At 70.4% G+C, this 43,807-nt stretch carries 42 protein-coding genes; 22 read left to right on the forward strand and 20 right to left on the reverse strand.

What is annotated here, in order from left to right:
• Positions 1-133 precede the first annotated feature (133 nt).
• Positions 134-1,168, reverse strand: coding sequence for a 4-hydroxy-3-methylbut-2-enyl diphosphate reductase (locus ACLF6P_RS03020; RefSeq protein WP_415947849.1), 1,035 nt, complete (start codon positions 1,166-1,168; stop codon positions 134-136).
• Between the two features lie 108 nt (positions 1,169-1,276).
• Here ACLF6P_RS03020 and ACLF6P_RS03025 point away from each other — a divergent pair, with 108 nt between their 5' ends.
• The 3 genes from ACLF6P_RS03025 (at position 1,277) to ACLF6P_RS03035 (ending at position 4,443) form a co-directional block, all read left to right on the forward strand.
• Complete coding sequence (locus tag ACLF6P_RS03025) at positions 1,277-2,716, forward strand: APC family permease (RefSeq protein WP_415947850.1); 1,440 nt, start codon at positions 1,277-1,279, stop codon at positions 2,714-2,716.
• Positions 2,717-2,932: 216 nt separating this feature from the next.
• Positions 2,933-4,210, forward strand: coding sequence for an exodeoxyribonuclease VII large subunit (xseA, locus tag ACLF6P_RS03030; protein WP_415947852.1), 1,278 nt, complete (start codon positions 2,933-2,935; stop codon positions 4,208-4,210).
• Complete coding sequence (locus ACLF6P_RS03035) at positions 4,207-4,443, forward strand: exodeoxyribonuclease VII small subunit (RefSeq protein WP_415947853.1); 237 nt, start codon at positions 4,207-4,209, stop codon at positions 4,441-4,443. The genes xseA and ACLF6P_RS03035 overlap by 4 nt, the downstream gene beginning before the upstream one ends.
• A gap of 69 nt (positions 4,444-4,512) precedes the next feature.
• Here the strand turns inward: ACLF6P_RS03035 and ACLF6P_RS03040 are convergent, their stop codons facing one another.
• Both ACLF6P_RS03040 and ACLF6P_RS03045 read right to left on the reverse strand, forming a co-directional pair.
• The gene (locus ACLF6P_RS03040; RefSeq protein ID WP_415947854.1) at positions 4,513-5,103 is read right to left on the reverse strand and encodes a malonic semialdehyde reductase; all 591 of its coding nucleotides are present in this window, start codon (positions 5,101-5,103) and stop codon (positions 4,513-4,515) included.
• A 254-nt stretch (positions 5,104-5,357) separates the two neighbouring features.
• On the reverse strand, positions 5,358-5,876 hold the full coding sequence (locus tag ACLF6P_RS03045; protein ID WP_415947907.1) for a DUF4245 domain-containing protein: 519 nt from the start codon (positions 5,874-5,876) through the stop codon (positions 5,358-5,360).
• Positions 5,877-6,116: 240 nt separating this feature from the next.
• On the opposite strand from ACLF6P_RS03045, the gene glpX reads away from it, so the two are divergent.
• On the forward strand, positions 6,117-7,154 hold the full coding sequence (glpX, locus tag ACLF6P_RS03050; protein ID WP_415947856.1) for a class II fructose-bisphosphatase: 1,038 nt from the start codon (positions 6,117-6,119) through the stop codon (positions 7,152-7,154).
• Between the two features lie 48 nt (positions 7,155-7,202).
• On the opposite strand, the gene ACLF6P_RS03055 is transcribed toward glpX, so the two are convergent.
• Together ACLF6P_RS03055 and ACLF6P_RS03060 are read right to left on the reverse strand one after the other, a co-directional pair.
• Positions 7,203-7,574, reverse strand: coding sequence for a WhiB family transcriptional regulator (locus ACLF6P_RS03055; protein ID WP_415947858.1), 372 nt, complete (start codon positions 7,572-7,574; stop codon positions 7,203-7,205).
• Positions 7,575-7,715: 141 nt separating this feature from the next.
• A complete protein-coding gene (locus tag ACLF6P_RS03060) occupies positions 7,716-8,453 on the reverse strand; it encodes a DUF1707 SHOCT-like domain-containing protein (protein ID WP_415947860.1) in 738 nt (245 codons plus the stop codon).
• 164 nt (positions 8,454-8,617) lie between these two features.
• Between ACLF6P_RS03060 and ACLF6P_RS03065 the strand changes: the two genes are divergently transcribed.
• From ACLF6P_RS03065 to ACLF6P_RS03080, 4 genes are all read left to right on the forward strand, one after another.
• Entirely contained in the window at positions 8,618-10,321 is a 1,704-nt protein-coding gene (locus ACLF6P_RS03065) for a fumarate hydratase (RefSeq protein WP_415947861.1), read from the forward strand.
• A 149-nt stretch (positions 10,322-10,470) separates the two neighbouring features.
• Complete coding sequence (locus ACLF6P_RS03070) at positions 10,471-11,862, forward strand: class II fumarate hydratase (RefSeq protein ID WP_415947863.1); 1,392 nt, start codon at positions 10,471-10,473, stop codon at positions 11,860-11,862.
• Between the two features lie 55 nt (positions 11,863-11,917).
• Complete coding sequence (gene fomD / locus ACLF6P_RS03075; protein WP_415947865.1) at positions 11,918-12,604, forward strand: cytidylyl-2-hydroxypropylphosphonate hydrolase; 687 nt, start codon at positions 11,918-11,920, stop codon at positions 12,602-12,604.
• 184 nt (positions 12,605-12,788) lie between these two features.
• A complete protein-coding gene (locus ACLF6P_RS03080; protein WP_415947867.1) occupies positions 12,789-15,032 on the forward strand; it encodes a SpoIIE family protein phosphatase in 2,244 nt (747 codons plus the stop codon).
• A gap of 100 nt (positions 15,033-15,132) precedes the next feature.
• On the opposite strand, the gene ACLF6P_RS03085 is transcribed toward ACLF6P_RS03080, so the two are convergent.
• Positions 15,133-17,508 carry a transglycosylase domain-containing protein gene (locus tag ACLF6P_RS03085; RefSeq protein WP_415947868.1) on the reverse strand — a complete coding sequence of 792 codons (2,376 nt, stop codon included), beginning with the start codon at positions 17,506-17,508 and terminating at the stop codon, positions 15,133-15,135.
• Between the two features lie 330 nt (positions 17,509-17,838).
• On the opposite strand from ACLF6P_RS03085, the gene ACLF6P_RS03090 reads away from it, so the two are divergent.
• The 3 genes from ACLF6P_RS03090 to ACLF6P_RS03100 are packed head-to-tail and all read left to right on the forward strand — an operon-like array spanning position 17,839 to position 21,448.
• Positions 17,839-18,366 carry a PadR family transcriptional regulator gene (locus tag ACLF6P_RS03090; protein ID WP_415947870.1) on the forward strand — a complete coding sequence of 176 codons (528 nt, stop codon included), beginning with the start codon at positions 17,839-17,841 and terminating at the stop codon, positions 18,364-18,366.
• The gene (locus ACLF6P_RS03095) at positions 18,363-19,103 is read left to right on the forward strand and encodes an ABC transporter ATP-binding protein (protein ID WP_415947871.1); all 741 of its coding nucleotides are present in this window, start codon (positions 18,363-18,365) and stop codon (positions 19,101-19,103) included. The genes ACLF6P_RS03090 and ACLF6P_RS03095 overlap by 4 nt, the downstream gene beginning before the upstream one ends.
• Before the next feature lie 41 nt (positions 19,104-19,144).
• Positions 19,145-21,448 (forward strand): FtsX-like permease family protein, encoded by a 2,304-nt coding sequence (locus ACLF6P_RS03100; RefSeq protein ID WP_415947908.1) that lies wholly within the window; start codon positions 19,145-19,147, stop codon positions 21,446-21,448.
• A 179-nt stretch (positions 21,449-21,627) separates the two neighbouring features.
• On the opposite strand, the gene ACLF6P_RS03105 is transcribed toward ACLF6P_RS03100, so the two are convergent.
• A complete protein-coding gene (locus ACLF6P_RS03105) occupies positions 21,628-22,608 on the reverse strand; it encodes a LysR substrate-binding domain-containing protein (protein ID WP_415947872.1) in 981 nt (326 codons plus the stop codon).
• A gap of 150 nt (positions 22,609-22,758) precedes the next feature.
• On the opposite strand from ACLF6P_RS03105, the gene ACLF6P_RS03110 reads away from it, so the two are divergent.
• Together ACLF6P_RS03110 and ACLF6P_RS03115 are read left to right on the forward strand one after the other, a co-directional pair.
• Entirely contained in the window at positions 22,759-23,313 is a 555-nt protein-coding gene (locus tag ACLF6P_RS03110) for a peroxiredoxin (RefSeq protein ID WP_415947873.1), read from the forward strand.
• Between the two features lie 5 nt (positions 23,314-23,318).
• Positions 23,319-23,867 carry an alkyl hydroperoxide reductase gene (locus tag ACLF6P_RS03115; RefSeq protein ID WP_415947874.1) on the forward strand — a complete coding sequence of 183 codons (549 nt, stop codon included), beginning with the start codon at positions 23,319-23,321 and terminating at the stop codon, positions 23,865-23,867.
• Positions 23,868-23,992: 125 nt separating this feature from the next.
• On the opposite strand, the gene ACLF6P_RS03120 is transcribed toward ACLF6P_RS03115, so the two are convergent.
• The 4 genes from ACLF6P_RS03120 to ACLF6P_RS03135 all read right to left on the reverse strand — a co-directional run bounded on the left by ACLF6P_RS03120 (position 23,993) and on the right by ACLF6P_RS03135 (position 28,940).
• Positions 23,993-24,700 (reverse strand): hypothetical protein, encoded by a 708-nt coding sequence (locus ACLF6P_RS03120; RefSeq protein ID WP_415947875.1) that lies wholly within the window; start codon positions 24,698-24,700, stop codon positions 23,993-23,995.
• Positions 24,697-26,280: an AI-2E family transporter gene (locus ACLF6P_RS03125; protein WP_415947877.1), complete on the reverse strand. Its 1,584-nt coding sequence runs from the start codon at positions 26,278-26,280 to the stop codon at positions 24,697-24,699. The genes ACLF6P_RS03120 and ACLF6P_RS03125 overlap by 4 nt, the downstream gene beginning before the upstream one ends.
• Positions 26,281-26,423: 143 nt before the next feature.
• Positions 26,424-27,128 carry an aggregation-promoting factor C-terminal-like domain-containing protein gene (locus ACLF6P_RS03130; RefSeq protein WP_463315315.1) on the reverse strand — a complete coding sequence of 235 codons (705 nt, stop codon included), beginning with the start codon at positions 27,126-27,128 and terminating at the stop codon, positions 26,424-26,426.
• A gap of 489 nt (positions 27,129-27,617) precedes the next feature.
• Entirely contained in the window at positions 27,618-28,940 is a 1,323-nt protein-coding gene (locus tag ACLF6P_RS03135) for a PhoH family protein (RefSeq protein WP_415947879.1), read from the reverse strand.
• 338 nt (positions 28,941-29,278) lie between these two features.
• Here ACLF6P_RS03135 and ACLF6P_RS03140 point away from each other — a divergent pair, with 338 nt between their 5' ends.
• Positions 29,279-31,420, forward strand: a complete 2,142-nt coding sequence (locus ACLF6P_RS03140) for a serine/threonine protein kinase (RefSeq protein ID WP_415947881.1) — start codon at positions 29,279-29,281, stop codon at positions 31,418-31,420.
• 24 nt (positions 31,421-31,444) lie between these two features.
• Here ACLF6P_RS03140 and ACLF6P_RS03145 read toward each other — a convergent pair whose 3' ends face one another.
• Positions 31,445-32,218 carry an isoprenyl transferase gene (locus ACLF6P_RS03145; protein WP_415947882.1) on the reverse strand — a complete coding sequence of 258 codons (774 nt, stop codon included), beginning with the start codon at positions 32,216-32,218 and terminating at the stop codon, positions 31,445-31,447.
• A 112-nt stretch (positions 32,219-32,330) separates the two neighbouring features.
• On the opposite strand from ACLF6P_RS03145, the gene mgrA reads away from it, so the two are divergent.
• Entirely contained in the window at positions 32,331-33,368 is a 1,038-nt protein-coding gene (mgrA, locus tag ACLF6P_RS03150; protein ID WP_415947884.1) for an L-glyceraldehyde 3-phosphate reductase, read from the forward strand.
• A 180-nt stretch (positions 33,369-33,548) separates the two neighbouring features.
• Here the strand turns inward: mgrA and ACLF6P_RS03155 are convergent, their stop codons facing one another.
• On the reverse strand, positions 33,549-34,283 hold the full coding sequence (locus ACLF6P_RS03155) for a prepilin peptidase (protein WP_415947886.1): 735 nt from the start codon (positions 34,281-34,283) through the stop codon (positions 33,549-33,551).
• Between the two features lie 350 nt (positions 34,284-34,633).
• Between ACLF6P_RS03155 and ACLF6P_RS03160 the strand changes: the two genes are divergently transcribed.
• The 3 genes from ACLF6P_RS03160 to ACLF6P_RS03170 all read left to right on the forward strand — a co-directional run bounded on the left by ACLF6P_RS03160 (position 34,634) and on the right by ACLF6P_RS03170 (position 37,004).
• Positions 34,634-35,398, forward strand: a complete 765-nt coding sequence (locus ACLF6P_RS03160; protein WP_415947887.1) for a class I SAM-dependent methyltransferase — start codon at positions 34,634-34,636, stop codon at positions 35,396-35,398.
• Between the two features lie 36 nt (positions 35,399-35,434).
• Complete coding sequence (locus ACLF6P_RS03165) at positions 35,435-35,950, forward strand: DinB family protein (RefSeq protein ID WP_415947889.1); 516 nt, start codon at positions 35,435-35,437, stop codon at positions 35,948-35,950.
• A 184-nt stretch (positions 35,951-36,134) separates the two neighbouring features.
• Positions 36,135-37,004 (forward strand): PhzF family phenazine biosynthesis protein, encoded by an 870-nt coding sequence (locus ACLF6P_RS03170; RefSeq protein WP_415947891.1) that lies wholly within the window; start codon positions 36,135-36,137, stop codon positions 37,002-37,004.
• A gap of 87 nt (positions 37,005-37,091) precedes the next feature.
• Here the strand turns inward: ACLF6P_RS03170 and ACLF6P_RS03175 are convergent, their stop codons facing one another.
• Entirely contained in the window at positions 37,092-37,667 is a 576-nt protein-coding gene (locus tag ACLF6P_RS03175) for an ATP-binding protein (RefSeq protein ID WP_415947893.1), read from the reverse strand.
• A gap of 244 nt (positions 37,668-37,911) precedes the next feature.
• Between ACLF6P_RS03175 and ACLF6P_RS03180 the strand changes: the two genes are divergently transcribed.
• The 4 genes from ACLF6P_RS03180 (at position 37,912) to ACLF6P_RS03195 (ending at position 39,746) form a co-directional block, all read left to right on the forward strand.
• On the forward strand, positions 37,912-38,763 hold the full coding sequence (locus tag ACLF6P_RS03180; RefSeq protein ID WP_415947895.1) for a helix-turn-helix domain-containing protein: 852 nt from the start codon (positions 37,912-37,914) through the stop codon (positions 38,761-38,763).
• 11 nt (positions 38,764-38,774) lie between these two features.
• Positions 38,775-38,966: a hypothetical protein gene (locus tag ACLF6P_RS03185; RefSeq protein WP_415947897.1), complete on the forward strand. Its 192-nt coding sequence runs from the start codon at positions 38,775-38,777 to the stop codon at positions 38,964-38,966.
• 61 nt (positions 38,967-39,027) lie between these two features.
• Positions 39,028-39,354 (forward strand): hypothetical protein, encoded by a 327-nt coding sequence (locus ACLF6P_RS03190; RefSeq protein ID WP_415947898.1) that lies wholly within the window; start codon positions 39,028-39,030, stop codon positions 39,352-39,354.
• A complete protein-coding gene (locus ACLF6P_RS03195; protein WP_415947900.1) occupies positions 39,330-39,746 on the forward strand; it encodes a PIN domain-containing protein in 417 nt (138 codons plus the stop codon). Before ACLF6P_RS03190 ends, ACLF6P_RS03195 begins: the two co-directional genes overlap by 25 nt.
• Before the next feature lie 34 nt (positions 39,747-39,780).
• On the opposite strand, the gene ACLF6P_RS03200 is transcribed toward ACLF6P_RS03195, so the two are convergent.
• The 6 genes from ACLF6P_RS03200 to ACLF6P_RS03225 all read right to left on the reverse strand — a co-directional run.
• Positions 39,781-40,413 (reverse strand): OmpA family protein, encoded by a 633-nt coding sequence (locus ACLF6P_RS03200; protein ID WP_415947901.1) that lies wholly within the window; start codon positions 40,411-40,413, stop codon positions 39,781-39,783.
• 2 nt (positions 40,414-40,415) lie between these two features.
• Positions 40,416-41,024, reverse strand: a complete 609-nt coding sequence (locus ACLF6P_RS03205; protein WP_415947902.1) for a hypothetical protein — start codon at positions 41,022-41,024, stop codon at positions 40,416-40,418.
• Positions 41,025-41,045: 21 nt separating this feature from the next.
• Entirely contained in the window at positions 41,046-41,588 is a 543-nt protein-coding gene (locus ACLF6P_RS03210) for a hypothetical protein (protein ID WP_415947903.1), read from the reverse strand.
• 59 nt (positions 41,589-41,647) lie between these two features.
• Positions 41,648-41,881: a hypothetical protein gene (locus ACLF6P_RS03215; protein WP_415947904.1), complete on the reverse strand. Its 234-nt coding sequence runs from the start codon at positions 41,879-41,881 to the stop codon at positions 41,648-41,650.
• 120 nt (positions 41,882-42,001) lie between these two features.
• Complete coding sequence (locus ACLF6P_RS03220; RefSeq protein WP_415947905.1) at positions 42,002-43,150, reverse strand: response regulator; 1,149 nt, start codon at positions 43,148-43,150, stop codon at positions 42,002-42,004.
• Between the two features lie 20 nt (positions 43,151-43,170).
• Positions 43,171-43,807 (reverse strand): sensor histidine kinase (locus tag ACLF6P_RS03225; RefSeq protein WP_415947906.1); only part of this gene is annotated, 637 nt, incomplete at its 5' end.

Below are 43,807 nucleotides of genomic sequence, written 5' to 3' on the forward strand. Positions count from 1 at the left end.
GGGCACAGCCACGCGAGCGGCAGGCCCGTTCAGGGCACAGCCACGCGAGCGGCAGGCCCGTTCAGGGCACAGCCACGCGAGCGGCAGACGCAGCCCAGCACAGCCCGGCGCGTAGTCCCGGGCGTGCGCGTCCTCAGAGTTCGGCGGCCTCGGCGCGCAGGTCGCGGCGGAGTTCCTTCGGAAGGGAGAACGTGATGGATTCCTCGGCCGCCTTGACCGTCTCCACGTCCTCGTAGCCCCGCTGGGCCAGCCACTCCAGGACTTCGTCGACCAGGACCTCGGGGACGGAGGCGCCGGAGGTGACGCCGACGGTCGACACGCCATCCAGCCAGGCCTCCTCGATCTCCGAGGCGAAGTCCACGAGGTAGGAGGCGGAGGCACCGGCCTGCAGGGCGACCTCGACCAGGCGCTTGGAGTTGGAGGAGTTGCGCGAGCCGACCACGATCACCAGATCGGCCTGGGCACCCATCTGCTTGACGGCGAGCTGACGGTTCTGCGTGGCGTAGCAGATGTCGTCCGAGGGCGGCGAGACGAGGCCGGGGAACTTGGTCTTCAAGGCGTCGACCGTCTCCATCGTCTCGTCGACGGAGAGCGTGGTCTGGGAGAGCCAGACGACCTTCGACGGGTCCCTGACCTCGACCTTCTCGACGTCCTTCGGGCCGTCGACCAGCTGGATGTGCTCGGGGGCCTCGCCGGAGGTGCCGATGACCTCCTCGTGGCCCTCGTGGCCGATGAGGAGGATGTCGAAGTCGTCGTTCGCGTACCGGACGGCTTCCTTGTGGACCTTGGTGACCAGCGGGCAGGTCGCGTCGATGGTGGCGAGGCGGCCCTGCTTGGCCTCCTCGTGGACGACCGGGGCGACGCCGTGCGCGGAGAACATCACGATGTTGCCCGGCGGCACCTCCTCGGTCTGCTCGACGAAGATGGCGCCCTTACGTTCCAGGGTCTGCACCACGTACTTGTTGTGCACGATCTCGTGGCGTACGTAGACGGGCGCCCCGTACTGCTCCAGGGCCTTCTCGACGGCGATCACGGCGCGGTCCACGCCCGCGCAGTAGCCGCGGGGTGCGGCGAGCAGGACGCGTTTATCACTGCGACGCGAAGCGTCTCCGCCCGGGACGGCGGCGGAAGACGGGCGGGATGGGGTCGGTGCAGTCATGTTCCCCATCGTAAGGCCGCGCTCAACAGGTCGGAGATCGCCCGTTTGGGGAGACTGGCCGTGATCCGGCGGACGGGCCGGATCCGCGCGGGCCGTAGCCGAGCAGAGAGGCGCGTGATGTCTGCGAAGACGGGCAAGGGGGCAGGCGGCGGACCGGGCACGGGATCGGGCACGGGACCGGGCACGGAATCGGGACCGGGACCGGGACCAGGGCCGGGCACGGATACGCATACGGGTCTGCGGCGCAGTCTCGGTTTCCGGGATCTGGTGGTCTACGGCCTGCTGTTCATCGCCCCGATGGCCCCGGTCGGCATCTTCGGCGCGCTGGACGCCAAGTCGCACGGGGCCGTCGCGCTGGTCTACATCGTGGCGACGGTCGCGATGGCCTTCACCGCGTACAGCTATGCGCAGATGGTGCGGGTGGTGCCGCGGGCGGGTTCGGTGTTCGCGTACGCGCGGGCGGCGCTCGGACGCGGTCCGGGATTCATCGCCGGGTGGATGGCGATGCTCGACTATCTGCTGATCCCGGCCGTCGCCTACCTGTTCTGCGGGATCGCGATGAATGCGCTGGTGCCGGAGGTCTCGCGCTGGGTGTGGACGGCGCTCGCGGTGCTCGTCACGACGGCGCTCAACCTGACGGGCGTGCGGACCGCCGCGAGGGTCGGTTTCCTGGTGCTCGTCATGGAGATCGTGGTGCTGCTCGTCTTCATCGTGGCGGCGGTGGTGGTGCTCGTACGGGACGGGGCGCAGCGCGGGTGGCTGTCGCCGTTGACGGGCGACGGGGGGTTCGCGCTGTCGGCGGTGATCGGGGCGGTGTCGATCGCGGTGCTGTCGTTTCTGGGCTTCGACGCGATCGCCTCGTTCACGGAGGAGGTGACCGGGGGTTCGGCGAAGGTGGCGCGGGCCGTGCTGTTCTGTCTGGCGCTCGCGGGTTCGCTGTTCATCGCGCAGACGTATCTGGTGGCGCTGCTCGAACCCGTGTCGTCGGCGCAGCTCGCCGCCGAGCCCGCCAGGCAGGGCTCGGCCTTCTACGACGCGGTGGATGTCTCGGTCGGTACGTGGCTGCACGACCTGGTCGCGGTCAGCAAGGCGATCGGTGCGGCCTTCGCCGCGCTGGCCGGGCAGGCCGCGGCGGGGCGGCTGCTGTTCGCGATGGGCCGCGACCGGCGCCTGCCGGGGCTGCTCGCGCGCACGGACTCCGGGGTTCCGCGGGTGGCTCTGTCGATCGCCGCGGTGATCACGCTGGTCGCGGCGGTGTGGGCGGCCTCGCGGGATGACGGGATGGACCATCTGGTGTCGGTGGTGGACATCGGCGCGCTGGTGGCGTTCACGATGCTGCACGCCTCGGTGGTGGCGTGGTTCGCCGTGCACAAGCGGGGCGGGACGGTGAGCTGGTGGCGGCATGTGCTCGTGCCGGTGCTCGGGGCGGGGATCGCGGTCGCGGTGATCGTGGAGGCCTCGCGAGCGGCGCAGGTGGTGGGGGCGTGCTGGCTGGTGGTGGGGCTCGGGGTGCTGGTGGTGCAGCGGGGGCGGGCGGTGGGTGAGGGGACGGGCTGAGCGGCCGAATGCGCGGCCGCACGGCACAGTCCGCCGCGCCACGCACGGTCCGGGCCCGCCACCGCGCACGGTCCGGGTCCGCCACCGCGCACGGCCCGAGTCCCCGGCCCGGTCCGAGTCTCCGGCGCGGCCCGCCGCCGCGCACCGCCCACCGCCGCGTGCAACGCCCGCGGCCGCGCACCGCCCGTGTCAGTGCGCGCCGATACGCTCCTACGCATGGCTCTCAACACGTCCGCCGACGCACCACTGCCCGTGGGTGAGGTCTCGCGCCTCATCGGGGGGTGGATCGACCGGCTCGGGTCGGTGTGGGTCGAGGGGCAGATCACCCAGCTGTCGCGGCGGCCCGGCGCCGGCGTCGTGTTCCTGACGCTGCGCGATCCCTCGCATGACATCTCCGTGAGCGTCACCTGCTTCCGGAGCGTCTTCGACGCGGTCGCCGATGTCGTCTCCGAGGGCGCGCGGGTCGTCGTCCTCGCGAAGCCGGAGTGGTACGCGCCGAGGGGGCAGCTCTCGCTGCGGGCCGCCGAGATACGACCGGTCGGCGTCGGTGAGCTCCTCGCGCGGCTCGAGCAGCTGAAGAAGTCGCTTGCGGGTGAGGGGCTCTTCGCGGCCGAGCGGAAGCGGCGGCCGCCGTTCCTGCCGCAGCTGATCGGGCTCGTCTGCGGGCGCGCCTCGGCGGCCGAGCGGGACGTGCTGGAGAACGCGCGGCACCGGTGGCCCGCGGTGCGTTTCGAGGTACGGAACGTGGCCGTGCAGGGCGTGCACGCGGTGCCGCAGGTGGTGCAGGCCGTCAAGGAGCTCGACGAGCTGGACGGCGTGGACGTGATCATCGTGGCGCGGGGCGGCGGCAGCGTCGAGGACCTGCTGCCGTTCTCCGACGAACAGCTCGTACGGGCGGTCTCCGCCTGCCGTACGCCGGTGGTGTCCGCGATCGGGCACGAGCCGGACACTCCGCTGCTCGACCTCGTGGCGGACCTCAGGGCCTCCACGCCCACGGACGCGGCGAAGAAGGTCGTGCCCGATGTGGGCGAGGAGCTGGAGCGGGTTCGGTTGATACGGGACCGGGCGCGGCGGTCCGTTCGGGCGCTGCTCGACCGGGAGGAGCGCGGGCTCGCGCTGGCGCTGTCCCGACCGGTGATGAAGCATCCGCAGCGGATGGTGGAGGAGCGCGAGCAGCAGGTCGAGCAGCTGCTCGAACGCGGCAGGCGCACGCTGGGACATCTGCTCGACCGCGCGGACTCCGAGCTCGCGCACACCCGGGCGCGGGTGGTGGCGCTGTCCCCCGCGGCGACGCTGCGGCGGGGGTATGCGGTGCTGCAGCGGGAGGACGGCGCGGTGGTGCGGGCTGCCGGTGAGGTGGGGGCGGGTGAGGTGTTGCGGGCGCGGGTCGCGGACGGGGAGTTCACGGTCCGGCGGACCGACGGCGGCGTGCGGGGTTCACAGGGTGAACAGGGTGAACAGGGTGAGATGAACGGTGAGGTGAGCGGCGCATGAGCGTCACGGACGAGGCACTCGGGTACGAGCAGGCCCGCGATGAGCTGGTGGACGTGGTCCGGCGGCTGGAGGCCGGGGGGACGTCCCTGGAGGAGTCGCTCGCGCTGTGGGAGCGCGGGGAGGAACTGGCGAAGGTGTGCCGGCGGTGGCTGGAGGGGGCGCGGGCTCGGCTGGATGCTGCGTTGGCGGCGGAGGGAGACGGCGACGGGGACGGGGACGGGGACGGCGATTAGGCCACGTGTAGGCCCCCGGTCCGATGGACCGGGGGCCTACAGAGGTGCGGCCCGCTCGGGGGTGGCGGGTCAGACCGTCGTGATGACCTCGTCGTACGAGAGGCGGGGGGAACGGGGGAACCAGGCGTCCTCGCCCGGCTTGCCGATGTTGACGACCATCAGCGGGGTGTGGTCGTCGTCCAGGAACTCCTTCTGGACGCCGGTGAAGTCGAGCCCCGTCATCGGGCCCGCGGCCAGCCCGGCCGCACGGACACCGATGATGAAGTACGCGGCCTGCAGCGCGGCGTTGAGCTTCGCCGAGCCCTCACGCACCGGGCGCTCCGCGAAGAACGCGTCCTTGGCCTGCGGGAAGTGCGGGAACAGCGCGGGCAGTTCCTCGTGGAACTCGTTGTCCGCGGAGAGGATCGCGACCAGCGGGGCGGCGGCGGTCTTCGGCTGGTTGCCCTCGGCCATGTGCCGGACGAGGCGCTCGCGGGCCTCGGCGGAGCGGACGAGGGTGATGCGCAGCGGCGACTGGTTGAAGGCCGTGGGGCCGTACTTCACCAGGTCGTAGATCGCCTGGACCTGCTCGTCGGTCACCGGCTCGTCGGTGAAGGTGTTGGCGGTGCGGGCCTCGCGGAAGAGGAGGTCCTGGGCGGCGGCGTCGAGTGCGAGGGTCATGGCGAGGCAACCTTTTCGAGCGGTACGGGGTGGGGGCGACCGGTCCAGATCGGGTCGAAGAGGACCGAATCGGTCAGATCGGGTCGAATCCGACTTGATCGATCATCGATCACCGATGAGGGCCGATCGGTCGGGCCGACGTCTACGACCATAAGAGGGTTACGTTGAAAGTTCAACCACTGACCGGGGGAAGGTGACCCGCTTCACATCTCCCGTACCGGGTCGGACCCTCGGCCCCGCACCGATGGGCGCCCTCAGCCCTGCTCCGGCGGCGCCGGCCGCAGCGCCTCGGCCACCTCCGTCAGGCGGGCCTGCGAACCGCTGCCCGTGACCAGGGTGGTCGCGCCGTTCTCCTGCAGTACGAGCGCGTCATAGGACTCGCCCTCGTACCACTTCCACTCCTTGCCGCCGATCCGCTCGGTCTCCCCGGTGTCCTTCGCGTCCTGGCTCTTCGACTCGATGAACGGCTCGGGCTTGCCGGAGGTCTGCTCGACCGCCACGTACTTGCCGTCGGGGGCATGGAAGCCGAGGTGCCAGTGCTCGCCCTCGGCGCCCCTGTAACGGACGGAGGTCGCCACCCATTCCTCGGACAGGCCCTGCGGGGCGAGCAGCGGGTAGGACGCCGCGCGGGACGCCGTCGACAGCGGGACGGTGTAGTCGACCCGCTTCGGCGGGGGCGTCGATTCGTCGTGCGGGATGAAGATGTAGATCACCGCGACGACCGCGCCGATGACCGCCAGGGACAGCACCATGTCCCGGACCGTCTGAACCATGCTCTTGCCTCTGCTACCTGCCACCCGCCCATGGTCTCAGGTCCCCGCGGACGACTTGTGCGCAGGTGGGCGTCGGCCTTGTGCGCAGGCGGGCGTCGGCCTTGTACGCAGGTGGGCGAAGGCGCCTACTCCGCTCAGACGTGACCCCGTCTGCTCAAAATGTCGACGTACCGATAGAGTCCTCGGGTACATACCCTCATCCGGCCGTCGCGTCGCTGTTCCCCAGAGAGGTTCGCTCCGATGACCGAGCATCATCACCACCTGCCCTCCGAACTCGTCGTCTCCTCCGAGGCCCCCGACCGCAACCTCGCGCTCGAACTCGTCCGCGTCACGGAGGCCGCCGCCATGGCCGCGGGCCGCTGGGTCGGCCGCGGCGACAAGAACGGCGCCGACGGTGCGGCAGTGCGGGCCATGCGTGCGCTGGTCTCGACCGTCTCGATGAACGGCGTCGTCGTCATCGGCGAGGGCGAGAAGGACGAGGCGCCGATGCTCTTCAACGGGGAGCGGGTCGGTGACGGGACCGGCGCCGAGTGCGATATCGCCGTGGACCCGATCGACGGCACGAGCCTCACGGCGAAGGGCATGCCGAACGCGGTGGCCGTGCTCGCCGCCGCGGACCGGGGCACGATGTTCGACCCCTCGGCCGTGTTCTACATGGACAAGCTGGTCACGGGGCCCGAGGCCGCGGACTACGTCGACATCAACGCGCCCGTTTCGGTGAACATCCGGCGGGTCGCCAAGGCGAAGAACGTCGCCCCCGAGGACGTGACGGTCGTCATCCTCGACCGTCCCCGCCACGAGGGGATCATCAAGGAGATCCGCGAGACCGGCGCCCGGATCAAGCTGATCTCGGACGGTGACGTGGCCGGCTCCATCCTCGCGGTGCGCGAGGGCACGGGTGTCGACCTGCTGCTCGGCATCGGCGGTACGCCCGAGGGCATCATCTCCGCCTGCGCCATAAAGTGCCTCGGCGGTGTGATCCAGGGGAAGCTGTGGCCCAAGGACGAGGCGGAGCGGCAGCGCGCGATCGACGCGGGGCACGACCTGGACCGTGTGCTGAGCACGGACGACCTGGTCTCCGGTGAGAACGTCTTCTTCGTCGCCACGGGCATCACGGACGGCGAGCTGCTGCGCGGCGTGCGCTACAGCTCCGAGTCGGCGACGACGTCGTCGCTGGTGATGCGGTCGAAGTCCGGCACGATCCGGCAGATCGACTCCGAGCACCGACTCTCGAAGCTGCGGGCCTACAGCGCGATCGACTTCGACCGCGCCAAGTAGGGCTTCACTCCGGGGTACGTGGGAGCGCCGACCCCACGTACCCCGTCGTCACCCCGCCGCGGCTATGCGGCTCGCCGCTCGGGCCGCCTGCTGGAGGTCCAGGTCCCGTCGGCGGCGGCGGGCCAGGACGACGCGGCGTTCGGCGGCGGTGAGCCCGCCCCAGACTCCGTAGGGCTCGGGCTGCAGCAAGGCGTGTTCGCGGCACTCGACCATCACGGGACAGCGGGCGCAGACACGCTTCGCGGCCTGTTCGCGGGAGAGGCGGGCCGCCGTGGGCTCCTTCGAGGGGGCGAAGAAGAGTCCGGCTTCGTCCCGCCGGCAGACCGCTTCGCTGTGCCATGGGACTTCCGAATCACGCGTCGGCACCCTCTGGGTCGGGATCGCGGTGACCGGAAGGGACTGATGCGGAGGGTGCTGCACGGTCTACTCCTGACGACGGATTCGCAAGCGAGTGACGATGCAGCAGCCCTACCCGCTGTGCGCGGGCCTATGCACAGCGTTCCGATCAGCGGAAGCCGCCGATGATTACCGGCCAGTTGGCGAAACGTTCGGTCCCCCTTCTCAGCCCAGGTGCTTGCGCATGTGCCGGGCCACCGTGTGCCCCACGTACTTGTGCAGATCGTGGATCAGCTTCCCCCGCTTCGGCTTCGCCTCGATGCTGCCCAGCACCGCGTACCCGTCGACGAAGACGACGGGCGCACCGGTCTCGCCGGAGTCCAGGGCCTCGACCTCGAAGTTCCCGAAGATGCCGCTGCCGGAGCCGCGCAGCGACACGTTCTCGGGGACGCGTACCTCGACGTTGCCGAAGACCGAGACCGCCTTGATGACCACCTGCTGGTACTCGAAGATCGCCTCGGTGAGGTCGATCTCGACATTGCCGAAGACGGCGTACGCGTGGGTCCTGCGGCCCACCCGCCAGCGCCCCTTGCGGGTGCTGGAGGAGAAGACGGCGACGAGGTTCTCGTCGGGGGCCAGGGGCACCGCGCCCGGGGCCGGCTGGTGGCCGACGGGGGCGGCGGGGCGCGCGGAGTGGTCCGCGTGGGCGGAATGCGCAAGGTGGGCGGCGGGCAGGTCCGCGACGTACGGCTCCAGCTCGGCGACCGTCTTGGCCTGATACACCCCCTCCAGACGCTCGGCGTGCTCGTCCGCGGTGAGCCTCCCCTCGGCGAGCGCGGCCGCGAGGATCTCGGCGGTCCGGTCGCGGTCCGCGTCCGAGGCGCGCAGTCCCGCGGGGGCCTTCTCGGTCAGGTCCGGGCTCGGGGCGCCCGGCCCCTCCTTGGCGTGCTTTTCGAGGTCCACCGCCTCAGCATACGAAACGCGATAGATCGCGACTACCCCGTAAGCGCGGCAACTGAGCCTTACCTCACAAGTTCAGGGACGCCCCCGGGTCCTACCCTTAGGGGTGCTGGCCAACAGGACGTCCAGCCGCTGTCTGCGTTGTTGATTAGAGGAATGGCCAACCCATGGCATCCAGCCCCCGCCCGACCCGCCCTGCGTTCGCGTACACCGATCTGCTCCCCACCGGTGAGGACGCCACCCCGTACCGCCTGGTGACCTCGGAGGGTGTCTCGACCGTCGAGGGTCCGGACGGCCGGACGTTCCTCAAGGTGGAGCCGGAGGCGCTGCGCAAGCTCGCCGAGGAGGCCATCCACGACATCCAGCACTACCTGCGCCCGGCACACCTCGCGCAGCTGCGCCGGATCATCGACGACCCGGAGGCGAGCGGCAACGACAAGTTCGTCGCCCTCGACCTCCTGAAGAACGCGAACATCGCCGCGGCCGGTGTGCTGCCGATGTGCCAGGACACCGGTACCGCGATCGTCATGGGCAAGCGCGGCCAGAACGTGCTGACCGAGGGCGGCGACGAGAAGTCGCTCTCCAAGGGCATCTACGACGCGTACCAGAACCTGAACCTGCGCTACTCGCAGATGGCCCCGCTGAACATGTGGGACGAGAAGAACACCGGCTCCAACCTGCCCGCGCAGATCGAGCTGTACGCGACCGACGGCGGCGCGTACAAGTTCCTGTTCATGGCGAAGGGCGGCGGCTCGGCGAACAAGTCCTTCCTCTACCAGGAGACGAAGGCGGTCCTGAACGAGGCCTCCATGATGAAGTTCCTGGAGGAGAAGATCCGTTCGCTGGGCACGGCCGCCTGCCCGCCGTACCACCTGGCGATCGTCGTCGGCGGTACGAGCGCCGAATACGCCCTGAAGACCGCCAAGTACGCCTCCGCGCACTACCTCGACGAGCTGCCCGCCGAGGGCAGCGAGCTGGGCCACGGCTTCCGCGACAAGGATTTGGAGGAGAAGGTCTTCGAGCTGACGCAGAAGCTCGGGATCGGCGCGCAGTTCGGCGGCAAGTACTTCTGCCACGACGTGCGCGTGGTGCGTCTGCCGCGGCACGGCGCCTCCTGCCCGGTCGCGATCGCGGTGTCCTGCTCGGCGGACCGCCAGGCGCAGGCGAAGATCACGGCGGAGGGTGTGTTCCTGGAGGAGCTGGAGCGTGACCCGGCGCGCTTCCTGCCGGAGACGACCGACGAGCACCTGGCCACCGAGGGCGCCGAGGAGGACGTCGTACGCATCGACCTCAACCAGCCGATGGAGACCATCCTCGCCGAGCTCACCAAGTACCCGGTGAAGACCCGTCTCTCGCTGACCGGCCCGCTGGTCGTGGCGCGCGACATCGCGCACGCGAAGATCAAGGAGCGGCTCGACGCGGGCGAGGAGATGCCGCAGTACCTGAAGGACCACCCGGTGTACTACGCGGGTCCGGCGAAGACCCCCGAGGGCTACGCGTCCGGTTCGTTCGGGCCGACGACGGCCGGGCGGATGGACAGTTACGTGGAGCAGTTCCAGGCGGCCGGCGGCTCGAAGGTGATGCTCGCGAAGGGCAACCGCTCCCAGCAGGTCACGGACGCCTGCGATGCGCACGGCGGCTTCTACCTGGGCTCGATCGGCGGTCCGGCGGCGCGGCTCGCGCAGGACTGCATCAAGAAGGTCGAGGTCGTCGAGTACGAGGAGCTCGGCATGGAGGCCGTGTGGAAGATCGAGGTCGAGGACTTCCCGGCGTTCATCGTGGTCGACGACAAGGGCAACGACTTCTTCCAGGAGCCCGCCCCCGCGCCGACGTTCACGTCGATTCCGGTACGGGGTCCGGGGCTGGCGTGACACGCGGTCCGGGACCGGCGTGACACAGGGTCCGGGACCGGCGTGACACAGGGCCCGGGGCGCGCCTGAGAGCGTCACCCGGCGACCGCCGACCGTCACTCGTTCGGGGCGGCACGGAACATCCGTGCCGCCCCGAACGCTGTACGGGTATGAGCGAATACCGGACCGAGCACGACTCGATGGGCGAGGTGCGCGTCCCCGCGCACGCCAAGTGGCGGGCGCAGACCCAGCGCGCGGTGGAGAACTTCCCGGTCTCCGGGCAGCGCATCGAGCGCGCCCACATCCGGGCGCTCGCGCAGGTCAAGGGCGCGGCGGCGAAGGTGAACGCCTCGCTGGGCGTCGTCGACAAGGAGATCGCCGAGGCCATCGCGTCCGCGGCCGCGGAGGTCGCGGAGGGCCGCTGGGACGAGCACTTCCCGGTGGACGTCTTCCAGACCGGGTCCGGCACCTCCTCCAACATGAATACGAACGAGGTGATCGCGACCCTGGCGAGCGAGCGCCTGGGCGACGGCCGCGAGGTCCATCCCAACGACCATGTGAACGCCTCGCAGTCCTCCAACGACGTCTTCCCCTCCTCGATCCACATCGCCGCCACCGAGGCGGTGACGCGGGATCTGATCCCCGCCCTCGAACACCTGGAGGCCGCACTCGGACGCAAGTCGGCCGAGTTCGCGCAGGTGGTGAAGTCGGGGCGTACGCATCTGATGGACGCCACCCCGGTCACGCTGGGCCAGGAGTTCGGCGGGTACGCGGCCCAGGTCCGTTACGGCGTCGAGCGCTTGCGGGCCTCGCTCCCCCGGCTCGCGGAACTGCCGCTCGGCGGGACCGCGGTGGGCACGGGCATCAACACACCGCCCGGCTTCTCGGCCGCGGTGATCGCCGAGGTGGCGGACGCCACCGGGCTCCCGCTGACCGAGGCGCGCGATCACTTCGAGGCGCAGGGCGCGCGGGACGCCCTGGTGGAGACCTCGGGCCAGCTGCGGACCGTCGCGGTCGGCCTCACGAAGATCGCCAATGATCTGCGGTGGATGGCATCGGGCCCGCGCACCGGGCTCGCGGAGATCAACCTGCCGGATCTGCAGCCGGGTTCCTCGATCATGCCCGGCAAGGTGAATCCGGTGATCCCGGAGGCCGTGCTGATGGTCGCCGCGCAGGTGCAGGGCAATGACGTGACGGTCTCGGTGGCGGGCGCGGCCGGGAACTTCGAGCTCAATGTGATGCTGCCGGTGCTCGCCAAGAACGTCCTGGAATCCGTCCGTCTCCTCGCGAACGCCTCCCGGCTGCTCGCCGACCGCACGGTGGACGGGATCACGGCGAACCCCGAGCGCGCCCGTGAGTACGCCGAGTCCTCGCCCTCCGTCGTGACCCCGCTGAACAAGTACATCGGATACGAGGAGGCCGCCAAGGTCGCCAAGAAATCCCTCGCGGAGCGGAAGACGATCCGTCAGGTCGTCCTCGAATCCGGCTATGTCGAGCGCGGAGCGCTCACCGAGCAGCAGCTCGACGAGGCGCTGGACGTGCTGCGGATGACGCGGCCGTGAACCGAGGTCACGCCCGTGGCCGGGGTCACGGGCGACACCCTCGTAATATCTGTTCATGAACGAGGACGGGATCGCCGCGGACGAAGCGGGCCAAGTGGAGCGCTGGGCTCCGGGGAGCCACATCCTGTGGCGCTACCGGGAGAACGGCGGCGCCCGCATCCACATCTGCCGCCCGGTGACCGTCGTACGCGATACGGCGGAGCTGCTCGCCGTCTGGATGGCGCCCGGCACCGAATGCGTACGGCCGGTGCTCGCCGACGGGACGCCCGTGCACCACGAGCCGCTGGCCACGCGCTATACGAAGCCGCGGACCGTGGTGCGCGACCGGTGGCACGGCACGGGGGTCCTGAAGCTGGCGCGGCCCGGTGAGCCGTGGTCGGTCTGGCTGTTCTGGGAGCAGGGCTGGCGGTTCAAGAACTTCTACGTCAACCTCGAACAGCCGCTGGCCCGTTGGGAGGGCGGGGTGGACTCCGAGGACCACTTCCTCGACATCTCCGTGCACCCGGACCGCAGCTGGCACTGGCGGGACGAGGACGAGTTCGCCGAGGCGCAGCGGGTCGGCCTGATGGGCGCCCGGCAGGCACGCGCGGTGCGGGAGTCGGGGCTTGCGGCCGTCGAGGTCGTACGGGCCTGGGGGCCGCCGTTCGCGGACGGCTGGCCGCGGTGGCGACCCGAGCCGGGGTGGCGCAGGCCGGTTCTGCCGGAGGACTGGGATCGTACGCCCGCGCATGTGTCCACATGAGACCCTTGATGCGCCCCCATGCATCAAACGTAGGATCAACGTCCGGAACCATGACTCCCTGAATGCAGGATGGAAGCGCTGATTCGCGGGACCGGCACGCGGCTTGACGGAGCGTCACCGAGGGGCGGCGAGACGTGAACCGAGGCAGTGTGCCGGGCTCGATCGACGGACGGATTCGACACGCGTGACGGAGCACCCCACCTCCCACGACGGCGGCCATGCGATGGCCCCCGGCGCCAGCGGCCCCGCGGAACCTCGCGGGGTGGTGATGCCTTCCCGGATTCCTGCCCAGGACGGGGGCGCCACGCTGGGCTTACCCGCCCAGGGCGACCGCGGCGCCGAGCGCTCCGGTACGGAGCACGCGCAGGTGCCCGAGCAGCCGACGGGATCCGAGGCCAGGCCCGGTCCGCGCCCGTCCGCCGCTCCGGGCCGCGCGAAGGGGCGCGGCAAGTCCGGTGCGCGCGGCGGCGGGAAGAGCCGCCGCGAGGGCGGCAAGACGGCCCGGAGCCAGGACGAGGCCGCGGCCCGTAGCCAGGACGGGACCGCGGCTCGGCGTCAGGACGGGGCGGTCCCCCGGCACCAGGACGGGACAGCTCCCCGGCACCAGGGCGGCGCCCCGGCGTGCCGTAAGGACGGCGATCCGGCGGCGCGCCCCGGAGGCGACGCGGACGGGCACGAGGGCCGCGAGGACACCGCGTCCCGGAGCGAGATCGCCGCGGCCACACGCGCCACGGAGCGGCTGCGTTTCGTGGGCTCCGCGACCCGGCGGATCGCCCGCGGCATGGACCTCGACGAGATCGTGCTCGGCCTGTGCCGCTCGACCGTGCCGACGTTCTCCGACTCGATCCTGGTCTATCTGCGCGATCCGCTGCCGGTCGGCGAGGAACGCCCCGTGGGCCCGGTGGTGCTGCGGCTGCGCCGCACCGACCGGATACCCGACGCTCCCGAGGACGCCGAGGACTCCGTCACCGACGGCGTCCTGCAGCCCGTGCTCCAACTGCAGCCGGACGTCGGCCCGGCCGCCGAACTGTGCCAGGTACGCAGGGGCGGCTCGCTCGCCGAGGTGCTGCGCGGGGTGCGGCCGGTGTTCGGGGAGTCGGCGGCCGCCCGCGAGGCGCTGCCCGAACTGCTCGGCGTGGACCGCTCCCTGCCGGATCCGCACCGGGTGATCCTGGCGCCGCTGCGCGGCCACCGTCGGGTGATCGGGGCGGCCGTGTTCCTGCGCCGCCCGGACCGGCCCGCCTTCGAGGTGGAGGATCTGCTCGTCGCGGCACAACTCGCGACCCACACCGCGCTCGGCATCGACAAGGCCGTCCTCTACGGGCGCGAGGCCTATATCGCCGACGAGCTGCAGCGCACGATGCTGCCCGAGACCCTGCCGCAGCCGACGGGCGTACGGCTCGCCAGCCGCTATCTGCCGGCCGCCGAGACCGCGCGGGTCGGCGGCGACTGGTACGACGCGATCCCGCTGCCCGGCAGCCGGGTCGCCCTCGTCGTCGGTGACGTCATGGGGCACTCCATGACCAGCGCGGCCATCATGGGCCAGCTGCGGACCACCGCGCAGACGCTGGCGGGCCTCGACCTGCCGCCGCAGGAGGTCCTGCACCACCTCGACGAACAGGCCCAGCGGCTCGGCTCCGACCGGATGGCGACCTGCATGTACGCGGTGTACGACCCGGTCGCGCACCGCATCACCATCGCCAACGCCGGGCACCCGCCGCCGGTGCTGCTGCACACGGGCGGGCGGGCGGAGGTGCTGCGGGTGCCCGCCGGGGCGCCGATCGGGGTCGGCGGGGTGGACTTCGAGGCGGTCGAGCTCGACGCCCCGTCGGGCGCGACGCTGCTCCTCTACACGGACGGTCTGGTCGAATCCCGGCTACGGGACGTGTGGACCGGGATCGAACAGCTCCGCGAACGCCTCGCGGCAGCCGCGGAGCTGACCGGCCCCGACCACTCGCCGCCGCTCGAAGCACTGTGCGACGACGTGCTCGACATGCTCGGGCCCGGCGACCGCGATGACGACATCGCGCTGCTCGCCGCGCGCTTCGACGGGATCGCGCCGAGCGATGTCGCCTACTGGCATCTGGACCCCGAGGACTCCGCGCCCTCGCGCGCACGACGGCTCGCACGGCGGGCGCTGGTGCGCTGGGGGCTCTCCTCGCATACGGACGCCGTGGAACTCCTGGTGAGCGAGGTCGTGACGAACGCGGTCCGGTACGCCTCGCGCCCGGTCACGCTGCGGCTGCTGCGGACGGATGTGCTGCGCTGCGAAGTCGTCGACGACGTCCCGCAGTTGCCGCGCCTGCGCCAGGCCCGGGCCACGGACGAGGGCGGCCGGGGCCTGTATCTCGTCAACCGGATGGCCCGGCGGTGGGGAGCCACGCGGCTGTCCACGGGCAAGGTGGTGTGGTTCGAGCTGAACCGGTAGCCCCGGCCGACGTACGGGCCGGGGTGCGGAACCGGCACGGACCACGACAGGCGCCCCGGACCGGGATGGTCCGGGGCGCCTCTCATGCACCGCTCAGGGTTCAGCCGGTTCTGGGTTTCCAGCCGCCGTTGCCGTTGCCGTCGCCCTCGGTGTCGCCCGTGGACGACGGGTCCGGGTCGATGGGCGGCTCGATCGTGGACGGGCCGCCCGTCGGCTTGCCCGTCTCCGGATCCGTGGGCTCGATCGTCTCCGTCGGCGGGGCCTGGGTCTCCGTCGGCGGGTCCGACGGCTCCTCCGACGGATCCGGGGCCTCGGTCGTCGGGGCCTCGGTGGTCGGCTCCTGGGTGGTCGGCTCGGAGGTGGGGCCCATCTCCGCCTCCAGGTCGAACTTCGCGTCGGAGCCGCCGTTCAGGGCGCCCAGGGTGTACTCGGCCCAGATCTCGGCGGGGAAGCCCGCACCGTGGGTCGCAGGACGGCCGCCCGCGCCGTACAGCGGGACATGGTTGCCGGCCTTGGCCGGCTTGTCCTCGGACGTCTTGAGACCGCCACCGCCCTCGGGCGCCTCGCCGTAGAGGCCCACGACGGTGACGAGTTCGGGGGTGTAGCCCGCGAAGAGCGCCGAGACGTTCTCATCGGTCGTACCGGTCTTGCCCGCGGCCTCGTACTTGCCCGCGTACTGTCCGCGCAGGACGGTCGCACCCGTACCGCCGTCGTTGGTCACGCCCTGCAGGACCGCGGTGACGGTGTCGGCGGTCTGCCGGCTGATCGCCGGGCCGTTGTCGTAGTCGGGGATCCACTCGCCCTCCTCCGCGTGCTCCACCGACTTGATGATCGACGGTGTGACCTTCTTGCCGTGCGCGGCGAAGGTGGAGTACACCCCGGCCAGGTCGTAGGGGCTCGCCTCCATGGAACCGAGGGTCATGGCGGCGTACGGCTTGAACTCCCGCATGCCCAGATTGGTCGCGGTCTCCACGACCTTGTCCATGCCCACATCGGCGCCCATGGCCGCGAAGACGGAGTTGGTGGAGTGGTTCATGGCGGTCTGGACGGTGATGGGGCCGTAGTTCGTGCCGCCCTCGTTCGGCGGATCGTAGATCGCGCCGCCGGGGAACTCGACCTCCACTTCGCTGTCGCCGTCGTAGACCGTGTTCGGCGTGATCGGCTCGCCGTCCTTGTCCAGCGACGCGTTCTCCAGGGCGGAGGCCAGGATGACCGGCTTGAAGGTCGATCCTGGCTGGTAGTCGCGGCGGGTGGCGTTCGACCTCTCGTGCTTCAGGAAGTCCTCGCCGCCGTAGAGCGCGACCACCTTGCCCGTCTTCGGGTCCACGGAAACGGCACCGGCCTGCACGGCCGCGTCGACCTTGCGCTTCTTCGGGTCGAGCTGCGAGGTCAGCTTCTTCTTGACGGCCTTCTCCAGGGCCTTCTGCTTCTTCGGATCGATGGCGAGCTGGATGGTCCAGCCGCCCTGGTCGATCTTGTTGTAGGCCTCGTTGACGTCGAGGTCGTACTTCTTCATCAGATGGCGGGCGAGCTCGTCCTTCGCCGCGCGGATGTGGTAGCCGTTCTGGCCCTCGTGGCCCGGGGCCTGCTTGGGCTTCTGCGGCTCCTGGAACTTCTGCTCGGCGCGCTCGCTCTTGCTGAGCCAGCCCATCTCGACCATGTTGTCGAGGGCGTAGGCCCAGCGGTCCTTGGCGAGCTTCTTGCCCGTCTCGGAGGCGATCGCCCAGTCGTACTGGTTCGGCGCCTGGAGCAGGGCGGCGAGATAGGCGCCCTGGGAGAGGGTCAGGTCCTGCGCGTCCACGCCGTAGTAGGCCTGGGCGGCGGCTTGGATGCCGTTGACGCCTCGGCCGAAGTAGCTGGTGTTCAGGTAGCCCGCGAGGATTTCGTCCTTGGAGATCTGGCGGTCGATCTTGAGGGCGATCACCAGTTCCTGGACCTTGCGGCTGACCGTCTGCTCCTGGGTCAGGTAGTAGTTCTTGACGTACTGCTGGGTGATCGTCGAGCCGCCCTGCTTGCCCTTGCCCATGAGCGTGTTGAGGACACCGCGGGTCGTGCCCTTGATGTCGACGCCGGGGTCCTTGTAGAAGGTCTTGTTCTCGGCGGCGACGACGACGTGCTGGACGTCCTTCGGGATCTTGCTGAGGTCGACGATCTCGCGCTTGGTGTCGCCCACGTTGGCGATCGTCTTGCCGTTGATGTCCTTGTAGACGTTGCTCTGCAGTTCCGCAGCGTCGTTGGGGTTCGGGATGTCCACGTACATGTAGAGACCGACGGCCGCGCCCATGCAGAGGAGGATCAGGCCGAAGAGCGTGCCGACGACCTTCTTCCACGTGAATATTCGACGCAGGAGGCTGCGCTCGCTGCCACGCGAGGCGGCCCGGCGCCGGTCGGCCCGGCCGCCGGCCGACGGCGAAGTCTGTGCTCGGCGGGCACCGCCGCCACGCTGCCTCGCTCGTCTGTCTTCCGCTCGGCCCATGGTTCGCGTAGCTCCAGTCGTGTTCTCGGCTTCCCCCCGGGTCAGCTCTGAAAGCTAACACCGCAGGTGGGGGCAAAGGGATTACGATCCGCCCTTTTACGGACGTGACAATCAGCACCTGTTCCTACTGGAACCGACCATCGAACGGGTCGAACGGTTGCTCTTCCGGATGTGAAGGATCAACTTCGGCAGGTCCGGACATCCGTTTTGCGGTAGTTGAGCAGCATTGGCGCGGAGTCACAGCATGCGGCGCCGGTCTCACCCGCACGCCCGGGCGCCACCCGAGGCCCGTATACACACCGTGTATACGTGGTGTGTATAGTCCCCGGCATGAGTATCGGACACACCCTGCTCGGCCTGCTGGAGAGCGGCCCCCGGCACGGGTACGACCTGAAGCGGGCCTTCGACGAGAAGTTCGGGCATGACAAGCCGTTGCACTACGGGCAGGTCTACTCGACGATGTCGCGACTGCTGAAGAACGGGCTTGTCGAGGTCGACGGGGTCGAGGCCGGGGACGGGCCCGAGCGGAAGCGGTATGCGATCACCGAGGCCGGGATCACCGATGTCGACCGGTGGCTCGCGGCGCCCGAGAAGCCCGAGCCGTACCTCTCCTCGACCCTGTACACGAAGGTCGTACTCGCGCTGCTCACCGGACGCGATGCCGCCGACCTGCTCGACACGCAGCGCGCCGAGCATCTGCGGATGATGCGGATGCTGACCGAGCGCAAGCGCAAGGGCGATCTCGCGGACAAGCTGATCTGCGATCACGCCCTGTTCCACCTCGAAGCCGATCTGCGCTGGCTGGAGCTGACCGCCGCCCGCCTCGACAAGCTCGCCCAGGAGGTGGCCGCCCGATGAGCCAGAGCCAGAGCCAGAGCCACAGCCACAGCCACAGCCACAGCCCTGCGAACGCCCCCGCCGGTTCCCTGCTCACCGCGCAGGATCTGCACAAGACCTACGGCCCGACCAACGCGCTCGACGGCGCCTCCTTCTCCATCCACCCCGGCGAGGTCGTCGCCGTCATGGGCCCCTCGGGCTCGGGCAAGTCGACGCTCCTTCACTGTCTCGCCGGCATCGTGACGCCGGACGCCGGCAGCATCACGTACGACGGGCGTGAGCTGAGTGCGATGAGCGACGGCCGGCGCAGCGCGCTGCGGCGCTCGGAGTTCGGCTTCGTCTTCCAGTTCGGGCAGCTCGTGCCGGAGCTGAGCTGTGTCGAGAACGTCGCGCTTCCGCTGCGGCTCGCCGGCACGAAGCGCAAGGAGGCCGAGCGGGCCGCGCTGCAGTGGATGGAGCGCCTGGAGGTCGACGATCTCGCGAAGAAGCGGCCCGGTGAGGTCTCCGGCGGTCAGGGTCAGCGGGTCGCCGTGGCGCGGGCGCTGGTGACCGGGCCGCGGGTGCTGTTCGCGGACGAGCCGACCGGTGCGCTCGACTCACTCAACGGCGAGCGGGTGATGCATCTACTCACGGAGGCGGCCCGTTCGGCGAACGCCGCCGTCGTCCTCGTCACGCACGAGGCGCGGGTGGCCGCGTACTCGGACCGCGAGATCGTCGTGCGCGACGGCAGGTCCCGTGACATGGAGCCTGCCCTGTGAACGTCTTGAACTCCTTGAACGCCTGGTCCAGGGACCTGGCCATGGGCGCCAGGTTCGCGGTCACGGGCGGGCGCGAAGGCTGGGTGCGTACGGCGCTGACGGCGCTCGGGGTCGGGCTCGGCGTGACACTGCTGATCGTGACGAGCGCGGTCCCGACCGCCATGCAGGCCCGGGGCGAGCGTGAGGACGCCCGCAACGACATCACGTTCGATGTGACGGTCCCGCCCAAGGGTGAGGACACGCTGGTCCTCGCGCAGGTCGACACGGAGTTCCGCGGCGAGCGCGTACGCGGCCGGATCATGCAGCCCGATGGGCCGAAGGCCCCGCTGCCGCCCGGGGTCACCGCCTTCCCGAAGGACGGCGAGGTCCTCGTCTCGCCCGCGCTCGGCGAGCTGCTGAGGTCGGGGGACGCGGAGCTGCTCGCCGAGCGGATCGACGGGAAGGTCACCGGCACGATCGGGGACGCGGGCCTGATCGGTCCGCACGAGCTCTCGTACATCAAGGGCTCCGACAGCCTCGAGCCCACCGGGTACAGAATCCACCGTCTCGATTCCTTCGGCAGCACCGGGCCGCCCGAGGGGCTCGATCCGCGCCTGATGCTGCTCACGCTGATCATCTTCATCGTGCTGCTCATGCCGGTGGCCGTGTTCATCGCGGCGGCCGTGCGTTTCGGCGGCGAGCGGCGCGACCGCAGGCTCGCCGCGCTGCGGCTGATCGGCGCGGACGGGCGGATGGCGCGCCGGATCGCGGCGGGCGAGGCGGCGATGGGGGCGCTGCTCGGCCTCGTGGTGGGCGCCGGGTTTTTCCTGGTGGCGCGGGAGCTGGCTTCGCGGGTGCGGGTGATGGACATCAGCGTCTTCCCGCACGACCTCACGCCCGCGCCCGCGCTGGTGGCCCTGGTGGCGTTCGCGGTTCCGGCGGCGGCGGTCATGGTGACGCTGTTCGCGCTGCGGGGTGTGCTGATCGAACCGCTCGGTGTGGTCCGCACGGCCAAGCCCTCGCGGCGCAGGCTGTGGTGGCGGCTGCTGCTGCCGCTGGCCGGGCTCGGCCTGCTCTATCCGATGATCGGGCAGGGCAATGACAACGGTGAGTTCAACGAGTGGATGGTCACCGGCGGTGTGGTCCTGCTGCTCGTCGGCATCACGGCCATCCTGCCGTGGCTGGTCGAGGCGGTGGTGGCGCGGCTCGGCGGCGGGCCGGTGTCCTGGCAGCTGGCCGTGCGCAGGATGCAGCTGAGCAGCGGTTCGGCGGCCCGGCTCGTCAACGGCATCGCGGTGGCCGTGGCGGGTGCGATCGCCCTGCAGATGCTGTTCGCGGGGGTCTCGGACTTCTACACGAAGCGGACCGGCGAGGATCCCTCGCAGGCCGACCTCAGCCTCTTCCTCCCGGAGTCGCCGGACGCGTACGGGCAGCTCGCCGAGGAGGTCGAGGCGCTCGGGAGCACGCCGGGCGTCACCGAGGTGATCGCGCCGGTCGTGTTCACGACGATGGGTGAGCGGGCGGTCGAACCCGAGCGCAACGCGACCGTCACGAGCGGGAGTTGCGCGGCCCTGCGCGAGGTGGCCGGACTGCCCTCCTGCGAGGACGGGGATGTGTTCCGGGTCGAGGGCGCCTCGTACGACGAGGACACGCCGAAGCTCGCGCGGAGCGGGAGCACGGTCTTCCTGGATCCGACCTACGGTCCGTTCAAGGGCACGGCCGTCGAATGGCGGCTGCCCGGGTCGATCAAGGTGGCGCAGGTGAAGACCGCGCCGACCGGCGGCGATACGGGCGGGCTGCTCGTCACGCCGAGCGCGCTGCCGAAGGCGGCGCGGGCGTCGCTGACCGGGTCGATGCATGTGCGGCTCGACCCCTCGGTGGCGGACGCGAGCGACGAGGTGCGCACGGCGGTCTCGCGGATCGCGCCGCTCACGGAGGTCCACCAGCTGGCCGCCATGGAACGCTCGCACCAGTTCGACTCGATCCGCACGGGCCTGTTCATCGGTGCGACCTGCGTGCTGCTCCTCATCGGGGCGAGCCTGCTCGTCTCGCAGTTGGAGCAGCTGCGGGAGCGGCAGAAGCTGCTCGCCGCACTGGTGGCCTTCGGGACGCGGCGGCGGACGCTGAGCCTGTCGGTCCTGTGGCAGACGGCGGTCCCGATCACCCTCGGCCTGCTCCTGGCCGCGGTGGTCGGCCTCGGGCTCGGGCTGGTGCTGCTCGGGATGGTCTCGGTGGACGCGGCCGTGAACTGGTCCTCGGTGGTGGCGATGACCGGGGTGGGCGCGGGGGTGGTCCTCGCGGTCACCCTCCTGAGCCTACCGCCGCTGTGGAAGCTGATGCGGCCGGAGGGGCTGCGGACGGAATAGGGGGTGCGCCTGCGGGGGCGGGTGCGGGCCGTTGCGCCTGCGGATGCGGGTGCGGGCCGTTGCGCCTGCGGATGCGGGTGCGGGCCGTTGCGCCTGCGGCGGCTTCTGTCCCCGCCCGCACCTTCCCGAAACCGGGGGCAGCCCCCGGACCCCCCTCATCGCACTCAACGCGCTCGTCGTCAAACGCCGGACGGGCTGAAATCGCCGGCGGGGGTGACGGGGAGCCCCCGTACGGCTGTCCGGAGTTCGTCGGCCAGCTTCGCGTACTCCTCCGACCGCCCGGCCCCCGCCCGCGCCACCAGTGCGATACGGCGCGAGGGGGCCGGGTCCGCGAAGGTGCCGGTCACCAGCTGGGCCGAGCGGGAGGTCTCCACCGGGACGGCCGTGCGCGGCAGCAGCGTCGCGCCGATGCCGCCCGCGACCAGTTGGACCAGCGTCGACAGGCTCGCGGCGGTCGTCGTCACCGGGGCGTCCGCCCGGCCGGCCTCCTGGCAGACGTCGAGGGCCTGGTCGCGCAGGCAGTGCCCTTCGGCCAGCAACAGCAGGTCCAGGTCGCGCAGGACCGTGCGCGGGATGCCCTCGCGGCCGCCCAGCTCGTGCCCGAGCGGGGCCACCAGGACGAAGTCCTCGTCGAAGAGGGGCAGCTCGACCGTGCCGGGCACGCCGAGCGGTACGGCGAGCAGCAGCAGGTCGAGGCGGCCCGAGGTCAGCCCCTCCACGAGGGACGAGGTCTGCTCCTCGTGGACCTGGAGGTCGAGTGCCGGATACTTCTCGCGTACGAGATGGAGGACCGTCGGCAGCAGGTACGGCGCCACCGTCGGGATCACGCCCAGCCTGAGCACTCCCGTGAAGGGCCCCCGTGCGGTGTCGGCGTCCTCGACGAGCTGGTCCACCGCGGCGAGGACGGAGCGCGCCCGCCCCGCGAGCCGCTCGCCGGCCGGGGTGAGCAGCACCTTGCGGGTGGTGCGCTCCACGAGCCGTACTCCCAGCACGTTCTCCAGCGCCAAGAGCGCACCGGAGAGCGCGGGCTGGCTCGTCCCGATCGCGGCGGCCGCGTCCCTGAAGTGCAGATGCTCGGCGACCGCCGCGAAGGCACGCAGCTGCGCGAGCGTCGGCTGCCCGCGGCGCTCACGCGGGTCCCCGTGTCTCACCCCTGCCATGGACGACTCCCTCGGATTGATAACCCCCTCCGATCACGGTGAGCGATTCTAGCTATTTCCGCGATCAGTCCACCCCATGTGAAGATCGGTATCCGTCCAACCCCCTGGAAAGCCCCGAAACGGGCGCTTTCCGCATTGCAAGGAGAGCGTGTGCTCACTGTCGGTGACAAGTTCCCCGCGTTCGAACTGACCGCCTGCGTCTCGCTGGAGAAGGGCAAGGAGTTCGCGCAGATCGACCACAAGACCTACGAGGGCAAGTGGAAGATCGTCTTCGCATGGCCGAAGGACTTCACCTTCGTGTGCCCGACCGAGATCGCCGCCTTCGGCAAGCTCAACGAGGAGTTCGCGGACCGCGACGCGCAGATCCTCGGCTTCTCCGGTGACTCCGAGTTCGTGCACCACGCCTGGCGCAAGGACCACGACGACCTGCGTGACCTGCCCTTCCCGATGATGGCCGACTCGAAGCACGAGCTCATGCGCGAGCTCGGCATCGAGGGCGAGGACGGCTTCGCCAAGCGCGCCGTCTTCATCGTCGACCAGAACAACGAGATCCAGTTCTCCATGGTGACCGCCGGTTCCGTCGGCCGTAACCCCAAGGAGGTCCTGCGGGTCCTCGACGCGCTGCAGACCGACGAGCTCTGCCCGTGCAACTGGACCAAGGGCGAGGACACCCTCGACGCCGGTGCTCTCCTGGCCGGTGAGTGACCTCCATGGCACTCGATGAGCTGAAGTCCGCGCTGCCGGACTACGCCAAGGACCTGAAGCTGAACCTCGGTTCGGTGATCGGGAACTCGGAGCTGCCCAAGCAGCAGCTCTGGGGCACGGTCCTCGCCTGCGCCATCGCCTCCCGCTCGCCGCGCGTCCTGCGCGAGCTGGAGCCCGAGGCGCGCGAGAACCTCTCCGCCGAGGCGTACAACGCCGCCAAGTCCGCTGCCGCGATCATGGCGATGAACAACGTCTTCTACCGCACGCGTCACCTGCTCTCCGACCCGGAGTACGGCACGATGCGCGCCGGTCTGCGGATGAACGTCATCGGCAACCCGGGCGTGGAGAAGGTCGACTTCGAGCTGTGGTCGCTCGCCGTCTCCGCGATCAACGGCTGCGGCCAGTGCCTCGACTCGCACGAGCAGGTGCTCCGCAAGGCCGGTATGGACCGCGAGACGGTCCAGGAGGCCGTGAAGATCGCCGCGGTACTGCAGGCGGTCGGCGCGACGCTGGACGCGGAGGGTGTGCTGGCGGAGGCCGTCGCCACCGTCTGAGCGGTTCGCTCGCGGTATTGCGCGGTCTCGCAGCGATACGCAATACGAAGGGCCCGTCGACCGTTTCGGTCGGCGGGCCCTCCGGCTTGCGCGGGGTGTGCGGCGATGGCTGGCGTGGCGGTCGGCTACTTCTTCAGCTCGGCCATCAGGTCCTTCATGTCGGCGACCATCGGGGCCTGTACGCCGCTGAAGTCGGCTTCCGGGAAGTCCGGCCGCACTTCGTCCTCCTCCACCCACTCCGTGTACATGGTGGAGAGGGAGATCCGCAGCACCACCGCACCCTCGCGCACCTGGAGCTGCGGACCGCTCATGTCGGGTTCGGCCATATACACCGCCTGGTCGCCCAGGCCTGACACGGGCTCGTGCGCGACCTTGCCTCCGTCCCGCCAGTCCGACTGGGTGGCCAGCACCTCGAACTCCGACGCCGGGTCGGTCTTCTTGTGCAGCGCGACTTCGACCCGTGCCATGACATGCAGGCCGTCGGCCTGGGGGTCGCCGAACCGCAGGTCGCACCACGCCCGGTCCAGCGCCGGATCCTCCCGTACCGCCCGGTGGTCGGGCGTGCGCTTGCCGTACTCGGAGGCCAGCGCGCTCAGCTTCGCCGAGGTGCACAGGTCCTCCGGCAGCTCGTACCCCTTCAGGTCCGTCGCCGGTCCCTTCCCCAGTTCGTACAGCGTCCCCGCCCACACCGCCGAGGCGACCAGCGCGCCCCCGAGCGCCCACAGCCAGGGCCTGCGCCCGGTGGGCCGGGCGGGCGGCGGGGGCGGCTCGACGACATCTGCGGGCGCGACGGGCTCGCCGTCCGCTCCGATCAGTTCGGGCTCGGATATCAAGAGGTCCCCTTCCCCCCGGTGCTGCCATGCCCGCTGTCCCCGCCGTCACCGGCGTCCCCCGGGCCCGGGGACGAAGCCGGTACGCCGCCCGCGCCCGCGAGGGCCGGCGCCGTGTCCGCTCCCGCCGCGGCCTGCTGCAGCCGGCTGTCGTGCGCGTAGGTACGCAGGTATCCCACCACGGTGTTCGTCACCGCGACCAGGGGCACCGCCACGACCGCGCCGCCGATCCCGGCGGTCATGCCGCCCGCCGCGACGGTGAGCACCACGGCGAGCGGGTGCACCCGGACCGCGCGGCCGAGGATGAACGGCTGCAGTACATGGCCCTCGATCTGCTGGACGGCGAGGACGACGAGCAGCGCCATGAGCGCCGTGAAGACGCCCTGGGTGACGAGGGCGACGACGACCGCGAGCGCCCCGGAGATGACCGCGCCGACCAGCGGGATGAAGGCGAAGAGGAAGATGAACACGGCGAGCGGCACGGCCATCGGGACATCGAGGAAGTAGATGCCGATACCGATGAAGATGGCGTCGATCAGGGCCACTATCACCGTGCCGCGCACATACGCGGTGAGCGTCCGCCAGGCCCGCGGGCCCGCGCCCGCGACACCCGGGCGGGCCTGGGCGGGCACCAGTTTGAGGGTCCAGCGCCAGATCCGCTTGCCGTCGTAGAGCAGGAACAGCGTGGAGAACATCGCGAGGAGTATCCCGGTGAGGATCTCCACCATGACGGTGACGCCGGCGAGACCGGCCGAGGTGATCTCCTCGGTGTTGGTGCCGACAGCCTCGCGGAGGTTCTTCGCGATGTCGTTGATCTGGTCCTCGGTGACATGGAACGGGCTGTCGAGGAGCCAGCGCTGGAGTTCGTCGATACCGCGCTGGACCTGGCTGGAGAGGTCGTCGAGGTTCTCCATGACCTGCCAGACGACGAACCAGCCGACCAGGCCCATGATGACGAAGCCCGAGATGAAGGTGACGGCCGTGGCCAGGCCGCGCGGCAGGCCGAGGCGCCTGAGGCGGGCGACGGTCGGCTGCAGGAGTGCGGTGATGAGCAGCGCGGCGACGAAGGCGAAGACCACGAGCTGGACGGAGGAGATGGCCCGCATCAGGATCCACAGCGCGCCCGCGAGCACGAGGAGGCGCCAGCCGACCTCGGCGGCGACGCGGATGCCCCAGGGCACGGCGGCGACCGGGTCGGGACGGGCGGCTATGGCCGGTGCGTAGGGCGGGGGTGCGGGGACGACGCTGCCCGTGGCCGCCTCGTTCTCGACGGCCGCTGCCTCCTCGCCGCCCGACGCCGGGCCCGTACGGTCGGCGCGTCCCGCGCGTCCCGCGCGTCGGCGGGAGGCCTTCTCGACAGGTGTCCCGCCTCCGGCTCGTCCGCCCGCCACGGGCAGCCCGCCCTCGGCCTCGGACAGCACTTCCCCGGGCAGCGCGTCCCCGGACAGCACGTCCGCATCGGACAGTTCGCCGTCCGCGCCGACCTGCGCGCGCTCGGTGCGCTCGCGCCGCTCGTCGAGTCGCTCCCCCAGGCGGGAGAGCCCCTCACCCACGCGGCCGAGCCACCCTGGCAGTCTCGACATGGTCTTCCTTCTTCCCCCCACCGATCCCCCGGATCCCGAACGGCTCGAACCTACACGCGCGAAGCCCCCCACCGAAGGACGGTGAGGGGCTCCGCGAAGTTGAGCGCTACGGGGTATCCGTAGGCATCAGCTCGGTACCGGGCTCAGTACCAGTTGTTCGCCTGCCAGAAGTTCCAGGCTCCGCACGGGCTGCCGTAGCGGTTCTCCATGTAGTTCAGGCCCCACTTGATCTGGGTGGCGGGGTTGGTCTGCCAGTCGGCGCCCGCGGAGACCATCTTCGAGCCGGGCAGGGCCTGCATCAGGCCGTACGCGCCGGAGGACGGGTTCGTCGCGCGGTAGTTCCAGCTGGACTCGTGGTTCACGATGTTGCTGAAGCACTGGAACTGGTCGGCGGGGACCATCTGGCGGGCCATCGCCTGAACCTCGGCGACGGTGTACGAGGCCTGCTGCGGGAAGCTGCTCGCGTCGCGCGCGGCGGAACGGCTCGCGGCGAGCTTCGCCTCGCGCTCCTTGGCCTTGCGGTCCGCCTCGGCCTTCTCCGCTGCCTTCTTCTTGGCGACGGCTTCTTCGGCCGCCTTCTTGCGGGCCTCTTCCTCGGCGGACTTCTGCGCCACGACGTCTGCCGCGGCTGCCTGCGCATCGGCCTGCTGGGTCAGGGATGCGGTCTGCACCTGGACCTGCTGGCCTGCGGGAATGTCTGCGAGGAGAGTCCCTCCGTCGGCAGCGGTCGCCTCCAGGTCCTCCGAAGGCTGCTGGGTGCTGCCCGAGGCAACGCCCACGACTGCACCGACAGTGGTGACCGCGGTGGCCGAGGCCACTGCGAATCCCCGGACCGAAATCCGGCTCACACGGTTTCCTTCCAGCATCGCCCGAGGGGTGACCGTTCGGGCGCAATCGTGCCCCTCGCACTGGCTTCCCCCCTGATGAAAGCTTGGTCACGGGAAGCACGGACCCGGTGGGGCAACTCCTGTGCGGGAGGAGCCTCTTGTGTCGCGGGTGGCATACGGCGGTCGCTATGTAGTTGAGAGGTCCAACTGACCCCGTACCTCCCCCAAGGGCCTTGAGGGCCTGGGGGTGCCCCCAGGGGGTACAGGAGGTGCCGTATGCGGGGCCTGACAGGAACCAGACTCTGCCCGAACCGGACGGGTCGCGGCAATTCCGCGTTGCGTGGGAAAGCTCACACCCCGTTTGCACCACCTGTTTCATGGAAAGCCGCACGCGCGCAGGCGCCGCGCGGGTAAGCTCTCCGGCTTTCCCGCGCGGCGCCTGCAACTGCCGCTCACTCCCCGGGACTTCCCGCACTTACCATACGCCCCGGGCCTCTCGGGCTTTACTTCTCAGGTATGCCCATCCTCCAGCATTTCGGTCACCAGGGCCGCGATCTGCGAACGCTCCGAACGGGTCAGCGTGACGTGCGCGAACAGCGGATGCCCCTTCAGTTTCTCGACCACGGCGACGACTCCGTCGTAGCGCCCGACTCTGAGGTTGTCGCGCTGGGCGACATCGTGGGTCAGGACGACACGGGAATTCGCCCCGATACGGGACAGAACGGTCAACAGGACATTCCGTTCGAGTGACTGGGCCTCGTCCACGATGACGAAGGCGTCGTGCAGCGAGCGGCCGCGGATGTGGGTGAGCGGAAGCACCTCCAGCATCCCGCGCGCCGCCACCTCCTCGATGACGTCCTTCCCGGCCACCGAGCCGAGCGTGTCGAACACCGCCTGCGCCCACGGGCCCATCTTCTCGGCCTCGGTGCCGGGCAGATAGCCGAGCTCCTGGCCGCCGACCGCGTACAGCGGACGGAAGACCATCACCTTCTGGTGCTGTCTGCGTTCGAGGACGGCTTCGAGTCCCGCGCACAGCGCCAGCGCCGACTTGCCGGTGCCGGCCCTGCCGCCCATGGAGACGATGCCGACCTCCGGGTCGAGCAGCAGATCGAGCGCGATGCGCTGCTCGGCGCTGCGGCCCTTGATCCCGAAAGCCTCACGGTCCCCGCGAACGAGCCGGACATTGCCCTCGGCCGTCACCCGCCCCAGCGCCCGGCCGCGCTCGGAGCTCAGCATCAGCCCGGTGTGCACCGGCAGGTCGGCGGCCTCCGGGACATACAGCGTCTGCTCCTCGAAGAGCAGATCGACCTGCTCGCCTGCCAGCTGCACCTCGGACATTCCGGTCCATCCGGAATCCGTGACGGCGAGCTCGGCGCGGTACTCCTCAGCCAGCAGGCCGACGGAGGAGGCCTTGATACGGAGCGGGAGGTCCTTGGAGACGACGGTGACGTCGTACCCCTCGGCCTGGAGGTTGCGGGCGACAGCAAGGATCCGCGAGTCGTTGTCGCCCAGGCGGTAGCCGGCCGGGAGCACGCCGGGGTCCGAGTGGTTGAGCTCGACGCGCAGGCTGCCGCCCAGATCCCCGATGGGGAGGGGCGCGTCGAGGCGCCCGTGGCGGACGCGGTAGTCGTCGAGCCTGCGCAGTGCCTGCCGGGCGAAGTACCCGAGCTCCGGGTGATGCCTCTTCGCCTCCAGCTCCGTGACGACGACGATCGGAAGTACGACCTCGTGTTCGTCGAAACGGTGCAGGGCGCCCGGATCGGCCAGCAGGACGCTGGTGTCGAGAACATAGGTGCGCCTGTCGGGCATGCGGCGCTTAGTGCTGTTCACCACGGAAGGACGTACCCCCTTGAGCAAGGTCGGGGAGCGACGACGTCGCAGGCTTTCCCGGGCCGGTCGGCCGCCACGGGCCGGAGACCGGCCCGACCACGACGCCGTACTCGCGTACGGTCCATCTGGCGCAAAGGGCCTCCCGGGTGAGCGGACTCGGTGCCGCTCACTGAGATCCGGCGCCCGTCTCTCGGACGCCGACCTGCAAGGGATATTCCCTCGAACATGCGAAGCCATGCCAGGGCATATGACGGCGCACCGGTGAATGTTCGGTGACGTTGTGTCACATGGGAGGGGATCTTCCTGTTACCGTGAGCGGCTCCGTGACCGTTGGGGGGCCGATGACCGGAAGATTCGCCGCGCTCGACGAGGACGATCCGAAGACCGTCGGCGGCTATGCGTTACGGGCCCGGATCGGCGTCGGCGGCATGGGCCGGGTGTATCTGGCCTTCAGCCCGGGCGGGCGGCCGCTGGCCGTGAAGGTCGTACGGCCCGACTACGCGCACGATCCGGAGTTCCGGCGCCGTTTCAAACGGGAGATCAAGGCGGCCCGCAGCGTCGAGGGCCTTTACACCGCCCCCGTGGTGGACGCGGACAGCGAGGCCCGGCTGCCGTGGCTCGCCACCGCCTATGTGCCGGGCCCCTCCCTCTCCCAGGCCGTCGCCGAGCACGGACCGCTCCCGCGGCCCACCGTCTTCCGGCTGATCGCCGGGGTCGCCGAAGGCCTCATGGCCGTGCACGCCCGCGGCCTGGTGCACCGCGACCTCAAACCGGCGAACATCCTGCTCGCCGACGACGGCCCCCGCGTCATCGACTTCGGCATCGCCCACGCCGCGAGCGCGACCGCCGCCACCGTCACCGGGCTGCGGATCGGCACCCCCGCGTACATGGCACCCGAACAGGTACGCGGCCGCTCGGCGGGACCGCCCGCCGACGTCTTCGCCCTCGGCAACCTCGCCGTGTACGCGGCGACCGGCCGGGCCGCCTTCGGCGAGGGCAACGCCGAGGCGCTCTTCTACCGCATCCTGCACGAGGAACCCGAACTCGACGCCTGCCCCGAGTCCCTGCGCGAACTCCTCGGCCGCTGCCTGGCCAAGGACCCCGCCGAACGCCCGGACCTGGCCCGGATCCTGTCGTACGCGGCCGAACACACGGCGAACGACCCGCTCGACCCGGCCCGTGGCTGGCTCCCCGCGCCCGTGGTCGGCACGCTGGCGGCGTACGACACGGCGATGTACCGGACTCCCGGGCAGGCGGGGGAACCCGGGAACCCCGAGCAGCCGGAACAGCCCGAGCAGCCGGAGCCGTCCGGGCAGCACAGCGCGACGGCCACGACCGAGCAGCGCCCGGCGCCGAAGCCGACGAGGAAGCTCCCGGACGGCGAGACGCCTCCGGAGGCCGAGCCGAAAGCTGAGGCGAGAGCTGAATCGAAAACCGTACCGAAGGCTGTCATCCGGGTCGACAACACCACCCAGGTGACGGTGCGGATCCTCTCCGAGGATCAGCTCGTCGGGCGGCTCGGCCCCGGTGAGCGCAAGGACTTCGGACTCGCGCCCGGCCCCCGGAGCCTCCGGCTGACCGCCCCCGGCCACCAGGACACGACCCGTATCTACGGGCTGCGCTCGCTCGGGATGACGAAGCTGGAAGTGAGCTCTTCGCAGGGGCAGTTGTTCCTGGAACGGCCCGGGGTCGGCCCCGGGAGGCAGCCCGGGGCCGACCCTGGGAGGAAGCCCGGGGGCGGCGGGGACCCCGGCGGGAAGCGGGCCGTCCTCGCGGCCGTGTCCCTCGCCCTCGTCCTGCTCGCCGCGATCGTCTTCTCGGAGGTGTCGGGCTCCGGCGATCGCGATCGCGACAACGCCGGCTCCTCCAGCGACCCGACCGTGACCGCGAGCACCGACGCGCCCGGCACCGCGACGGACGGCAAGGACCACGGGACCGGCGGCACAGCCACCACGCGGACGAGCTCGCCCGAGGAGACCGAGGAGCCCACCCCCAGCGCGGAGGACAGGGCCTTCGCCGCCGTCGATGTCGGCGACTGTCTGAGCAACCGCTACGACTACCACGACGACACGGAGTGGAAGGCGTCCATGCCGCGCGTGGCCTCCTGTTCGAGAACCGACTCGTACTACCGGGTGGCCGCCGTCGGCGACTCGTACGGTGATTGCGAGGACGACGACGAGAACTGGTACAACCGGGGCGAAGACGGCAGCCGGACCAACCTCTGCCTGATCCGCAACTACCGCACCGGGCAGTGCATGTACGCCAAGGCGAAGGGCGAGAGGCTGACGGTCTACCGGAACGAGGTGACGGGCTGCCGGGATTCCATCCCGAAGGAGCGCGGGTACATCGTGCGGATCACCCGCGTCTTCCCGAACGGCGCACCCGAGAACGCCTGCGGCGACGACCGGGTGTGGCGGCCGGACAAGGGCGGCCACTACTGCGGGAAGGCGGTGTGGAAGCGCAAGAGCCTGCCGAGCATCTGACCCCGGCCGCGGCCCGAGCTCCGGCTACGCCCCGAACCGCCGGTGCCGCGCCGCGTAGTCCCGCATCGCCCGCAGGAAGTCGACCTTGCGGAAGGCCGGCCAGAAGACCTCGCAGAAGTAGTACTCGGAGAGGGCCGACTGCCAGAGCATGAAGCCGGAGAGGCGCTGTTCGCCCGAGGTGCGGATGATCAGGTCGGGGTCGGGCTGGGCGCTCGTGTAGAGGTGTTTGCCGATGGTCTCGATGTCGACCGCTTCGGCGGCCTCCTCCAGGGAGAACCCTCGGTCGGCCGCGTCGAGGAGCATGGAGCGCACGGCGTCGGCGATCTCCTGGCGGCCGCCGTAGCCGATCGCGACGTTCACGAGTATCCCCGTGTTCGCCGCGCTGGACTCCTCCGCCTGCTTGAGGACGGTCTGCAGCCCGTCGGGCAGGACGTGCGTCGCGCCGACGTGGTGGACGCGCCAGCGGCCGTCGCGGGCGAGGGCGCGGACGGTGTCCTCGATGATGCCGAGCAGCGGGACGAGTTCGGACTCGGGCCGGTCGAAGTTGTCGGTCGAAAGCAGCCACAGGGTGACGACCTCGACGTCCGTCTCGGAGCACCAGCCGAGGAACTCGCCGATCTTGTCGGCGCCCGCCTGGTGTCCCTGGGCGGTGGTGGATCCCGCGGCCTTCGCCCAGCGCCGGTTGCCGTCCATGATGACGCCGACGTGCTTGGGCACCTGGGTGTGGTCCAGGTGGCCCTCCACGCGGTTCGCGTACAGCCGGACCAGCAGGCCGCGCAGCCTGTCGCGCAGGTTCACGTTCGTTTCAGCCCCTCATCCACCGACGGCACTCCCCGAACTGGAAACCCTACCGCCGGAAACGGAAGCAGAGCCGCCGGGTATGTCACAGGTCTGACGTAACTTCGTCCTCATGAACGACACCTCCCTCTACAGCGCGTCGGGCGACCGGTACGACTCGATGGAGTACCGGCGTACGGGCCGCAGCGGCCTGAAGCTGCCCGCCATCTCCCTCGGTCTGTGGCACAACTTCGGCGATGACCGTTCCCTCGCCTCGCAGCGCGCGATCCTGCGCCGCGCCTTCGACCTGGGCGTCACACACTTCGACCTCGCGAACAACTACGGGCCGCCGCCGGGCAGCGCGGAGCTGAACTTCGGCAAGATCTTCGCCCAGGACTTCGCCCGCCACCGGGACGAACTGGTCATTTCCAGCAAGGCGGGCTATCTGATGCACCCCGGCCCGTACGGGGAGTGGGGCAGCCGCAAGTACCTCCTCTCCTCGCTGGACAACTCCCTGCAGCGGATGGGCCTCGACTACGTCGACATCTTCTACTCGCACCGCTTCGACCCGGACACCCCGCTCGAGGAGACGATGGGCGCGCTCGCCTCCGCGGTGCAGCAGGGCAAGGCGCTGTACGTGGGTGTCTCCTCGTACACGGGCGAGCAGACGCGTGAAGCGGTCCGGATCCTCAAGGAGATGGGGGTACGGCCGCTGATCCACCAGCCCTCGTACTCGATGATCAACCGCTGGACCGAGGAGGACGGGCTGCTCGGTGTCCTCGACGAGGCGGGCATGGGCTGCATCTCCTTCGCGCCGCTCGCGCAGGGGATGCTGACGGGCAAGTACCTGAAGGGCATTCCGGAGGGTTCGCGCGCCACGCAGGGCAAGTCGCTCAACCCCGAGCTGCTGAGCGAGGAGGTCCTGCGTCGCCTGCACGGCCTCAACGACATCGCGGCCGCCCGCGGCCAGTCCCTCGCCCAGCTCGCCCTCACCTGGGTGCTGCGCGACCCGCGCATGACCTCGGCCCTGATCGGCGCGTCGAGCGTGCGGCAGCTGGAGGAGAACGTGGCTGCCCTGGACTTCCCCGAGCTGACGGAGGACGAGCTGAAGGCGATCGACGCGTTCGCGGTCTCGACACCGGGGACGAACATCTGGGCGGGGAGGCGGTAACCCGGCCCGTCACCGCCGGGAGGCGGTAGTCCAGCCCTTCACCACCGGGAGGCGGAAATCCAGCCCGTCACCCGCACATAGAAAACGGGCCGGTCCATGGGGGGGGAGATGGACCGGCCCGAGGGGGGGTTTCCACCATAACCCTTCGTAAGTGCTGCTGTGTGCATCGGCGTGCCGCAATCACGCAGCGAAACCGCCGAGCACCACCCCCGTAGCCGCTCCGGCCAGCATGCAGGGACCCAGCGGCATCACACTCCTGCGCCCCGCCCGCCCAAGCAGCACAAGGGCTCCGGCGTATCCGCCGGCGTACAGGATCCCCGCGAGGAACCCGAGGAAAAGAATCTCCCAGCCGTACCACCCAAGGGTTACCCCGAGGACGATCGCCAGCTTGACGTCCCCGAAGCCCATGCCGCGCGGATGCGCCAGGAACAGCAGAAGGTAACCGCCGCCGAGCGCGAGCCCCCCGAGCAGCGCCCCGCTCCACCGCCCGCCCCCGCCCCCGCCCCCGGCGAGCGCGGCGAGTCCGAGCCCGGCGGCCGCCGCCCCCGCGAGCGGCAGGGTGAGGATGTCGGGCAGCCGGTGCACCTGCCGGTCGACCGCCGCGAGCACCACGCCGAACGGCGCGAGCAGCAGCCACACCGCGAGTTCGGGCCGCGTGCCCGTGGACGCGGCGAGCAGCGCGCAGAGCGCGGCGGTGAGCAGGACGAGGGCGGGGGTGCTGGGCCCGTACCGCCCGCCCGCACACCGGGTCGTGCCGACCCAGCCGCCGCACGGCCCGGTGAGGTCGTGCCCGGCCGGGCAGGCGCTGAGCCAGGGGCGGCCGGCCGGGACGGAGAGCCGGTAGGCGACGCGGCCGGTGAGCAGCCCGGCGAGTGCGCCGTACAGCGCCGCGGCGATGATCAGGAGGGCAGGCACGCGCAGAGGCTAGAGGGCCCGACGGCGGCACGTCATGGGTCCGTGGACCCAGCTCACCGGCGGGGCGCGAGGCGAGCACAAGAAAGGCGGCACCGCGCAGCCCCCTCCACTGCGCGGTACCGCCACACGCGCAGTTTGCCCACGCGAATTCTCGCTGGTCCGAACTTACGTGATGCCTACATCCCAATGGCTGGATTCCGATAACGATGCGGCCTCAAGCCGAGTCGCTACGAGCGGAAGGCCCGTTTTGCACCAGCTCCAGCCGTCCATCATGTGGGCTCGATCACGGTCATTTCACGCCTGCGAAGTCAATCCCGGTCGCTCCGAGCAAGCGGATCTAGCATCACCGCATGAGCTTCGAGGATCTGGTCGCCGAGGCCGAGGCCGTGGACGTCTCCGGCTGGGACTTCAGCTGGTTCGAGGGCCGGGCCACGGAGCTGCGCCCCAGCTGGGGCTATCAGCGGATGCTCGCGGAACGCCTCGCGCACACCGAGGCCGCGCTCGATCTGCAGACCGGCGGCGGCGAGGTGCTCGCCGAGGCCCTACGCGCCGCCGGGCGGCGGCCGGTGCTCAGCGTCGCGACGGAGGCGTACCCGCCGAACCTCCGCAAGGCGACGGCGCTCCTGCATCCGCTCGGCACGGCGGTGGTCGCGGCCACGGAGCAGGGCCCCTTCCCCTTCGCGGACGAGGCCTTCGGTCTCGTCTCCAGCCGCCACCCCAACGAGAACGCCTTCACCGAGGTCGCCCGCGTCCTGGCCCCCGGCGGCAGGTACTTCGCCCAGCACGTGGGCCCGGCCAGCGTCTTCGAACTGGTCGAGTACTTCCTCGGCCCGCAGCCCACCTCCGTCCGCCGCCGCCGTCACCCGGACGTGGAGTCGGCCCAGGCGGAGGCGGCGGGCCTCACGATCGTGGACCTGCGGGTGGAGCGCCTGCGCATGGAGTTCTTCGACATCGCCGCGGTCATCGTCTTCCTACGCAAGGTGATCTGGATGGTCCCCGACTTCACCGTCGCCAGGTACCTGCCCCAACTGCGGGAACTGGACGCCGAGATCCGGCAGCACGGCCCCTTCGTCGCGCACAGCACGCGCTTCCTCATCGAGGCCCGCAGAAACTGATGCCGCCCGCGCGGGCCCTCACCTATCGTCGCCGCCATGAAGCCCGTACACGAACGCCCGCCCCGAAACGCAGACGAGCGCACCTCCTTGGTCGGCTGGCTCGATCTGCAACGCGAGATCCTGCGCTGGAAGTGCGAGGGCCTGAGCGCACAGGACGCGCACCGCTCCGTGCTGCCGACCTCGCCGCGCACCACGATGGCCGGACTGATCGCCCACATGCGGTGGGTGGAACACCTGTGGTTCGAGGTGGTCTTCCTCGGCGGCGACAAGTCCACGAACCCGAGCTTCGACACCTCCCGCATCGACGCCGACTTCGACACGCGGGGGCTGAGCCTCGCCGAACTCCTCGCCGCGTACGAGAAGCAGTGCGCCCGCAGCAACGAGATCGTGGCCGCGGCCTCCCTCGACGAGCTGGGCCGCCACCCGGACTTCCACGACGGCCAGGCCAACCTACGCTGGATGCTCACCCACATGATCGAGGAAACCGCCCGCCACGCCGGCCACGCGGACATCGTCCGCGAACTCCTCGACGGCTCGAAGGGCTACTACTGACCCGCCGCGGCCACGCCTGCGAGGTCGTCGAGAGCGCCACGGACCACGGCGACCGTCCGCGGCACCGCATCGGCGTCCCGGCAGGCTCCGGCTACGATCGGCGGCTCGGATGGATCTTGGTGCCACTTCGGCGCCAGGTCTGCTTGCGGCTCCGCGGAGCCGCCTGGAGAGGGGACGATCGGGAATGAGCGCTGACGTCGAGGTGCTGCACTACGCCGCCTTCACCACGAGGCCGGACGGCGGCAACGGGGCGGGGGTCGTCCTCGACGCCTCCTCTCTCACGGATGCCGGGATGGTCCGGATCGCCGCCGGGCTCGGCTACTCCGAGACCGCCTTCCTCACCCCCGGCCCCGACCCCGACGACGGGCGGGATCTCACGCTGCGTTTCTTCAGCCCCGAGGCGGAGGTCGATTTCTGCGGCCATGCCACCGTGGCCGCAGCGGTGGCGCTCGGCGGGCGGCTCGGGCCGGGCGAGTTCGGCTTCCACACGCCCGCCGGGCACGTGCCGGTCGCGGTCCGCGAGGAGGGCGGCGTACTGAAGGCCACGCTCACCAGCGTCGAGCCGCGCGTGGACGAGGTGGATCCGGCCGATGTGGCGGAGGCGCTGGCCGCGCTCGGTTGGGAGAGCGGGGAGCTGGATGCCGCACTGCCGCCGAGGATCGCTTTCGCGGGCGTACGCCACCTGGTGCTCGCCGCCGCGAGCCGGAAGCGGCTGGCCGACCTCGACTACGACTTCGAGCGGCTGCTGAAGCTGATGCGGCGGCTCGACCTGACGACCGTGCAGCTCGTGTGGCGCGAGTCGGAGACGGTGTTCCACGTGCGCGACCCCTTCCCGGTCGGCGGTGTGGTGGAGGACCCGGCCACGGGCGCGGCGGCCGCCGCCTTCGGCGCGTACGCCCGTGAGCTGGGTCTTGTCCCGGAGGAGGCGCGGCTCACCCTCCACCAGGGCCATGACATGGGCCGCCCGTCGCTCCTCGAGGTCGAGCTGCGGTCCGGTGATCCGCGGGTACGGGTCACCGGGGCCGCGATTCCGGTCGAGCCGGAGGCGTCGTAGACGCCATGGGCGAATGGCCACGGGCCCACAGCCACGGGCGTATGTCACGGGCCTACAGCCGCGGCGTTTTGGCGTCGTAGGCGGGTTTCAGGAGGCCGTGCGGGGTGCGGGGGCGGTCGCGTGGTTGTACGCGGCCGTGGGCCCGTGGGGCAGGACCGCCCACATGCGGGTACCGGAGGAAGGGTCCGGGGATTCGTCGTAGCCCCAGGTCCCGCCGCAGGACCGCACCACGCGGGCGAGGAGGCGGAGGGCGGCGCGGCGGCGGGCGTCGAGTGCTTCGAGGAGCCGGGCGTGGGTGGGGCGGGGTTCGCCGTCGTAGACGATGACGCGGAGGGCGTCGGAGCGGTAGCGCAGGGCCAGGTAGATCTGGGGTGCAGTGGTCAACCGGCAGGCCGTGGCGGTGAGTTCGCCGACCGTCTGGAGGGCCGCGTCGCTGAGTTCGGGGATGCGGTGGACGGTGAGGATGCGGGCGGTCGCGTGGCGGGCGACGGCCGGGGTGGAGAGGGCGGCGGGGAGCGTGAAGCTGTAGGTCAGGCCCTCCCCCGGCGGAGGGGGAGGTACCGGCGCCGGGTCCGGGTCGCCGTACGCCGCCGTGTGACGTACGAGGGTGAGGGACCGGGGCGGCGAGGTTCCGGCGAGTGGGGTGAGCGGCGTCAGGGACATGCGTGACTCCTTTGTGTGGTGAGGGATGGTTTGGTGAGTGAGTGGTCGAGCGGGCGGGTCGGTCGCGGCTCGGTGCGGTGGGCGGTGGCTCTGTCCCCGTACGTCCTGGCGCCTAGGCGTGTGGGGGTGCACTTCCGGTCCACGTATGCGCTGCCGTGACCGTCGCGCTACTCACTGTAGGGGGTACAGTGCCCCACGTGTCACCAGTTCGGCGAAACATGGGTCCAGCCTTAGACTGCCGCGCATGGCGACCAGGACTGCCCCGACCGAGCGTCAGAAGCGAGTTGGGGCCGAGATTCGGAAGTTGCGGACGGCCGCCGGGCAGTCCATCGAGTTCGGCGCCGGACTGCTCGGGGTGGACCGGAGCAACATGTCGAGCATGGAGTCCGGCGTTCGGGCGATCAGCCCCGAGCGCCTGCGCACACTCGCCTGCAACTACGCCTGCTCCGACGAGGCATACGTGGATGCCCTGGCCCGGATGGCCGGCCACCGCAAGCGGGGCTGGTGGGAGCGATACCGGGGCCAACTGCCCGCCGGATTCATGGACATCGCAGAGATGGAGTGGCACGCGTCCCGGATGCGCAGCGCCAACTTCGTGCACATGCCGGGGCTCCTCCAGACCGGCGACCAGGCGCTCGCCATCTTCCGCACGGCCGTACCCGCACTGCCCGAGCATGAGGTCGCACTGCGGGTGGCGTACCGGCTTGAGCGAGCGAACATACTGACCCGCGAGACATCACCCGAGTACGTGTCGATCATCCACGAGGCCGTCTTGCGGATGCAGTTCGGCGAACGCAAGGTGGTGCACGCACAGTTGGAGCACCTGCTCACCATGTCCGAGCGGGACAACATCGCACTGCGCGTGATCCCCTTCAAAGCGGGCCCGTTCCCCGGAGCCGGACAGACCGTCTTCCACCTCGAAGGCCCCGTGCCCGCGCTGGACACGGTGCAGGTAGACAACGCGCACGGACCGGAATTCCTGCACACCGACGCCCAGTTGAACAGGTATCGAGGTCAGCTCGACTGGATGGAGCGCATCGCACTCGGGCGCGAGGAGTCCCGCGACTTCATCCGCGCCATCGCCAACGAACTCTGAGGGGAAGCCACATGGCCGACATCACGTGGGAAGAGCCGTTCTGCGCGGAGGGCTCCAGCTGCTTCCGCCTCGGAACCGACACCGAAGGCAACAGCTACATCGCACTCGCCGGCCGGGAAGACGCGTACATCCGGGACAGCCGCGATGCCCTGCGCCAAATGATCCTCGACATCAAGGACGGCAAGGCCGATCACCTGCTGTAACGCGTTGGCGGGCAGGCATTTCGTTTGCTACCTGAATTACTACTGCGCTAGCCTTGACCGTATGGACTCCGCAGAGCAGCAGTACGACAAGGGCGAGAGCCGCGCCCAGAAGGTCAGCGTGTCCATGCCCGCTGACCGGATCGCCGCGGTCAAGGCACGGGTCGGGGCGAGAGGGTTCTCGGCGTACGTCAGTGCGGCGGTCGAGCGGCAGATACAGCGCGATCTCATCGAGGAAGCGCTGGTGGCGACGGAGGCCGAGATCGGCCCGCCGACCCCCGAGGTGCAGGCTTGGGCCGACGAGATCTTCCGGGAGGCCGAGGCCCTGGCCGAGAACACGGAGCCGCACGACCAGGGGGAACAGGAATGGCACGCAAGCATGGCCAGCTGAGTCACGGAGTGCTGCTCCTGGACAGCCAGGGACTCAGCAAGTTCATCGACAACGATCCGAAGGTGTCGGGGCTCGTGCGGGCGGCGCAGTCGAAGGACGCGCTCATCGCCGTGAGCAACCTGACCCTGATCGAGGCATGCCACCCCAAGCTGCGGTACGAGCGCTTCCGGTGGTATGTCTCGCGGCTCACGGTGCTTCCGGTGACGGACACCATCACATGGCGTGCGATCGAGCTGCTGCGGAACGCCGGGTTGCATGGACACAAGTACGCCATCGACTCCGTAGTGGCGGCGACCGCGCTCGGATACGCCGGGCCGCGCATCGTCGTCACATCGGACGTGGACGACATGAACAAGCTCTGCGGCGAAACCGTCCGTACGGTCGCGGTGTGACAGCCGGGGCCTGACCACTTGAGGTCCGGTCCACTCAGCTCGGGGGGCCGGGTGAATCGCCGCGCTGGAAGGAGATCTCCACGCGGCGGTTCTTCTTGCGGCCCTCCTCCGTCGCGTTGTCCGCGATCGGGTAGTCCTCGCTGTACCCGCGGATCTCGTAGGTGACGTCCGGGCCGAGGGACTTCGAGAGTTCTCTGTGCACGGAGTCGGCGCGCTGTTTCGAGAGCTTCTTGCCGTGGGCGTACGAGCCGAGGTTGTCGGTGAAGCCGAAGACGCGGACGTTCGTGGCGCCCTGGTTCTTGATCTCGTCGGCGATCGCCCGGATACGGGAGCGCGCCTCCGGGTTGAGCTTCGAGCTGTCCTTGCCGAAGAGGACCTCGGCCTGGAGGGCGAACTTGATTTTGGTGTTGGTGTCCTCGCGGCGTTCGGCGCCGGAGAGGTCCTCGACCACGGACTTGATGTCGAGGATGCGGGAGGGGGCGAGGGTGGCGCCCGGGGCGAGTTTCAGGTTCGGGGAGGAGGGGTCCACCTCGGCGGGTGGGGCCGCGTTGGTGGACGCTGGGGGGTTGATGAGAGCGTCGGCGGCCTGAGCTGGGGCGATGGTCAGGGTGGCGGTGGCCAGGAAGGCGGCGGCTGTGAGGGTGGCGGCGTGTCGGGTGCGCGACATGGTTACTCGCCCTCGGAGATTTCGATCGTGGCGGGCGGCATGTCCGCGATCTGGAAGTCGACCTCGGTGGTTGAGGCGGGCGGGGCTGGGAACTGGGCGTACCAATCGGCGCTCTCGCCATTCTTCAGGCCGCTCTGGAATCGAGTACACAGACATTGGCCTTCTGTGTCACGCAAAATCAGGTACTTCTTCTTCCCTGATTGGTCCACGAGCGATGCGCCTGCCATGGACGACGAGTTGCGCCTCAGTTCCGTCTCCGGGCCTTGCCATCCTCGGGCTACCCAGTTGCCTTGCCCACCGTTTGTGACCTTGCCAGTCACAGTGAGGAAGCCCCCCTGATCACGCTTGGCAGAGGTGACGGTCAGGGTTATGCCCTGGCCTCCGGTGACCTCAGCCAGGACTTCCGCATCCGCCGAATCCTCGGGCTCCTTCGACTCCTGACCCTTGCCGCCCTTCTCGTCCTTGGTTGCAGGGCTGCTGGACTTCGAATCCTTCGGCGGGTCGTCGTTTCCCCCGTCCCCACCGCAACCGGCAACCGTGAACACCAAACCGGTGGTGATCGCCACAGCGGTCAACGCCCTGCGGGCCTTCATGGTGTGCCGCTTCCTCATCCGAACCGCTTCCCTCTCTCGTCACTTCGCCAAGTTGACGGCAAAGAGCTCCTGGGCCGTGGGAAGGCCCCCGTCCTCGAACCCCTCAGGATCTATAACCCACTTCCCACTGCCGTCGCAGTCGAACTCGACGGTCTTCTCAGGATCCTCCGAGAGGATCTCGCAGCGAGGCTCGATCACGGCCGTGGCATCCGCCCTGGCGTGGGTGTCCTCGGTGCCGGGGACCAGCGAGTCGCCGACCGTGTAGTTCGTCTCGATGCGGGCCTCGAAGGCCGGGTTTCCCTGGACGAACGTCGGATTCAGGGTCAGGAGACGGGAGTCGTTCGCGGCAGCCAGGCGCTGTGCGGCGGCCCATCCGTCGCCGGACGCCGGAACCTCGCCTTCGAGTGGCAGCTCCCAGTCGCCGTCCTCCAGGCCCTCGATGAACGCGAGCCGCAGCTCATCGCGTACGTCCTGGGCAGCGGCAAGGGCGGCCGCATCCGCAGCGGACTGAGCACCGCTGCGGGCGACCGCCCCTCGGGCGAAGACGAAGAAGACGAACGCAGCAAAAAGGACCATCCCCACTACCCAGATGTAGAGGGGAATGGTCGCTCCGTCATCGCTGCGCCAGGCAGCGGACGTCGTCAGTCGCCGCCACCGCCGGTGATCGCCTTGACGGCGTCGCTGATCGCGTCGGAGATGGTCGTGTCCAAGTTCAGGCCCATCACCGCAGCCACAATCGCCGCAATCAAAACCAGAAGCCCGGCGTACTCGACGAACCCGGCCCCCGCATCCGCCTCCTCGCCCCGCACCCGCGCGGCAACCCGATCCATCCAGCCCTGAACGCTCGGCAACATCTCGTAGCCCTCCGGTGACATCCGCCCCCGTACCGTTATCGACGCCGGAAACGTATGCCGGGCCCAGTGGCTCGACAGAGGGTCCGTGGGCCCAACGGCGGGCCCAAAGACGGGGGTGTCGGGGGCGTATGCGTGTCGTCGTCATGAGCGGCCCACGCCCCTCCCCCGTGCCGTTCCCAGCCATACCGCGATCGCTTCGCTCCGGCTCGTGCTGTGCAGTTTCGCGAAGATGCGGTTGATGTGGTTCTTGACCGTCTTCTCGCTGATGAAGCAGGTGGCGGCGATCTGCTGGTTCGTCATGCCGGCCGCGATGAGATCCATGACCTCCACCTCCCTTGCGCTCAGGCCGAATTCGGGTCGTGGGCCGCGTGGGTGCGGGGTCGCCGGGAGTCCGGAGGTTCCCCGAGTCTCCGACTGTGGCACAGGCAATTGCATTTGCGAAAGGCTTTGCTGTGCGAAGGGCTGATCCGAGACAGGTGGCCCCGGATCGGCCGGGTGGGGAGTGTCCTCGGCTGCGGAGAGGGGTGGCGGGTTGACGGGTAGGCCCGGGGATTTGCTCGTTTGCGGGGAGCCGGTGGCGGTGGCACCCGGCGCGGGGGCGGAGGCGGCGCGGCCCAGGCCGTCCGGGAGGGCGGTGGTGCAGGGGCGGCCCGGTTCGGGGCCCGCCTCCCGTACGTGGGCGAGGAGCGCGTCCTGGGCGGAGGCCGTGAAGTGGGCGTGGCCCGCCTTGACGTCGCGTACGGCCTCCGCGAGGCGGTCGGCGGTGAACTCGCCGTGGACGAGGTAGCCGCTCGCGCCCAGGCGCAACGCCTCCTGGACGATGGCGGATTCGCTGCTGTACGTCAGCATCAGGACCGGGGCGATCCCGGCCAGGTGCGGGAGGGCCGAGATGCCGTCCACGCCCGGCATGCGGACGTCGAGGAGGACCACATCGGGGCGGTGGCGCTGGACGGCGGCGATGGCCTGGCGGCCGTCGACGGCCTCCGCGACGACCTGGAGGTCCGCGCGGCCGTCGAGCAGGGCGGTGAGCCCGGCGCGTACGACCGGGTTGTCGTCGGCGATCACGATCCGCAGCGCGAGGGCGGAGGAGGAGGGGCCATGCGACGGCGGCGCGCAGGGGGCCTCGGGGGTGAGGTGCGTGCGCGGGGTGAGCGGGGACACGGGCGGGATCGCGGGTGAGGTGTGGTCGGAGTGGGGTGCGGAGGTGTGCGACGAGGTGTGGGTGGAGACGTGGTGCGAGGACGCGCCCGTCGGGGTGTGCCTGGGGGACGGTGCTGCTGCTTCCGGCATGAGCGGCCTCTCCTCTCGGGTCAGGTGAGTGGTGTGGGGGTGTGGGGGACGTGGGGGCGGGGACTCTCGGCGGGCGGGGTGAGGGCGGCGAGCGGGAGGTCGAGGCGTACCTCCGTGCCGGAGCGGGTGTCGCCCCGGCCGATGCGGATGCGGGCGCCGATGGCGGCGGCCCGTTCGACCATGCCGACGAGGCCGAAGTGACCGGCCTTGCGGAGTTCTTCGAGGCTGGTGTGCGGGGGCAGGCCGCCGCCGTCGTCCTGGACGGAGAGGCGGAGCACCGAGTCGGCGGTGATGCCGAAGCCGACGGTGACGTGGGTGGCGTGGGCGTGGCGGTGGGTGTTCTCCAGGGCCTCGCCGAGGATCGTGAGCAGGTGGCGGGCCACCGTGTGCGGGAGGCGGGGGGCGGGGGTCTCGGTGGGGGTCAGGGCGGTGGTGACGCCGGTGCGGGTGGTGAAGTCGGCGAGGCGGGCGCGGAGTTCTTCGGAGATGTCGATGGGGATGTCGCTGCCGGGGGTCCGGTTGTGCGGACCGTACGGGCTGTGCGGGCCGTGCGGGCCGTGCGGGCCGTGCGGACTGTGCGGGCCGTTCGGGCCGTTCGGGCTGTGCGGGCCGTGCGGACTGTGCGGGCCGTTCGGGCCGTTCGGGCTGTGCGGGCCG

The sequence above is a fragment of the Streptomyces lothianensis genome (assembly GCF_047779955.1).
Classification (GTDB): domain Bacteria; phylum Actinomycetota; class Actinomycetes; order Streptomycetales; family Streptomycetaceae; genus Streptomyces.

Excerpts from the sequence above, each read along its gene's own strand:
- ACLF6P_RS03020 (WP_415947849.1), bottom strand. The coding sequence starts at position 1,168 with ATGGGGAACATGACTGCACCGACCCCATCCCGCCCGTCTTCCGCCGCC.
- ACLF6P_RS03025 (WP_415947850.1), top strand. The coding sequence starts at position 1,277 with ATGTCTGCGAAGACGGGCAAGGGGGCAGGCGGCGGACCGGGCACGGGA.
- xseA (WP_415947852.1), top strand. The coding sequence starts at position 2,933 with ATGGCTCTCAACACGTCCGCCGACGCACCACTGCCCGTGGGTGAGGTC.
- ACLF6P_RS03035 (WP_415947853.1), top strand. The coding sequence starts at position 4,207 with ATGAGCGTCACGGACGAGGCACTCGGGTACGAGCAGGCCCGCGATGAG.
- ACLF6P_RS03040 (WP_415947854.1), bottom strand. The coding sequence starts at position 5,103 with ATGACCCTCGCACTCGACGCCGCCGCCCAGGACCTCCTCTTCCGCGAG.
- ACLF6P_RS03045 (WP_415947907.1), bottom strand. The coding sequence starts at position 5,876 with ATGGTTCAGACGGTCCGGGACATGGTGCTGTCCCTGGCGGTCATCGGC.
- glpX (WP_415947856.1), top strand. The coding sequence starts at position 6,117 with ATGACCGAGCATCATCACCACCTGCCCTCCGAACTCGTCGTCTCCTCC.
- ACLF6P_RS03065 (WP_415947861.1), top strand. The coding sequence starts at position 8,618 with ATGGCATCCAGCCCCCGCCCGACCCGCCCTGCGTTCGCGTACACCGAT.
- ACLF6P_RS03070 (WP_415947863.1), top strand. The coding sequence starts at position 10,471 with ATGAGCGAATACCGGACCGAGCACGACTCGATGGGCGAGGTGCGCGTC.
- fomD (WP_415947865.1), top strand. The coding sequence starts at position 11,918 with ATGAACGAGGACGGGATCGCCGCGGACGAAGCGGGCCAAGTGGAGCGC.
- ACLF6P_RS03085 (WP_415947868.1), bottom strand. The coding sequence starts at position 17,508 with ATGGGCCGAGCGGAAGACAGACGAGCGAGGCAGCGTGGCGGCGGTGCC.
- ACLF6P_RS03090 (WP_415947870.1), top strand. The coding sequence starts at position 17,839 with ATGAGTATCGGACACACCCTGCTCGGCCTGCTGGAGAGCGGCCCCCGG.
- ACLF6P_RS03095 (WP_415947871.1), top strand. The coding sequence starts at position 18,363 with ATGAGCCAGAGCCAGAGCCAGAGCCACAGCCACAGCCACAGCCACAGC.
- ACLF6P_RS03100 (WP_415947908.1), top strand. The coding sequence starts at position 19,145 with ATGGGCGCCAGGTTCGCGGTCACGGGCGGGCGCGAAGGCTGGGTGCGT.
- ACLF6P_RS03105 (WP_415947872.1), bottom strand. The coding sequence starts at position 22,608 with ATGGCAGGGGTGAGACACGGGGACCCGCGTGAGCGCCGCGGGCAGCCG.
- ACLF6P_RS03115 (WP_415947874.1), top strand. The coding sequence starts at position 23,319 with ATGGCACTCGATGAGCTGAAGTCCGCGCTGCCGGACTACGCCAAGGAC.
- ACLF6P_RS03125 (WP_415947877.1), bottom strand. The coding sequence starts at position 26,280 with ATGTCGAGACTGCCAGGGTGGCTCGGCCGCGTGGGTGAGGGGCTCTCC.
- ACLF6P_RS03140 (WP_415947881.1), top strand. The coding sequence starts at position 29,279 with ATGACCGGAAGATTCGCCGCGCTCGACGAGGACGATCCGAAGACCGTC.
- mgrA (WP_415947884.1), top strand. The coding sequence starts at position 32,331 with ATGAACGACACCTCCCTCTACAGCGCGTCGGGCGACCGGTACGACTCG.
- ACLF6P_RS03160 (WP_415947887.1), top strand. The coding sequence starts at position 34,634 with ATGAGCTTCGAGGATCTGGTCGCCGAGGCCGAGGCCGTGGACGTCTCC.
- ACLF6P_RS03165 (WP_415947889.1), top strand. The coding sequence starts at position 35,435 with ATGAAGCCCGTACACGAACGCCCGCCCCGAAACGCAGACGAGCGCACC.
- ACLF6P_RS03170 (WP_415947891.1), top strand. The coding sequence starts at position 36,135 with ATGAGCGCTGACGTCGAGGTGCTGCACTACGCCGCCTTCACCACGAGG.
- ACLF6P_RS03175 (WP_415947893.1), bottom strand. The coding sequence starts at position 37,667 with ATGTCCCTGACGCCGCTCACCCCACTCGCCGGAACCTCGCCGCCCCGG.
- ACLF6P_RS03180 (WP_415947895.1), top strand. The coding sequence starts at position 37,912 with ATGGCGACCAGGACTGCCCCGACCGAGCGTCAGAAGCGAGTTGGGGCC.
- ACLF6P_RS03185 (WP_415947897.1), top strand. The coding sequence starts at position 38,775 with ATGGCCGACATCACGTGGGAAGAGCCGTTCTGCGCGGAGGGCTCCAGC.
- ACLF6P_RS03190 (WP_415947898.1), top strand. The coding sequence starts at position 39,028 with ATGGACTCCGCAGAGCAGCAGTACGACAAGGGCGAGAGCCGCGCCCAG.
- ACLF6P_RS03195 (WP_415947900.1), top strand. The coding sequence starts at position 39,330 with ATGGCACGCAAGCATGGCCAGCTGAGTCACGGAGTGCTGCTCCTGGAC.
- ACLF6P_RS03200 (WP_415947901.1), bottom strand. The coding sequence starts at position 40,413 with ATGTCGCGCACCCGACACGCCGCCACCCTCACAGCCGCCGCCTTCCTG.
- ACLF6P_RS03205 (WP_415947902.1), bottom strand. The coding sequence starts at position 41,024 with ATGAGGAAGCGGCACACCATGAAGGCCCGCAGGGCGTTGACCGCTGTG.
- ACLF6P_RS03215 (WP_415947904.1), bottom strand. The coding sequence starts at position 41,881 with ATGTCACCGGAGGGCTACGAGATGTTGCCGAGCGTTCAGGGCTGGATG.
- ACLF6P_RS03220 (WP_415947905.1), bottom strand. The coding sequence starts at position 43,150 with ATGCCGGAAGCAGCAGCACCGTCCCCCAGGCACACCCCGACGGGCGCG.